Source organism: Streptomyces sp. NPDC005151 (assembly GCF_053599875.1).
In genome coordinates, this window is the sequence record NZ_JBSFYR010000035.1 from 1 (window position 1) to 53,766 (window position 53,766).

60 protein-coding genes and 3 pseudogenes are annotated in these 53,766 nt (G+C 68.5%); 24 read left to right on the plus strand and 39 right to left on the minus strand.

Annotation, left to right across the window (positions count from 1 at the left end; translation table 11 throughout):
* Window positions 1–113 precede the first annotated feature (113 nt).
* A complete protein-coding gene (locus ACWD6R_RS19925) occupies window positions 114–1,445 on the minus strand; it encodes a PQQ-binding-like beta-propeller repeat protein (protein ID WP_451819895.1) in 1,332 nt (443 codons plus the stop codon).
* 530 nt (window positions 1,446–1,975) lie between these two features.
* On the opposite strand from ACWD6R_RS19925, the gene ACWD6R_RS19930 reads away from it, so the two are divergent.
* The 3 genes from ACWD6R_RS19930 to ACWD6R_RS19940 all read left to right on the plus strand — a co-directional run bounded on the left by ACWD6R_RS19930 (window position 1,976) and on the right by ACWD6R_RS19940 (window position 3,666).
* Window positions 1,976–2,326, plus strand: a complete 351-nt coding sequence (locus tag ACWD6R_RS19930; RefSeq protein ID WP_451819896.1) for a hypothetical protein — start codon at window positions 1,976–1,978, stop codon at window positions 2,324–2,326.
* 180 nt (window positions 2,327–2,506) lie between these two features.
* Window positions 2,507–2,977 carry a DIP1984 family protein gene (locus ACWD6R_RS19935; protein ID WP_451819897.1) on the plus strand — a complete coding sequence of 157 codons (471 nt, stop codon included), beginning with the start codon at window positions 2,507–2,509 and terminating at the stop codon, window positions 2,975–2,977.
* A gap of 278 nt (window positions 2,978–3,255) precedes the next feature.
* Complete coding sequence (locus tag ACWD6R_RS19940) at window positions 3,256–3,666, plus strand: DUF5958 family protein (RefSeq protein ID WP_451819898.1); 411 nt, start codon at window positions 3,256–3,258, stop codon at window positions 3,664–3,666.
* Between the two features lie 23 nt (window positions 3,667–3,689).
* Here the strand turns inward: ACWD6R_RS19940 and ACWD6R_RS19945 are convergent, their stop codons facing one another.
* Window positions 3,690–4,280: a DUF4240 domain-containing protein gene (locus tag ACWD6R_RS19945; RefSeq protein WP_451819899.1), complete on the minus strand. Its 591-nt coding sequence runs from the start codon at window positions 4,278–4,280 to the stop codon at window positions 3,690–3,692.
* A 57-nt stretch (window positions 4,281–4,337) separates the two neighbouring features.
* Between ACWD6R_RS19945 and ACWD6R_RS19950 the strand changes: the two genes are divergently transcribed.
* From ACWD6R_RS19950 to ACWD6R_RS19965, 4 genes are all read left to right on the plus strand, one after another.
* A complete protein-coding gene (locus ACWD6R_RS19950; RefSeq protein ID WP_451819900.1) occupies window positions 4,338–4,604 on the plus strand; it encodes a hypothetical protein in 267 nt (88 codons plus the stop codon).
* Between the two features lie 82 nt (window positions 4,605–4,686).
* Entirely contained in the window at window positions 4,687–5,439 is a 753-nt protein-coding gene (locus ACWD6R_RS19955; RefSeq protein WP_451819901.1) for a TnsA-like heteromeric transposase endonuclease subunit, read from the plus strand.
* Window positions 5,436–7,475, plus strand: a complete 2,040-nt coding sequence (locus tag ACWD6R_RS19960) for a Mu transposase C-terminal domain-containing protein (RefSeq protein WP_451819902.1) — start codon at window positions 5,436–5,438, stop codon at window positions 7,473–7,475. Before ACWD6R_RS19955 ends, ACWD6R_RS19960 begins: the two co-directional genes overlap by 4 nt.
* The gene (locus ACWD6R_RS19965; RefSeq protein ID WP_451819903.1) at window positions 7,472–8,524 is read left to right on the plus strand and encodes an AAA family ATPase; all 1,053 of its coding nucleotides are present in this window, start codon (window positions 7,472–7,474) and stop codon (window positions 8,522–8,524) included. The genes ACWD6R_RS19960 and ACWD6R_RS19965 overlap by 4 nt, the downstream gene beginning before the upstream one ends.
* Before the next feature lie 336 nt (window positions 8,525–8,860).
* Here the strand turns inward: ACWD6R_RS19965 and ACWD6R_RS19970 are convergent, their stop codons facing one another.
* Entirely contained in the window at window positions 8,861–9,076 is a 216-nt protein-coding gene (locus ACWD6R_RS19970) for a hypothetical protein (RefSeq protein ID WP_451819904.1), read from the minus strand.
* Between ACWD6R_RS19970 and ACWD6R_RS19975 the strand changes: the two genes are divergently transcribed.
* Together ACWD6R_RS19975 and ACWD6R_RS19980 are read left to right on the plus strand one after the other, a co-directional pair.
* Window positions 9,077–9,508 carry a hypothetical protein gene (locus tag ACWD6R_RS19975; RefSeq protein ID WP_451819905.1) on the plus strand — a complete coding sequence of 144 codons (432 nt, stop codon included), beginning with the start codon at window positions 9,077–9,079 and terminating at the stop codon, window positions 9,506–9,508.
* 330 nt (window positions 9,509–9,838) lie between these two features.
* The gene (locus ACWD6R_RS19980; RefSeq protein ID WP_451819906.1) at window positions 9,839–10,198 is read left to right on the plus strand and encodes a hypothetical protein; all 360 of its coding nucleotides are present in this window, start codon (window positions 9,839–9,841) and stop codon (window positions 10,196–10,198) included.
* 90 nt (window positions 10,199–10,288) lie between these two features.
* On the opposite strand, the pseudogene ACWD6R_RS19985 reads toward ACWD6R_RS19980, so the two are convergent.
* A pseudogene (locus tag ACWD6R_RS19985) lies at window positions 10,289–10,471 on the minus strand (IS630 family transposase); the annotation flags it as partial.
* Here ACWD6R_RS19985 and ACWD6R_RS19990 point away from each other — a divergent pair.
* Complete coding sequence (locus ACWD6R_RS19990; RefSeq protein WP_451819907.1) at window positions 10,457–10,732, plus strand: DUF6368 family protein; 276 nt, start codon at window positions 10,457–10,459, stop codon at window positions 10,730–10,732. The pseudogene ACWD6R_RS19985 and the gene ACWD6R_RS19990 overlap by 15 nt on opposite strands.
* A 29-nt stretch (window positions 10,733–10,761) precedes the next feature.
* On the opposite strand, the gene ACWD6R_RS19995 is transcribed toward ACWD6R_RS19990, so the two are convergent.
* The 5 genes from ACWD6R_RS19995 to ACWD6R_RS20015 form a co-directional block, all read right to left on the minus strand.
* Entirely contained in the window at window positions 10,762–11,997 is a 1,236-nt protein-coding gene (locus ACWD6R_RS19995; RefSeq protein ID WP_451819908.1) for a TniQ family protein, read from the minus strand.
* Between the two features lie 10 nt (window positions 11,998–12,007).
* Entirely contained in the window at window positions 12,008–12,610 is a 603-nt protein-coding gene (locus ACWD6R_RS20000) for a hypothetical protein (RefSeq protein WP_451819909.1), read from the minus strand.
* A gap of 230 nt (window positions 12,611–12,840) precedes the next feature.
* Complete coding sequence (locus tag ACWD6R_RS20005; protein WP_451819910.1) at window positions 12,841–13,206, minus strand: hypothetical protein; 366 nt, start codon at window positions 13,204–13,206, stop codon at window positions 12,841–12,843.
* A complete protein-coding gene (locus tag ACWD6R_RS20010) occupies window positions 13,203–13,817 on the minus strand; it encodes a hypothetical protein (protein ID WP_451819911.1) in 615 nt (204 codons plus the stop codon). Before ACWD6R_RS20010 ends, ACWD6R_RS20005 begins: the two co-directional genes overlap by 4 nt.
* Complete coding sequence (locus ACWD6R_RS20015; protein ID WP_451819912.1) at window positions 13,814–14,164, minus strand: hypothetical protein; 351 nt, start codon at window positions 14,162–14,164, stop codon at window positions 13,814–13,816. The genes ACWD6R_RS20010 and ACWD6R_RS20015 overlap by 4 nt, the downstream gene beginning before the upstream one ends.
* A 117-nt stretch (window positions 14,165–14,281) precedes the next feature.
* Between ACWD6R_RS20015 and ACWD6R_RS20020 the strand changes: the two genes are divergently transcribed.
* Window positions 14,282–15,019, plus strand: coding sequence for a hypothetical protein (locus ACWD6R_RS20020; protein ID WP_451819913.1), 738 nt, complete (start codon window positions 14,282–14,284; stop codon window positions 15,017–15,019).
* Window positions 15,020–15,040: 21 nt separating this feature from the next.
* Here the strand turns inward: ACWD6R_RS20020 and ACWD6R_RS20025 are convergent, their stop codons facing one another.
* The 3 genes from ACWD6R_RS20025 to ACWD6R_RS20035 all read right to left on the minus strand — a co-directional run bounded on the left by ACWD6R_RS20025 (window position 15,041) and on the right by ACWD6R_RS20035 (window position 17,057).
* On the minus strand, window positions 15,041–15,484 hold the full coding sequence (locus ACWD6R_RS20025) for a hypothetical protein (RefSeq protein WP_451819914.1): 444 nt from the start codon (window positions 15,482–15,484) through the stop codon (window positions 15,041–15,043).
* A 33-nt stretch (window positions 15,485–15,517) separates the two neighbouring features.
* Window positions 15,518–15,940, minus strand: coding sequence for a hypothetical protein (locus ACWD6R_RS20030; RefSeq protein ID WP_451819915.1), 423 nt, complete (start codon window positions 15,938–15,940; stop codon window positions 15,518–15,520).
* A gap of 202 nt (window positions 15,941–16,142) precedes the next feature.
* A complete protein-coding gene (locus ACWD6R_RS20035) occupies window positions 16,143–17,057 on the minus strand; it encodes an AraC family transcriptional regulator (protein ID WP_451819916.1) in 915 nt (304 codons plus the stop codon).
* A gap of 142 nt (window positions 17,058–17,199) precedes the next feature.
* Between ACWD6R_RS20035 and ACWD6R_RS20040 the strand changes: the two genes are divergently transcribed.
* Complete coding sequence (locus ACWD6R_RS20040) at window positions 17,200–17,610, plus strand: organic hydroperoxide resistance protein (protein ID WP_451819917.1); 411 nt, start codon at window positions 17,200–17,202, stop codon at window positions 17,608–17,610.
* A 236-nt stretch (window positions 17,611–17,846) separates the two neighbouring features.
* Here the strand turns inward: ACWD6R_RS20040 and ACWD6R_RS20045 are convergent, their stop codons facing one another.
* The 6 genes from ACWD6R_RS20045 to ACWD6R_RS20070 form a co-directional block, all read right to left on the minus strand.
* The gene (locus ACWD6R_RS20045; protein WP_451819918.1) at window positions 17,847–18,428 is read right to left on the minus strand and encodes a DUF6262 family protein; all 582 of its coding nucleotides are present in this window, start codon (window positions 18,426–18,428) and stop codon (window positions 17,847–17,849) included.
* Window positions 18,425–21,034 (minus strand): tyrosine-type recombinase/integrase, encoded by a 2,610-nt coding sequence (locus ACWD6R_RS20050; RefSeq protein ID WP_451819919.1) that lies wholly within the window; start codon window positions 21,032–21,034, stop codon window positions 18,425–18,427. Before ACWD6R_RS20050 ends, ACWD6R_RS20045 begins: the two co-directional genes overlap by 4 nt.
* Window positions 21,031–22,215 carry a tyrosine-type recombinase/integrase gene (locus ACWD6R_RS20055; RefSeq protein ID WP_451819920.1) on the minus strand — a complete coding sequence of 395 codons (1,185 nt, stop codon included), beginning with the start codon at window positions 22,213–22,215 and terminating at the stop codon, window positions 21,031–21,033. The genes ACWD6R_RS20050 and ACWD6R_RS20055 overlap by 4 nt, the downstream gene beginning before the upstream one ends.
* Window positions 22,216–22,308: 93 nt before the next feature.
* Window positions 22,309–22,962, minus strand: coding sequence for a hypothetical protein (locus ACWD6R_RS20060; RefSeq protein WP_451819921.1), 654 nt, complete (start codon window positions 22,960–22,962; stop codon window positions 22,309–22,311).
* Window positions 22,963–22,965: 3 nt separating this feature from the next.
* On the minus strand, window positions 22,966–25,194 hold the full coding sequence (locus tag ACWD6R_RS20065; protein ID WP_451819922.1) for a transposase: 2,229 nt from the start codon (window positions 25,192–25,194) through the stop codon (window positions 22,966–22,968).
* The gene (locus tag ACWD6R_RS20070) at window positions 25,191–26,039 is read right to left on the minus strand and encodes a TnsA-like heteromeric transposase endonuclease subunit (protein WP_451819923.1); all 849 of its coding nucleotides are present in this window, start codon (window positions 26,037–26,039) and stop codon (window positions 25,191–25,193) included. Before ACWD6R_RS20070 ends, ACWD6R_RS20065 begins: the two co-directional genes overlap by 4 nt.
* Window positions 26,040–26,372: 333 nt before the next feature.
* On the opposite strand from ACWD6R_RS20070, the pseudogene ACWD6R_RS20075 reads away from it, so the two are divergent.
* From ACWD6R_RS20075 to ACWD6R_RS20085, 3 genes and pseudogenes are all read left to right on the plus strand, one after another.
* Window positions 26,373–26,672 (plus strand): annotated as a pseudogene (locus tag ACWD6R_RS20075) (NUDIX domain-containing protein); the annotation flags it as partial.
* A 33-nt stretch (window positions 26,673–26,705) separates the two neighbouring features.
* On the plus strand, window positions 26,706–27,431 hold the full coding sequence (locus ACWD6R_RS20080; protein ID WP_451819964.1) for a hypothetical protein: 726 nt from the start codon (window positions 26,706–26,708) through the stop codon (window positions 27,429–27,431).
* A gap of 161 nt (window positions 27,432–27,592) precedes the next feature.
* Window positions 27,593–28,114, plus strand: coding sequence for a hypothetical protein (locus tag ACWD6R_RS20085; protein ID WP_451819924.1), 522 nt, complete (start codon window positions 27,593–27,595; stop codon window positions 28,112–28,114).
* Between the two features lie 10 nt (window positions 28,115–28,124).
* On the opposite strand, the gene ACWD6R_RS20090 is transcribed toward ACWD6R_RS20085, so the two are convergent.
* From ACWD6R_RS20090 to ACWD6R_RS20100, 3 genes are all read right to left on the minus strand, one after another.
* Window positions 28,125–28,995, minus strand: a protein-coding gene (locus ACWD6R_RS20090; RefSeq protein WP_451819925.1) for an IS5 family transposase whose coding sequence is annotated in 2 segments (ribosomal slippage) — window positions 28,125–28,937 and window positions 28,939–28,995 — 870 coding nt in all. Because the reading frame shifts where the segments join, the coding sequence is not laid out codon by codon here.
* Window positions 28,996–29,242: 247 nt separating this feature from the next.
* Window positions 29,243–29,806 carry a dihydrofolate reductase family protein gene (locus ACWD6R_RS20095; protein ID WP_451819926.1) on the minus strand — a complete coding sequence of 188 codons (564 nt, stop codon included), beginning with the start codon at window positions 29,804–29,806 and terminating at the stop codon, window positions 29,243–29,245.
* A 267-nt stretch (window positions 29,807–30,073) separates the two neighbouring features.
* The gene (locus ACWD6R_RS20100) at window positions 30,074–32,149 is read right to left on the minus strand and encodes an AAA family ATPase (RefSeq protein ID WP_451819927.1); all 2,076 of its coding nucleotides are present in this window, start codon (window positions 32,147–32,149) and stop codon (window positions 30,074–30,076) included.
* Window positions 32,150–32,345: 196 nt separating this feature from the next.
* Here ACWD6R_RS20100 and ACWD6R_RS20105 point away from each other — a divergent pair, with 196 nt between their 5' ends.
* Window positions 32,346–32,756 carry a RidA family protein gene (locus ACWD6R_RS20105; RefSeq protein WP_451819928.1) on the plus strand — a complete coding sequence of 137 codons (411 nt, stop codon included), beginning with the start codon at window positions 32,346–32,348 and terminating at the stop codon, window positions 32,754–32,756.
* 80 nt (window positions 32,757–32,836) lie between these two features.
* Here the strand turns inward: ACWD6R_RS20105 and ACWD6R_RS20110 are convergent.
* Window positions 32,837–33,103: pseudogene (locus ACWD6R_RS20110) on the minus strand (ATP-binding protein); the annotation flags it as partial.
* Window positions 33,104–33,123: 20 nt separating this feature from the next.
* On the opposite strand from ACWD6R_RS20110, the gene ACWD6R_RS20115 reads away from it, so the two are divergent.
* From ACWD6R_RS20115 to ACWD6R_RS20125, 3 genes are all read left to right on the plus strand, one after another.
* Window positions 33,124–33,402 carry an ATP-binding protein gene (locus tag ACWD6R_RS20115; RefSeq protein ID WP_451819965.1) on the plus strand — a complete coding sequence of 93 codons (279 nt, stop codon included), beginning with the start codon at window positions 33,124–33,126 and terminating at the stop codon, window positions 33,400–33,402.
* A gap of 239 nt (window positions 33,403–33,641) precedes the next feature.
* Window positions 33,642–34,277: a hypothetical protein gene (locus tag ACWD6R_RS20120; protein ID WP_451819929.1), complete on the plus strand. Its 636-nt coding sequence runs from the start codon at window positions 33,642–33,644 to the stop codon at window positions 34,275–34,277.
* An 801-nt stretch (window positions 34,278–35,078) separates the two neighbouring features.
* Window positions 35,079–35,582: an NUDIX hydrolase gene (locus ACWD6R_RS20125; protein ID WP_451819930.1), complete on the plus strand. Its 504-nt coding sequence runs from the start codon at window positions 35,079–35,081 to the stop codon at window positions 35,580–35,582.
* Between the two features lie 488 nt (window positions 35,583–36,070).
* On the opposite strand, the gene rox is transcribed toward ACWD6R_RS20125, so the two are convergent.
* The 7 genes from rox to ACWD6R_RS20160 all read right to left on the minus strand — a co-directional run bounded on the left by rox (window position 36,071) and on the right by ACWD6R_RS20160 (window position 42,117).
* Window positions 36,071–37,498 (minus strand): rifampin monooxygenase, encoded by a 1,428-nt coding sequence (gene rox, locus ACWD6R_RS20130; protein ID WP_451819931.1) that lies wholly within the window; start codon window positions 37,496–37,498, stop codon window positions 36,071–36,073.
* 557 nt (window positions 37,499–38,055) lie between these two features.
* Window positions 38,056–38,508 (minus strand): pyridoxamine 5'-phosphate oxidase family protein, encoded by a 453-nt coding sequence (locus tag ACWD6R_RS20135; protein ID WP_451819932.1) that lies wholly within the window; start codon window positions 38,506–38,508, stop codon window positions 38,056–38,058.
* 211 nt (window positions 38,509–38,719) lie between these two features.
* Window positions 38,720–39,346 carry a glyoxalase gene (locus ACWD6R_RS20140; protein ID WP_451819933.1) on the minus strand — a complete coding sequence of 209 codons (627 nt, stop codon included), beginning with the start codon at window positions 39,344–39,346 and terminating at the stop codon, window positions 38,720–38,722.
* 5 nt (window positions 39,347–39,351) lie between these two features.
* Window positions 39,352–39,816 carry a helix-turn-helix transcriptional regulator gene (locus tag ACWD6R_RS20145; protein ID WP_451819934.1) on the minus strand — a complete coding sequence of 155 codons (465 nt, stop codon included), beginning with the start codon at window positions 39,814–39,816 and terminating at the stop codon, window positions 39,352–39,354.
* A 183-nt stretch (window positions 39,817–39,999) separates the two neighbouring features.
* A complete protein-coding gene (locus ACWD6R_RS20150) occupies window positions 40,000–40,410 on the minus strand; it encodes a VOC family protein (protein ID WP_366691793.1) in 411 nt (136 codons plus the stop codon).
* Window positions 40,411–40,621: 211 nt separating this feature from the next.
* Entirely contained in the window at window positions 40,622–41,056 is a 435-nt protein-coding gene (locus ACWD6R_RS20155; protein ID WP_451819935.1) for a helix-turn-helix transcriptional regulator, read from the minus strand.
* 176 nt (window positions 41,057–41,232) lie between these two features.
* On the minus strand, window positions 41,233–42,117 hold the full coding sequence (locus ACWD6R_RS20160) for a sigma-70 family RNA polymerase sigma factor (RefSeq protein WP_451819936.1): 885 nt from the start codon (window positions 42,115–42,117) through the stop codon (window positions 41,233–41,235).
* Between the two features lie 103 nt (window positions 42,118–42,220).
* Between ACWD6R_RS20160 and ACWD6R_RS20165 the strand changes: the two genes are divergently transcribed.
* On the plus strand, window positions 42,221–42,988 hold the full coding sequence (locus ACWD6R_RS20165; RefSeq protein WP_451819937.1) for an SDR family oxidoreductase: 768 nt from the start codon (window positions 42,221–42,223) through the stop codon (window positions 42,986–42,988).
* Window positions 42,989–43,002: 14 nt separating this feature from the next.
* Here the strand turns inward: ACWD6R_RS20165 and ACWD6R_RS20170 are convergent, their stop codons facing one another.
* Window positions 43,003–43,839 (minus strand): hypothetical protein, encoded by an 837-nt coding sequence (locus ACWD6R_RS20170; RefSeq protein WP_451819938.1) that lies wholly within the window; start codon window positions 43,837–43,839, stop codon window positions 43,003–43,005.
* Window positions 43,840–44,022: 183 nt separating this feature from the next.
* Here ACWD6R_RS20170 and ACWD6R_RS20175 point away from each other — a divergent pair, with 183 nt between their 5' ends.
* Complete coding sequence (locus tag ACWD6R_RS20175; RefSeq protein WP_451819939.1) at window positions 44,023–44,631, plus strand: hypothetical protein; 609 nt, start codon at window positions 44,023–44,025, stop codon at window positions 44,629–44,631.
* A 58-nt stretch (window positions 44,632–44,689) separates the two neighbouring features.
* Here ACWD6R_RS20175 and ACWD6R_RS20180 read toward each other — a convergent pair whose 3' ends face one another.
* Window positions 44,690–45,340: a TetR family transcriptional regulator gene (locus ACWD6R_RS20180; RefSeq protein WP_451819940.1), complete on the minus strand. Its 651-nt coding sequence runs from the start codon at window positions 45,338–45,340 to the stop codon at window positions 44,690–44,692.
* A gap of 105 nt (window positions 45,341–45,445) precedes the next feature.
* On the opposite strand from ACWD6R_RS20180, the gene ACWD6R_RS20185 reads away from it, so the two are divergent.
* A complete protein-coding gene (locus ACWD6R_RS20185) occupies window positions 45,446–45,838 on the plus strand; it encodes a zinc-binding dehydrogenase (RefSeq protein ID WP_451819966.1) in 393 nt (130 codons plus the stop codon).
* Here the strand turns inward: ACWD6R_RS20185 and ACWD6R_RS20190 are convergent.
* The 4 genes from ACWD6R_RS20190 to ACWD6R_RS20205 all read right to left on the minus strand — a co-directional run bounded on the left by ACWD6R_RS20190 (window position 45,819) and on the right by ACWD6R_RS20205 (window position 49,754).
* Window positions 45,819–46,670, minus strand: coding sequence for a TetR/AcrR family transcriptional regulator (locus ACWD6R_RS20190; RefSeq protein ID WP_451819941.1), 852 nt, complete (start codon window positions 46,668–46,670; stop codon window positions 45,819–45,821). The genes ACWD6R_RS20185 and ACWD6R_RS20190 overlap by 20 nt on opposite strands.
* 114 nt (window positions 46,671–46,784) lie before the next feature.
* Window positions 46,785–48,038 (minus strand): GNAT family N-acetyltransferase, encoded by a 1,254-nt coding sequence (locus ACWD6R_RS20195; protein WP_451819942.1) that lies wholly within the window; start codon window positions 48,036–48,038, stop codon window positions 46,785–46,787.
* A 72-nt stretch (window positions 48,039–48,110) separates the two neighbouring features.
* Window positions 48,111–49,085: an asparaginase gene (locus tag ACWD6R_RS20200; RefSeq protein ID WP_451819943.1), complete on the minus strand. Its 975-nt coding sequence runs from the start codon at window positions 49,083–49,085 to the stop codon at window positions 48,111–48,113.
* Between the two features lie 48 nt (window positions 49,086–49,133).
* Window positions 49,134–49,754, minus strand: a complete 621-nt coding sequence (locus tag ACWD6R_RS20205) for an RsiG family protein (protein ID WP_451819944.1) — start codon at window positions 49,752–49,754, stop codon at window positions 49,134–49,136.
* Window positions 49,755–49,871: 117 nt separating this feature from the next.
* On the opposite strand from ACWD6R_RS20205, the gene dtd reads away from it, so the two are divergent.
* Window positions 49,872–50,321, plus strand: coding sequence for a D-aminoacyl-tRNA deacylase (dtd, locus tag ACWD6R_RS20210; protein ID WP_398956499.1), 450 nt, complete (start codon window positions 49,872–49,874; stop codon window positions 50,319–50,321).
* Window positions 50,322–50,357: 36 nt separating this feature from the next.
* Here dtd and ygfZ read toward each other — a convergent pair whose 3' ends face one another.
* The 3 genes from ygfZ to ACWD6R_RS20225 all read right to left on the minus strand — a co-directional run bounded on the left by ygfZ (window position 50,358) and on the right by ACWD6R_RS20225 (window position 52,685).
* Entirely contained in the window at window positions 50,358–51,323 is a 966-nt protein-coding gene (ygfZ, locus tag ACWD6R_RS20215; RefSeq protein WP_451819945.1) for a CAF17-like 4Fe-4S cluster assembly/insertion protein YgfZ, read from the minus strand.
* A 226-nt stretch (window positions 51,324–51,549) separates the two neighbouring features.
* Complete coding sequence (locus ACWD6R_RS20220) at window positions 51,550–52,032, minus strand: Fur family transcriptional regulator (RefSeq protein WP_451819946.1); 483 nt, start codon at window positions 52,030–52,032, stop codon at window positions 51,550–51,552.
* Window positions 52,033–52,112: 80 nt separating this feature from the next.
* Complete coding sequence (locus ACWD6R_RS20225) at window positions 52,113–52,685, minus strand: FABP family protein (RefSeq protein WP_451819947.1); 573 nt, start codon at window positions 52,683–52,685, stop codon at window positions 52,113–52,115.
* A gap of 376 nt (window positions 52,686–53,061) precedes the next feature.
* Between ACWD6R_RS20225 and ACWD6R_RS20230 the strand changes: the two genes are divergently transcribed.
* Window positions 53,062–53,424 carry a DsrE family protein gene (locus ACWD6R_RS20230; protein ID WP_393302404.1) on the plus strand — a complete coding sequence of 121 codons (363 nt, stop codon included), beginning with the start codon at window positions 53,062–53,064 and terminating at the stop codon, window positions 53,422–53,424.
* 31 nt (window positions 53,425–53,455) lie between these two features.
* Here ACWD6R_RS20230 and ACWD6R_RS20235 read toward each other — a convergent pair whose 3' ends face one another.
* Window positions 53,456–53,716, minus strand: a complete 261-nt coding sequence (locus ACWD6R_RS20235; RefSeq protein WP_327245158.1) for a DUF3099 domain-containing protein — start codon at window positions 53,714–53,716, stop codon at window positions 53,456–53,458.
* Window positions 53,717–53,766 lie beyond the last annotated feature (50 nt).

Sequence of the window (53,766 nt, forward strand, 5' to 3'; positions counted from 1 at the left end):
TCACCCGCTCCCGCCTCGGACGACTCGTCCGCCAAGGCATCCTCACCCAGCCCGGACGCGGCCAATACGAGAAACGGACTTAACGTCCTCTCAGAGCCATCTGGCTGTGCATCTCAGTCAACCTTGGCCATCTGCTGTGCCGGGCACTCCAGTATCCGGCCGTCGACGGTCCCGATGAGCAAGTGTCCTTGAGGCGCGACAGCGAGGGACAGTGCCGTGGTCGGTACTCCGTCGACCTTGAGCTCGGTGTGCCATCGCACCGAGCCGTCGTTGGCGTGCAGTGCTGTCAGGGCGCCGGAGTTGTAGGCCACGTAGACGGTGTCCCCGTCGGTGTCGAGGGCAGTGGCAGGATGATCGGTGCGGTACTGCCACTGCACTGAGCTGTTCAGGGATCGCCGCACGACGTAGGCGCCATCGGGTTGGAGCCCCTGACCGTGGTGGACGGCGCCGGCATAGACCAGGGACTGCCCTATTTCGACCGCAGGGCCCCCGAAATGATGCTCCTCCGGTACCCAGGAGTGTGGGAAGAGCCTCCGCAACGTCCCATCGGCGTCCAGGGCGGTGACCCACTTGTCCCTGTGCGGCTTGTCCGGGTCAGTGCCGACCAAGATGTACGGGCGGCTCGCGCGACGGACGGCGAACGGGTGGTTGAACAAGTCGAAGCGGCTGACTTCCGGACCGTCTACAGGACCGTCGAGGTCGAACATCAGCAGCCGTTCGGGACGCTTGCGACGGCCGTCCAACGGCCTAAGAATCGTCCTGTGGTCGCCTGCGACGAGAACCGTGGACACGCCTGGGCTTAGGGTCTCCAGCACCTGCCCTGTGTCGACAGAGATTCGGGCCAGCCGGGGTGCGGACCTCTCCCAGTCTCCTCCCGTGTGGCGAAGGCGGCGTTCGGCGTTGGTCCACACCCATGTGCCGTCTGAGGCCAGAACCAGCTGTCGGCCGCCCTCCTCGTCCTCGACCGCCCATTGCAGGTCTCCGGATGGCAGCCACGACTCCGCCAGCACCCCGTCCAGAGCGGCCAGCACGCGGCCGTCCTCCGTACCTTCGACAGCCCACACCCGTCGACGTACGGACCACTGCCGACCGGCCGAGGCCGCGAGGCCCGCGAGGAACCGGCGGGCCTCCGCGCTGTGGTCCGGCTGGAGAACCGGTTCCGCGGGGGCAGCCAACTCCTCGGCACCGACCGACCCCTGCCCGACGGCGCCCCAGTCTGAGCGAGCCACAACGACTGCATGACCCTGCTCATGTGCCTGCGGGTTCTCCCAGTCGTCACACGGCGCCAAGACCAGACCAAGTGCCGTCTCGCTGCACCATTCCACGCCGAGCACCTCCCGCTGGTACTGCAGGGCGGACACCACGTCGCCGGAGTCCAGGTGGATCAGCAGCAGCTCGCCTTCAAACGAGTAACCGCCGTCGTAGCGCCCCGTACCAACGGCCAACAGAGGAAGAACCGGGTGGAAGGCGAGAGCCCGAACGGGGTACCTCGACCGCACCAGGTGCTGGCACCGCAGCCCGGCCTGCTCATAGACACCGATACGGTGCCCTGTCCATCGGGAGTCCGCGGTCCCGCTGCCACTCCACTGGATATGCCCGAGGTCCCCACCCACAGCGACCGTCCGCGAGTGCTCGTCAGCGACGGCCAGAGCAGGTTCACCGATCTCGGCGAATGGGCCGTCGCCGAGCACGCGTCGGACTATCGGTGCAAGGGGCATACGGGGGTCCTCCCAGGTCGGCACATGCACGACCGCCGTCCTGGGCGCGGCACGGCGGCAGCTCATGATCCCGTCGGGCGGCGGGGTACACCAGTGGATTTCAGCCGGGCAAGGCCCTGCCCGTACAAGTCGCTGCCGGGGATCCTTGCGGCGGACTACGCCGAACGTCTGGAGGCGGCCCGCAGCAGGCTTCGTCCAGCCCTGGACGACAGCGCCAGTGACGAGGAGGGTGCAGACGCATGAAGCCCCTCTCGGAAATGACTGAACGTGAGTACTTCGCCAGCGTCGGCCACCGTCCCGGCATGTTCGTCAGCAAGACCTCCTTCCACATGCTGACCGCGTTCCTGACCGGCTACGACCAGCACGCCCTCCGGCACGGTGGGCACGGGCTCACCGGCTGGCACGACTGGCTCATCGCCCGTCGCGGACGCGACTGCAACCACGCCTGGCCCGGCCAGCTCCTCCACATCGCCCTCCCGAACGGCTGGGACAACATCTGGAACCTCCCGCCTGAGGACGAACAACATGCGATCAAGGTCCTGTTCGAGCTCCTCGCCGAGTTCGCTGCCGAGAGCGAAGTAGCGCAGGGCACACGATTCTCAGGTTGACTGAGACGCCAGGCCTCACCGCTTCTCACTCAAGATGACGCATTCACTGGTCACAGCCCCGACGTGGTCCACCTTCACTGAGACGGGACATCAAGGCTCCGGCAGAGCAACAATCCAGATGCGTATGGGCCGGCTCGCACTCGTATACTCGTGCGACTCAGAGAGGGGGAGGTGGAGACAGTGAAGCTTGCTGAGGCACTGGCAGAACGTGCGGAGGCGACGCGCCGTGTAGAGCAACTGCGAGCGCGCGTCGTCAGCAGTGCGCGGTACCAGGAGGGGGAGACACCCGCCGAAGATGCAGCCCAGCTGTTGGCTGAGGCCGGTGAGGTACTGAACGCTCTGGAAACGTTGATCCGGCGGATCAACCGGACCAATGCCACCGTAGCTGTGGGTCCGGACGGCACGCTCACCGATGCCCTCGCACGCCGGGACGTCCTGCGGTTGCGTCACTCTGTGGTCACCGCGGCGGCGGACGCGGCAGCGGGTACGAGCGAGCGGGGATACGGCCGGCAGCTTCGGTCCGAGCTGATGATGCTCTCCGCGCTTCCCGTCGCGGAACTGCGCGGTCAGGCGGATGTAATCGCCCGGGAAATCCGCGAGGTCGATGTGCGGATCCAGCGTACGAACTGGGAGGTCGATCTGCTGGACTGAGCAGTCCAGCAAGCTCGGACGATGTGGAGCAGGTAGCTGCTTCGGAGGCGTGCACACACCGAGGGCCGGCGGTTTTCCAGCCCACTCCTGGCGCGTGAAGAGCAACGCGGGGGTTCGACTCCCCATCAACAGTGCAGCTCAGCACCGCGTACAGGTAAAGGTGCACATCGCACAGCACATCACCACGTGCAGATCCGAGGCGGCGAGGGCGGGTTCGGGGCTTTCCACATCGCAGCACCATGACAAGCGGCGATTCGAGCGCAACGGGGGGCGTGGGAATGACTGATCCGTACATCATTCTCAACGAGCTTGCCCAGGAGCTTCGACCGATGCCACAGGGCATCGAGTGGTTCGAGAGACTCTCTGCTGACGAGCAGTCCACGACCCTGCGGCTCCTGTCACATTTCTGCGTTCAGGCCCGTGCCACCACCGAGGACGGAACGGAAAGTATCCGCCGCTCCGGACTTCGCGCCACCCACACGCCAGCAGTTCTGATCGTACGAGGTCGGATCGATCAACAACTCGGGAAGATCGCCAGTCTCACCCCTCACGACGAGCGCCTCAAGTCATTCCGACTGCTGATCGCGGTGCTGGCAGTCGCCGACGGACGCCGACGAGAGCGCTTCTGCTCCGACGGTTGCGGCCACGAATGGCATCGCCTGTCTGTCGACACCCTTCCGGAACGCTGACCTGGTTCCTCGCGCTGCCGCCCCTACCGGGCCAGCGGTCGCAGCGGAAACATCGCGCTCAGCCGAGGCAGTTTGCGCGCGGCCTCGGCTTCACTCCGCACATCCCACTGCTCGCCGAGCGGCCCTCGGCTTCCCCTCACATCGCCCTGCTCGGCTTCGACGGCTTCATAGAAGGCGTCGCCGCAGTCGTCAATTTTGGTGAGGAGCCCGTACGCCTCCATGGCGACGTAGTCGAGGGACTCCCACTCGGGCCAGTCGTCGTTCCAGAGCTCCCGAAGGTGACCCACCAGGCACTGAACCTCGGGGGTGTCGGCCAGAGCGTCGGGATCGGCTATCGCCCGAGAAAAGGCGTTCCGGCCGAGCCCCACCATCCACAGGCCGAAGTAGCAGAACCCGTCGTCCGAACACCAGCCGCCGAAGATCCGCTCCGCCGCAGCCCATAGATCCCAGGTGAAGGCTTCGTGCGTCAATTCGTCCAGGCGAACCTGGAACTGCACGATCTCTGTCAGCGGCCTCCGCGACAACTCGTCACGCAACCACGTCAGCCGTTCGTCCCGGCCACGCGTCTGCCGCCGGCACTCTTCGATGAGCTTCCAGAAGGAATCGATGTCCACAGCGGCACTGTGCCAGGCACCTCTGACACCGCGGGGTCGGCGAACTAGGTTCGAGCAGTGGAGAACGCGGAGATCATCATCAAGCTCACCCATGATGAGGCACTGGTCCTGTCCGATTGGCTGGAGAGGGTGCAGATGACAGACCTCAGCCGGCTCGTCGACGACGAGGCGGTCTGGGCCCCCATTCATAGGCTGGCCGGAACGCTCGACAAGTCCCTGCCTGGGATGTTCGCAGCGAACTACGGCGAACGTTTGGACGCTGCGCGTCGCAGGCTTCGACCCGCCTCAGACGATGTCGCCAGTGATCGTGAAGACTCCGACTGAGCTGGCTGGCAGCATCACTCACTTGAGGGGTTTCAGCCCAAAACTTCTGGTGGATTCCCATTGATTCTGGACAGTGAAGTCCATGGGGCTGGGTGGGGCGAGCGATGCGGCACCGCTGGACGTGGGCGGATTCGAGGTCGGTTGGCGGGATGCCAAAGGTGAACACCGCCGACCGCTGAGTGAGGCGGAGGAGGTCGAGTTCGAGGCGGGGCTGCCGGTACGTGGGTTCCCGTCGTACCGCGGTCAGCGGAACTTCCCGGGCCTGTACTGGTCGGCCACGACGGGCGGGCATGTGGGGTTCGAGTCGTGGCTGGAGCGGGATCACGCGATGCTGCTGGACTTCACACCCGAGGTGACTGGGCTGCTGTCGCAGCCGCTATGGCTGTTCTGGCAGAACGACAAGGGCCGGGTGGTCTCGCACGCGCCGGACTACTTCGCACGGTTCGAGGACGGCCGAGGATTGCTGGTGGACTGCCGGCCTCTTGACCGGGTCGATGAGCGGTCGGCGGCCAAGTTCGCAGTGACGCGGCTGGCGTGTGAGGCGGTGGGCTGGGGCTATCGGGTGGTCGGGACGGTGGACCCGGTCCGGATGGCCAATGTCCGCTGGCTGGCGGGGTATCGGCACCCTCGGCACGCGACGGCCGCGGGGTTGGCCGAGCGGCTGATGTTGGTGTTCTCGGTGCCCTCGCCGTTGGTGGGGCAGGCGTCGCTGCTGGGTGATCCGATTGCGGTGTTGCCAGCGGTGTTCCATCTACTCTGGGCCGGGCGGCTCTGGGCGGACCTGTCGAAGCCGCTGACGGACACGACGCTGGTGTCGCGGGCTGAGGCGTGGTGAGCGGATGGGCGGCGCTGCGCGTCGGCGACCAGGTCCGGCTCGACGAGCGGCTGCACTCCGTAGTCGGGTTGTCAGGGACGCTGGTGCGGCTGGCCGACGAGGCCGGTCGGGCGAGTCTGGTGTTGCTGCCTCATCTACTGGCCGCCGACGGCTTCGAGTTTTTTGGTCAGCGGGACACGTCACCGGTGGTAGCGCCCTTTGCGTTGCTGGACACCGTTCCGCCGCAAGAGGCGGAGAGGGCCATCGCCTGGGAACAGCATCTACTGGAGGTGGAGTCCGGGCGGCAGAGCGGTATCGGAGCCGGGGCGGGGCCGCGGCCGGAGTACGACCCGGCCCTCCACACCTTGGAGGAGCGGGTCGCCGCGAAGGCCGCCGAGTTGCGTGCCCTGGGCTGGACGGTGAGCGCGCGGACGGTCGATCGGATGCGGGCCCGCTACCGGGATCAAGGAGTCTGGGGCCTGGTCGATCACCGCAAGACCCGTCTGTCCTCGCCGACGGGCCGGGCTGATGAACGGGTGGTGGCAGCCGTCGCGGAGGTGCTGGCCAGCCAGCTGGCAGAGTCGACCGGGACACGAGGCCGGGTGCGGCGCAGGGTCGAGGCCCTGCTGACCGAGCGGTATGGGGCCGGGGTAGTACCCATGCCGTCGAAGACGACGTTCTACCGGCTTCTCGAGGCAGTGAGCGCGGGAACGCACGCCTTCGGTTCGGCTACGTCCCGTCGCTCCCAAGCTCGGCGGCCCGAGGGGATGTTCACGCCGTCTGCGGCCTGCCGACCCGGCGAGCTGGTGCAGATCGACACTACTCCGTTGGACGTACTGGTGATCCTGGAGGACGGGGTGAGCGGTCGTCCGGAACTGACCATCGCCGTTGACGTGGCGACCCGGACGATCTGCGCGGCGGTGCTGCGGCCGGCGGGCACCAAAGCGGTCGATGCGTCGCTGCTGCTGGCGAAGATGCTGGTCCCCGAGCCGCTGCGGCCGGGCTGGCCGGAGGCTCTGGCCCTGTCGGCAACGCTGATTCCGCACGCCCGGCTGCTGGACATCGACGCCCGGCTGGAGCAGGCCGCCGCGAAACCGGTGATCGTCCCGGAAACCATCGGCATCGATCACGGCAAGGTGTTCGTCTCCGACGCGTTCATCGCCGCCTGTCGGTCGCTGGGCGTCTCCGTGCAGCCCTCGCGGCCCGCCACTCCGACGGACAAGGCCATCGTGGAGCGGACGTTTTCCTCCATCAACACCCTGTTCTGCCAGCATGTTTCCGGCTACACCGGCTCCAACACGGACCGCCGCGGCGCGGGTGTCGAGGCGGTATGGACGCTCGGGGAACTCGATGACCTTCTTCAGGAATGGATCGTGGCCTGCTGGCAGCAGCGGCCGCACGACGGGCTTCGTAGTCCGTTCCTGCCCGGCCGGTCGATGTCACCCAACGACGCGTACGCGCTGCTCGTGGCCCGCACCGGCTACGTCCCGCTGCCGCTGAGCGGTCTCGACTACCTCGAACTGCTGCCAGCGGTCTGGCGGTCGGTGAACGACTACGGAATCCGTATCGACCATCGCACCTACAACTGCCCAGAGTTGGCTCCGTTGCGGCGCCGCCCTTCGGGAGTGGCCGCGAAAGGCGGTCTCTGGGAGGTCCACTACGACCCCTACGACCTGTCTCAGGTCTGGGTACGCAACGCGCGCACCGGAGAGTGGATCACGGTTCCGTGGACACACCGGTACCTGGTCTCGACACCGTTCGCGGACTTCACCTGGCGCCGAGCCCGGGACCTGCTTGCGATGCGGGGCCAGGACGACACCGACCAAGCCGCCGTGGCCGCAGCAGTCGACCAGTTGCTGACACGGGCGGAAACCGGGCCGGACCGCCGTATCGCGGCCCGTACCCGCGCCGCCCTGGAGCCCGCCCGGTCCGTCCCTGCGCTGCCGCAGGCACCAGCTTTGGAAGACGCCGAGGACGAGGCCACCGCCCCGGAGCAGACGTCGAACGTCATTCCCTTCGGCGTCTTCGACGCCTTCACCGACGGGAGCCGCCTGTGAGCGAGGCTCCGCCACAGGACATCGCCAATCCTCAGATGTCGCTGACCACGAAGGAAGGTTGGCGGGCGTTCGTCGACGAGAACCCGGAGCCCCCGCCGTCTCTCCCGTCCGGCACCGTCCTGGACGAGGACGAGCTGGAGTCCTACAAGGAAGCGCGGATCGACTACCACACACGATCCGTCATCGTGAATACCCCCACAATCCGTGGCGTCGTCACCACGGGCCGCAAACGCATCGTGCTCAACCGGCACCAAGTCTCCGCCCGTCGCGGCCTGATCGTGTCCGGTTCGGCCGGCACCGGCAAGACCACAGCGATCACCCAGCTGGGCAAGAACGTCGAACAGATCACCCGGCGGCGCAACCCCACCGCCGTCGGCGGACTGCCGGTCGTCTTCGTCACCGTCCCCCCGGCGGCTACCCCGAAGATGCTCGCAGGCGAGTTCGCTCGATTCCTCGGCATCCCCCTGGAGCACCGCATGAGCCAGGTCCAAATCACCAACGCCGTCTGTGACCTGCTCGGCAAGCTCGGCACCACGCTCGTCCTGGTCGACGAGATCCACAACCTCGACCTGACCACCCGCAACGGAGCCGAGGCATCCGACCAACTGAAGTACCTCTCGGAACGGATCGCGGCCACCTTTGTGCTTGCTGGTCTCGACGTCGAGACCAGCAGCCTGTTCCAGGGCACTCGCGGACAGCAGATCGCCGGCCGCTATACGGTCATCCCCTCCCGACCGTTCGGCCACAGGAACCGCGTGGACAAGGAGAGCTGGCAGGCCCTGGTGGTGACGATGGAGAACTCCCTGCGACTACATGCCCATCGTCCCGGCACCTTGGTCGCCATGACCGATTACCTCCACGAGCGCACCGGCGGGCTGATCGGCAGTCTTTCCCAGCTCATCCGAGAAGCCGCAGTCGACGCCATCGACAGCGGCACGGAAAAGATCACCAAGCGCATGCTCGACGAGATCGAGCTCGACCACGCCGTCCAGAAGACCCGACCCGATCGCCCCCGTGCCAAGTACGCCCGCAGGCCGAAGGCGGCCTGAGTAATGGAGCCCTGGGAAGCCCCGGTTCGGATCCTTCCACTTCCTGTGCCACCGGTCCACGGAGAAGTCTTCGGCTGGTACTTGCACCGCCTCGCTGCCGCCAACCAAGTGACGGCGGGACAGCTAGCGAAAACTCTGACACCGTTCAAAAACGCGCAGGTTGGTATGCGGACGGACACACTTTGGCGCTGGACTCCGATGGTCCTGCCACGGCTGGCCATCCTGACGGGGCTTGCGTCCGAGACCCTCCGCATGCTGCTACCAGCGATCGCCCGGGTTGAGGCGCGCACCACAGGTGAGGTAGTCCGCTACCGTCGGCGTCTCTACGTCGCCTGCTCACACTGCATGCACCGCCGCGGGATCACCAGGCCAGTCCTCGCCCATCGCCCCGCAGATCTCCAGCTCTGTCGCCGACACGGCATCTGGGTGGACGGCAACCGCCACTACCGCGTCGGTCACCTCCCAGAGCTCTTTACCGCTGAGCACCGACACCGACGGATCGCCCGGCGCTTCCCCGACACCCTGGAAGCAGCGACGAAGGAAGCGCAGCACTTGGTCCGCTCCTGGCTCCTGAACAAGAACCAACCTCATCTGCTCTCACGCTGGAACGACCGCCTCGCCCAACTCCCTCCCAAGGAAGCCATCTACGGGAACATCATCAGGCGACGCGTCGACGAGCGGGAGTACATCGCCACCTATCCCGAATTCGTCACGCTGCTGGGCATACTGGCCGATCCTGCTTGGCGGGCACTACGGGCACCTGGCCGACGGACAAGCCTCAGCCAGCACCGGCGCACCATCGACGCCGTCTACTCAGAGGCCGAGCACCGGCTGAACGTCCCCACTCTCCGCGAAAAGCTCCGTTCCCACGCCTTCTCCAACGACCCTCTCTTTCGCTGGACCGACTCCCTGGGACGATCGCTGATGCTGGTGACGACGCCGGACGACTACGACGCCCTACGGGATGAGTCCCACCAGAACTGAAAAACACCAGGCCACGGCCGCGCCGTCCGACAGAACAAGTGGGACGGTCTCAGCTCGCGCTCAAGCAGGCGCAGCACCGCCCAGATCCACTGGGCCGCCCGGCTTCCAATCCGTCCCAGCAGAACTGACAAGGCCCAGGTCAGAGGCACCACCTCGATCCAGATCTTTTGGGAACGGACAATAACTGTCACTCCGCAGGGGTTTCTGTCACCAGCCGTTCGTAGTCGCCGAGCGGTGTGAGCCGTGGCGCGCTAGTGCTCTGACCGGATAGGTTCGCCGGAAGCTCGCGGTGTTCGGCATGGACGGGCCTCACCAACCCTCTGTAGGCTGGTGATCGCCTACGAAGGGGGCGGGATGAACGGCAATCCGCTATACCACTGGATAGCGCTGGCAGTGTCCACGGCGCTCATGCTGCCGGTGCCGGTGGCGATACTGGCGGGGTGGACGCCGCCGTGGCTGCGGAAGCGACAGGCCGGGATGCGGCTTCGCGCCTACGGCATTCTGTGCATCTACGCCCTCATGCTCGTCAACGGCATCCCCCGGATCGCCGACGCCTCATTCGAGACGGTCATGGTCTGCATGAACGTCGGCTTCGGGTTCACCGCCGCCGCTGCGGTCCTGTTCCTGCTCTCGGCACTCAAAGATTCAGGCGCCCGGACAGCTGGCCCAGTCGAACCTCGGGAAGGCTGAGAGACGGCTTGCCGTGCCTGCCGCATCGCGGGTTTGGTCTGGCTGCTGGTGCGAGGGGACGTCCGCCCCAGCGGATGCCTTTCTCGCTGCGGCACCGTCGGGCCGGGCGGCGCGGATCGACTTCAGCGCGGCCAGCGTGTTCGCGGCACCTTTCCTGCTGTGATTGACGCCCCACAGGCGGTCGTCGCCAACCGAGTAGCAGCCGTGGAAGTAGCGCACCCCGTGGGTGCGGTGGTAGGTGGCCGGCACGCGGTCGGGATGTTTCCGTTCGGCCCGGCAACGCTCGCTCTCGCCCGCCGTCTCGATACGCTGGTCGATTTCGACGGCCTCTTGCGTGGTCACCCCACCGCGGGAGACGACACGAGCAACGAGGCAGTCCTGGCCCGGGCGAGAGCACTGGCGTCAGATCTCCCGGGGAGGCTGGCGGAGGTCTCCTATGACACCGGCGGTGGGGGCCGGTGGTTTCGACATGTCGGGGACGTGGAGTTCCTGGAAGCCTGGCTGCAACATCCCGACTTCCACTTGATCAAGTAGCGCTTCAGCCTCGATCATCGCGTCCGGGCTCACGGTGCCGGTCGCCACTCGCGGTCTCGCGCTGTCGCGTACTGGTGGATGCCCTCGATCGTGATGGGAGTCCTGTGGGTGAGGAGAAATCGCAGCGGCGGGGAGTTCCTCGGAAAGTTGCGCATCCTGTCGCCCGTGGTCTTCATGGGCCCTTGGACTTCCTGTAGGTGCGCATGGACCGGGGCGAGCGCCGTCAAGGCGCCGCTGTCGGTCCCCTTCAAGATCCGGTGGGCGATGGCGGTCGCCGCGACGTAGGCCCTGGCGTCGACAGATGGGCTGGCCAGCGCGTGGAAGTGGTGGAACTTGCCGGATCCCCCTTTCAGGCGGTCCCTGCGCTCTTCCCTCTCCAGGGCATCTTGCTCAAGGATTTCGTCGTGTTCGGCGCTGAGGGCGAGGTTCCGGGCCGCCGGCCAGGTCAGGGTGATCAGGCCGGCGACGGTGTGCAGGTCGATGAAGTACTGATTGCTGTCGATCATCCACCCGACGCTGCCCACTTCTCGGGGGCCGTCGGGGCAAAGGAATCCGATCAGGTCCTGCTGCAGTGCGAGTGCTGTCTTCAGGAAGTCCTCGCTGCAGGCAGGTGCCGGGGCTTGGTCGTGGCGGGCTCCGCAGATGGGGGCGTTGAGGCGCTCCGGTCGCCCTTCGGTGACGACACGGCATTGGTTGGGGTGAAGATCCTCGTTCTTGATCCTGGGGATGAGTGCGAAGCCCTGAACCTCCATGCCGAGGTGACCGCACTTGGCGCAGTTGTGGCGGAGAAGGCAGCGGTGGGCGGGGCAGGCGAAGACTGGAGGGAGCCGCCAGAGGCGTTTCCAGCTGCCTCCGTGAGCGCGCTCGATGTCGGAGTCGCCGGCCAGGCAGCTGGGGCAGAACCGTGACCAGCGCCGGAACACGTCATGGTTGCCGTGGAGGATCCGTCCCCGGGGCCGACGTATCAGCGTTGCATCGAGTGGTCCGTAGCGGGCGCCGAACGGGGCGAGGAAGAGGTTGGCGACCTCGTCCTCATCGAGTCGGGTGGTGCGTGCGAACTCAGCTGATTGCTCCGGTGTTGGAAGATACTGCTGACTGATGGAGAGATGTTCGGTCAGCCCGGTCCGGTGGGTGCTCAGCCCGGTGTGACGGACGATCGTTCCGGGGCTGACGTTGTTGTGGTGGGCCAGGCGGAGAAGAAGGCCGACGAGGCTTTCATCCGGGAGCGGGGCGAGGCTGCGGGGCAGAGGCCGGAGCGGAGACATGGGGCAGCCGTCACTTTCCCGCGGCCTTGTTGTCGAAGACGGTGTTGCGGGGTTTCTGGCGGCGCTTCGGAGCGGGCTTGGCGGGGACGGCGGGGATCTCGCCGGCCTGCGGGTCGCGGTCGAGAAGGTTGCCGAGGTTGATGGTGATCTCGTCGAGGAGAGGGATGGACAGTTCCTCTTGGCCGGTCTCCATGGCTCGGGTGCAGCCGTCCTGGACGAGTCGGCGCAGCAGACCGACGATGCCCCCGGTGCGGCGGAAGAGGTATTCGGGCATGTCGCCGTCGGTGAGCATGCCGTCCCGGGCACCGAGGAGGCGGAGTTGCTCCTCGGTGCCGGCCAGGTGCTCGATCCAAGCGTTGATCTCCTGCGGAGTCTCGTAGGTGAACGGGTCGAGGTCGACCAGGTCGAAGCGGCGTTCGGTCTGGGTGGCGGCCTGGTCGCTGCGGCCACGCCGGGCGCCGGGCAGAGTCCACTGGCCCGTGCGGGGGTCGGGCCGGCCTTCGCGCAGGAGGCCCGAACCGGGGATGTCGACGCCGATGAGGATGACGGTGGCGTTGAAGGACATCAGGTCGCGGATGAGATCGAGGGTGTCCTGGTCATCCTCACGGTGCATCTTCAACCGGGTGATGTCGTGGCCTTTACCGACCGCAGGAGCTCGGATACCGGCTCTGAACTGCGATGATCCATAGACTACATGTCCGTCACGGTGACGGATGCACTTCTCTGTAGCTCGTCTGAGTGGTGCCGCGGTAGAGCCCGGCGGCGGTGGAGTCGCGGTGTGACAACGCAACGTAGTTAGCATGGAGAAGGCGGCTTTGTCGGCAAGCGCACTCGCCGACGCCGTCAACATGCGGAGATGTCAGGCTTTTCGGGTGCGGTGCGGAGGACGCCTGTGCATGCCAGCAGGGTGGTCGCCGTAGCGCCGAGGAACAGCATGAAGGCCCAGCCCAGGTCGGTTGTGTCGATGCGGCCGATCCGGATGAGGGCGTCTTCAGCGCCTTTCAGGGCGTCGACTGCTTCGCTGAGAGCGAGCGTCTTCTGGCCGCGCCTGAGGGTGTGGTGAAGTCGCGCCTTGTAGATGCCGGCAAGCTCGGCTGCGGGGACCAGGCCGTCCCAGATGATGAAGTCGCCCTCTGCCAGGGTGGCTCGGGCCATGGCATGGACTGTCGTGTCGCCGCTGAGCATCGCGATCAGCTCATCACGGGTCATGTGTGTTTCCCGTCGCGGGGTTCCGTCTCGGTTCCCGGTCGGGTCCAGAGTGTGAGGTCACTGCTGCTGGCGACTGCGAGGGTTCGTCCGGAGGGAGAGAAGCCCGCGGCTCGGAGCGTCGAGTAGTCGGAGTGGAAGATGTGCCACCACTTCTCTGCGTGCGGTCCGTTGTGAGGCATGCCGCCGTCTGCGGAGAGCAGGACGCGGTCGTTGGGCCACTCCGGGCTGATCACTTCCAGTGTCCAGCCGTCAGCGGTGGTGCTGTGCAACCCGCCTCCGAAGAGCCCGGCGATGGGCACTCGGGTTCCGGTGATCGGCCCCAGCCCTGGGCAGGAGAGGTCAGGAACCGCGTCCGGGGTACTCGTGTCGGGGTCGGGATCGCGATCTCGGGCGATCTTCTCGCCAGTGGTGGCGTCGAAGAGCCCGTGACCGTCGTAGGAGACCACCATGACCAGGTCATGCCCGGTGTCGGGTGCCAGCGCGAAGCCGATGCCGAGCAGGCCGCCGACCGGGGTGCGCCGGTCCAGGACGGGGCGCCAGGGAGCTGGCGGTGCGATCACCGGGGCTGCGAGGAACCGTTCGCGAAGCTGCTGCTGGTAGTCCGAGATCACGGTGTCTCCTCGTGCTTCGTCGATGATCCGGTTGAGGCGAGTCGAAGTCGAGCGGCGGCCCAGATCCGCTCGAAGACGTCTTCGGTGATTTCTGCAGGGCCGTCGGCATCTTCCCAGCCGGTGAGGTCGCCTTCCGCAAGGACGCTGTACTGCCTCTCGTAGGCGGCCGTCGCAGCGGCATCGCCATGGTCTCTGCACTGCAAGACCTCGCCGAGCGCGGCTGCGGTGACCGGAGTGCGCTTGGGCCCCTGCAGATCCACTTGCCGGCTCACCCACTGCTCATCGTCGAGCTCGAAATAGGACCAGGTGGCGCTCTCACCGTCATGCGTTCGGATCCATCGCGTCATGGCCCTATCGTCGCTGACCTCGGCAACCAGATTTTGGACTGGGGGGATAGCCCGAAGCCGGTCAGCTTGCTTGGCATCCCGTGGACGGCCTGCCCGGTCGGGGTGCATGATCCGGTCATGCCGACTGAACAAGAGCTCGGGTCCATGGAGGTGCGGATCGCGGCCGCATCCACGGGAGCGTGGGTTCCCGTGCTGGAGACTCGTGGTGCGACCGGCGGGGCGAGCTGCATCCAGATCGCCCCAGCCACTGCCGTGGAGGACGATGAGATCTATCTCAGCCGGTTCACCAACGGAGAACAGGTCCAGGTCAGTCCGGACCTGCAACTGGATGCCGATCTAGATTTCATCGCTTCTGCGCGACAGGACATGCCCCGCCTGATCGCTGAGGTGAGGCGACTGCGCGCACTGCTGCGGGGGGACAGCGACCGGCGGCATGCCGCTTTCGTGGCGCTCCGCGAGCTCGGGCGAAGCCAGGACTACCGTGACCGGGCAGACGCCGGTCGTGGCCTCGCGGCCTTCGCCGACATGCAGGAGGCCATCGGGCCACTGCTGGAGCTCGTGCTCGACCCGGGCGACACCTTCGTCACCCGGGTGACTGCGGGAGCCGTGCTCCGGAGAAGGGACAGGATCGGGCTGACGATCGTCGCCTCCGCGCTGGCGGTCGCCGACTGGAGTCACAGCGAATGGATCCACACGGCGGTCCGCGATGTGTTCGGCATCTTCTCCGAAGAGCGGGACAGCGCGATGCAGCTGTGCGAGGAGATGCTGCAGGACCCCGACGACCGCGTTGCCCTGGGGGCCCGTCAGCTCCACGAAGCCTTGGCCGACATCGACCCCGTTCTTCGCCCCGCGTAGCTCCGCAGTGCGGGACAGGCTTCAGGAAGGCGCTCCAGAGCTGGGGCGAACCGGTGGCACTTCGGTCTCGTCAGCGGCGATCAGGGAGATTGCCTTGTGGACGGCGTCGAACAGCGTCCAGCCGTCGAGCTCCTCGGCGATGGGCCGTTCCGGGTTCCGGCCGCGCCGGACGGCTTCGTCGAGCACAGCCCTGACGGTGCCGGGCTCGTGAAGGTTCAGGGTTCTGCCGTCGGGGGTTCCGACGGTCCCGGACGGCTGCGGATAGCCGTCCGGGACGAGCCGTTCAGGGCCGTGTGAGAACTGGATTCGCAGGCCGCCGCGACCTTCCAGCGAGCGGATGGACAGCGTTTCGCAGCAGCCCTCGCGGGTGCCGTCAGCGAGCGCGTGGTGAGTGTGCCGCAGCGACCACAGGTAGGTCCTGTCGTCGATCGTGAGGCGGCGTGTCCTCTTTCCGCTGCGAGTCATCCGCAGATCGTAGCGGTGGCCGAGGGTCGGGCTTCAGGGTCGGCTGGGGCCGTCGTAGTAGCCCGGACACGCCAGCAGGACGGAGTTGAAGAAGTAGCCCTGTTCGTCCTCCGGGTCGTCGTCTCCCTGGAACGGGCGCCAGAAGCTGAGCAGTAGGTCCGGCGCGATGAACGACGCGGGATCGTCCTCCGCGGCGACGATCGTGGTGACCTCGGCTATGCGGCTCACGACGTCCCGGGCCGGCAGTCCGAACAGGTCGATGCCACGGAAGAGAACGACGTCGGACTGCTGGGAGGGGCGGCCGAGTTCGACAGCTTCCAGGAGGTCGCGGGTGCATTCGATGCTGATCATCAGGCCGCTTGGCCGGAAAATGTGCTGCCCCGCCCGGTCGGATGCGGAGATCGCCGCGGGCTCCCGCAGCGATTCCAACGCGTGGTTCGCGGCCTGGCGCGTCATGCCGATCTGCAGGCGGCCGACGCCTGCGGGTGTCGGCGTACAGGTCGACGTGCACAAGCGTGTACGGGGAAACGTGCACAGCTCCAACGGTCTCGCGCCGTGGGGACCGTCGGATTGCGACCGTGGTGGACAGCGAGCGGTCAGCGGCAGATCAGGCTTGCGTCCAACAGGAGGCCGTCGACGTCAAGGTGTGCTGACCGGACTACCTCCGCGACTGCTGGCGGTACCGACCGGGGGCCAAGCCGTACTCTCGTTTGAACGCTTTGGCGAAGGCGAATTCGGAGGTGTATCCGGTGCGCTGCGCTACGGTCTGTACCGGCTTGTCGCTGTCGCGCAGCAGTCGCGCCGCCAGCGTCATCCGCCACCAGGTCAGGTAGCCCAGCGGCGGTTTGCCGACCAGCGAGGTGAACCGGCGGGAGAAGGCCGCCCGCGACAGTCCGGCTTTCGCGCCCAGCGCTTCGACCGTCCACTGCCCGGCGGGTTCCTGGTGGATATGGCGCAGCGCTTCGGTGATCGCCGGATCGCGCAGCGTCGCGGCCCACCCGGTGGCCGGGCCGTCGTCGGTTTGCTCGTCGAGCCAGGCCCGCAGGATGTACAGCAGCATGATGTCCAGCAGGGCCGATACGACCGCTTCGGTTCCGTGGTCGGGGTTGGCGATCTCGTCGCCGAGCAGGTTGACGGCAGCATGTAGCGGCGTGCGGTGGCCGAGACGTGCCGGAAGGTGTATAACCTCGGGCAGTTCCTCGAACAGCGGATGCGGCCGGGTCTGGTCGAGCGTGTACGCGCCGCACAGCAGGACCGTCGTGGCCCCTTTGCCGTCGTCGGCACTGGGCGCTATCTCCCGCAGGGACGCCGAGTGTGCGCCGGTCAGGGACGTCGACGGACTGTCGGCCAGAGCGTGCCCGCAGCCGTGCGGAAGACACACCACATCGCCCACGCTCAGGGCGATCGCGGCGCCCGTCGGCGGGGTCAGCCAGCATGTCCCTTCCAGCACCACGTGGAAGCCGGCCCCGGAGAACGGCTCGGCCCGCACTCCCCACGGAGCGTGCTTGCGGATTTCAGTGGAATGCGGGCGCCCCATGCGCATTACGCCGATCGCATCGCTGAGTACGTCCATCGTCAGATCGTATCGCGAGGCCGCTACACGCAAGACGACCAGATATGAAACGGAGACGGTGAGTTATGGAGAGCGGCACCTGACCTCCATACGCTGAGTGCGCCAGACAGATTGACCGATCGGTCTACCAGAAGGGCACCACATGAGCCTGTACACCGCCGTCGCGACCGCGACCGGCCGCGACGGCCGCGCCGTCAGTTCGGACGGCAAGTTGGACGTCGAGCTGGCCCTCCAGAAAGAGTTGGGCGGGACCGGAGACGGTACCAACCCCGAGCAGCTCTTCGCGGCGGGCTACGCGGCCTGTTTTGCCACCTCCATGCAGCTGGTGGCGCAGAAGAAGGAGATCGACGTCTCGGGCATGTCGGTCACCGCCGAAGTCGGCCTCGTCCCCAACGGGCAGGGCGGCTTCCAGCTCGAAGTCAGCCTGCGGACGAAGCTACCGGACAGCCTGCCCCGAGAAGTCGGTCGCGCGCTCATCGAGGCCACCCACCAGGTTTGCCCGTACTCCAACGCCACGCGCGGCAACATCCCGGTCGAGCTGCTCGCCGAGTAACCGCCGCCCGCTGAACGCCATCTGGACCGCAACCGCCAGAGTGCGCGATCCAGGTGGCGTCGTCTTACCCGCCTGCCCCACGGCGCGGGGCAACGCCTATTGGTCTTGAGACCAGCTCATTTCGCACCGAGACCCCTGTGTACGTTCGGGCGTACCTGACTGTGCACGTTTGCCTGTACGCCGACAGCGGGTGGAGCGAGCTCGAAGTGCATGCGCGCATCGTGTCACGGAGCCTCCTACTCGCCCGCAGGGGCCGCGATCTGGGCTTCGAGGTCGGCGACGCGGCGGTCCTGGAACCGTAGGTTGGAGCGCGCGGCTTTCAGCCGCTCGTCGAAGGCCCGGTTGTCGGCGGTGAGCTGGCGGACGCGCTGCTTGAGGGTGGTGTTCTCGGTGGTGATCCGCTGGATGGCCTCCTGGGTCCATTCGGCCTCCAAGTCGCGGACCTGGCCGAGGAGTTCGCCGATGCGGATGCGCTGGGTGAGGATCTCGGCGTGGGCGGCCTTGAGGGCGTCCTCGGCGTTCTGGGCCCGCTCGCGCCAGGTTGCCTCGCGTGCATCGTCCTGGTCGGTGACCATCTGGGTCCGGCGTTCGCCGGCTTCGGCCATCGCGGTGGCGACCGCGACTCTGGCGTCGGGGTGGTCGTAGAGGAAGGTGCGGGAGACGTTCGCGCGGCGGGCGACGGCGGCGACGCTGACCTGGGTCCTCTCGCGGCGGAGCCGGGTGACGGCGTCGCGGACCCGCCCCAGGGCGGCGTCGGTGCTGCGGTGGCGGGCTGCTAGGGCGGCGGCTGTGCGCGGGTCGGGGACGGTGGTGGTCACGCGCATTGCTCCTGTTCGTCGGCGCTGTCGTCGGCCTGGTCCTGCTCGTCGCCGGCGGCCTGGGCGAGGTCGGCGGCGCGGAAGGCCGTGGACCACACGCGGTGGAAGTAGTCCTGGGGTTTGCGCAGGTCCAGGGCGAGGACGTCGTCGAGCAGGCCGAGGCCAGCCAGGGCGCTTTCCAGGCCGTCGATGGCGCGGGCGGTGGGTTCGAAGTAGCGGTGGAGGTAGTCGGCGGTGGCGTCGTCGGGAGCACCTTCAGCCAAAAGTCGCCACTGTTCGCGCTTGCGCCGCCAGTAGAGGAGGTCGGCGCCGGACAGGACGAACTTGTCGCAGTTGTGGCAGTCCAGGTTCCAGGGGCAGGCGCCGCCCTCGACGACGGGCTGGAAGGTGCAGAACCCGCCCTCGGCCGGGGTGCTGCGACGCGACAGGTCGATCGCCAGGGCCTGGGCCTGCGCGCGGGTGAGCGGGGCGGCGTCCCCTGCCAGGAGTTCGCCCGGTTGGGCGGTGCCGGGGCCGGCGACCCAGATATGCTGGAGCACATCCTCCAGATCAGTGCTGGTCAGATGCACGTAATGCTCGGCCATGCGGTCCGAAACCTGGCCGAGGTAACGGCGGATGTGAGTCAGTGAGGCACCGGCCCTCAGCAAATTGGTGGCCAGCGTGTGGCGAGCCTGATGAGGGACGAGCTGTCCCAGGTCGAGTTCGTTCACCCAGGCCCGGAATCCGCGGTTGAACCACGTATAGGACAGCGCAGTGGTGCCAGCGGGGTTGCGGACGTTGGTGGCGAACAGGGCAAGTCGGGCCCGCTCGCTGCTCGTCGGTCGACGGCCGTGCCGGGCGACGAAGCGGTCCAACGTCTTGCGCTGGCGCTCGGCGAGCAGGTCGTAGAGACGGTCTGGGATGCGGATCGCCACGTCGTAGTTCCCGACTTTGGTCTGGTCGTGCCAGAACATCGCCAGCCCGCCGTAGCGGCCGATGCAGTCCCAGCGCAGTTTCACGACCTCGCCGACGCGCCGACCTGTCACCACGATCGTCTCCCAGACGTCCCTCAATCCCAGGTCATCCGGGTCGTGGACCTCAGCGAGCCGGGTGAGGTTGTCCCCGTCGGCCAAGGCGCGGGCGACCTCGTCGGGAAACGGCCGGCGGGCCCGAAGGGTCTCGTTCCCGGCATAGGGCATCGCGATGATGAACTCCCGGTCCAGCGCGAGCCGTTCGGCGGTCCCGTGCTCCAGCGCGTCGCGCAGCAGCTTGCGCACCCCGTTGAAGACATCGGTGCGGGTGACCTGGGTGACCGTCGAGGGCTCCCCGGCCAGTCCTTTCATCACCAGCGACGGCAGGCTGTTCTGCTCACGGTGCCGCTGGTCGGCGATGAACCGGGTCATGTGCTCCACCCGCAGGGCGGACGGGTCGTGGCCGCCGCTGGTGGCGTCGACCTCCAGGAACGCGCTGAGCTCGGTGCAGGCCCGGCGGATGCCGTCGATCGGCGCGGCGGTGCGCGGGCGGCGCGGTGAGCTGATCAGGTCGGCGGTGTAGTCCCAGAGCAGGTCCCGAAGCCAACGTTGGGAGATGGCGGTGAGGTCGATGTGGCTGGCCCGGGACGGGAAGCGGATGCCGAAGTGGTCGGTCTCGATGAATCCGGCCTCCCGCGACTGCTGCGGGGTGAAGTAGACCAACCGCAGGTAGTGGAGCATCTTCTTCACGATCGCGGTGTGGAAGCGGGGGAAGCCATCCAGGTCCAGGTCGGTCAGTGAGCCGGCGTCGCGCTCGCGTGCGAGGTTGACGAGCTTCTGGATCCAGTCCAGCTTCCAGATGCTGTGCCGGTCTTCCTGGGTGTGGGCGAACAGGCCCCACTGGATCTCGGCCCGCAGCAGGGGCCGCAGGCCGCGCAGGTTGACCTGCTCCGGCCGCGGTGCCGGGTCAACGGCCGCGCACCAGGCACGGAACGCGTTCTGGTCCGCGTAGGAGACGCGAACCGGCCGCCCCTGCTTCTCGTAGCGCTGCCACCAGCTCGACGGGAGGGCGGCCCCTCCCGGACGGCGGTCGCGCATGTAGCGGTGCCGGTGCCAGCAGCACAGCCCCAGCGGGGACAACGCCAGCCCGGGACAGACGGTGGCCTGGCAGTTCCCGTAGCCCTCGCACGGCTCCTGATCGGCCACCCACTGGTCGAAGTCCACCGACGCGTCCCGGACGGAGACCGAGTACTTCCACATGCCGTAGTGACGGATGCACAACCGCAGCTCGGTGCGCGGCGAGGTGGGTCGGTCGGGGCAGATCAGGCAGGACCCCTCCCGGTCGTACTCGGCGCGCGGCAGCGGCTCGGCGGTGGTGAGGAACTCTGCCCGGGTCCTCCCAGACGCCCGGGCCGTTTGCCACTCCTGGAAGTGCGTCGAGCACAGGTCCAACCCGCTGTGCCGGGCCCGCTCGCACGCGTCGACCACACAGGCCCACTGGTAGACGCGGTGGCCCCGCGGGACACGGATGATGACGTCGCGGAACATCGGGTCGAAGGCCGGGGCGCCGATCAGCGCGGTGAGGATCTCCAGTCGGTCCCGGCCCTCGCGGTCGGGGCGGTCGGTGTAGAGCGGCAGCAGCGATTTCACGGTCACTTCGTCTCACCCCAGACCGTGCGGAGCGCAGCGTCGAAGGCCGGGTCGTGGACGTCGACGTGGCCGTAGACCTCGTCGACCATCGTGGCCGAGGCCCACCCTCCGGCATCGCGGGCGATCAGCAGGTTCCCGTCCGAGGCGTCGAGAACAGCCGAGGTGAACGTGTGCCGGAATGCGTGGGGTTTCACGAGCCCCAGACCTGCGCGTTTCCCGGCCCGGCCCAGCATCCGGCGGGCCCCGACAGGTGCCCACGGCTGCCCGGTCCCGGGGCCGTGTAGTTGGACCAGGAGCATGCCGTGCCCGGCGGTGCCGCGTGGATACTCGCCGCCGGTGAGGTACTCGAAGTAGGTGTGCACCATCGCAGGGCTGACCCGCTTGATCAGCCCGCCCGTCATCGTGCCGTGCTCGATGCGCCAGGGGTGCTTGGTCTTCGCCTCGGCCCGGTTCGGGTTGCCGGGGCGGTGGCAGACGTGGACGTGCGGGGTTCGGCACTCGCCGCAGGCCGCGTTCTCGCGCAGGTGCAGGTCCACCAGGTGCAGCCCGCAGAGCTCGCCGATCCGCAGCCCGCCGTCGGCCAACCAGGTCACCAGCAGCCGGTCCCGGGCCGAGTTCACCACCGCCAGGAGCTCCTCCCGTGCGCCGTCGGGGAGCATCTTCGGGTGCCGGCGGTGCGGCCCCGTCGGCGCGAGCGGATTGGTGGGCAGCGTGTTCTTCACGTGCCCCAGGAACGCTCGGCGCCTGTCCGCGCGCGTGGGAAGCCGGGAGGTGTCGAGCTTCTTGCCGAGTTCCCCGTTGATGCCGAGCGAGGACTGATGCAGGTAGAAGCCCTTCAAGCAGGCCGCCGCAGTTGACAGCGCGGAGCGGCCGTAGGGGCGCTTGCCGATCCGCCACGGCTCACCGAGCGGCATGAGGACCTCCGCGCCGACGATCCCCATGTAGCGCTCAAGGTCCCGCAGCACGACCTTGTCGAAAGCCAGGCACTCGCGCTCCAGCCACCGCAGGTGGTCCACCAGGTAGTACGCGTAGGTCTTCTGCGTCCCCGACCCGTCGTGCACGCGCAGGAACCGGTCCGCCTCCACGTGGATACTGCCCTCGGGCCACACGATCGTCCACGACCGCCGCCCGTCCTTCCGCTCGATCTGCTGGACCCTCAGGTCCCCGACCACCACTCGCCGTGCCACTTGTCCTCCGTACCGACTCCGGAACATGACAGGCGTCCCGGACACGGTCGGTAAACGAGCCCGCGACGCCCTGGTCACAGGCCCAGACGGACATCACGGGCGGCACTGCCCGCGGTCGGTAAAGTCCAGGATCAGCACGGTGGTGTTGTGGTCGTGCAAGGAGGCACGGACGCCTCGGATCAGGCCGCGGAGGGTCTTGGCATAGGGGGCGCCGTAGAAGTCAAGGATCGCCTCACAGAGCCCTTTCGGGGTGGCCTTGACCGGGGTCTGGCAGTAAGCGACGGGGACGAACAGGTCCCGGGTCCCCTCGATCGCGTTGGGGTTGAGCTGCTGGTGGAGGTCGCGCCAGAAGTCTTCGAAGGCCGCTGCTGCCTCGCATGCCGTCTCGGTCTTGCCCTGGTAGCCGCCCCCGCTGATCATCAGGCCATCGCGGGTGCCGGGGGTGAAGTTCAGAGCGTTGTTCTGGATGCGGGATCTCATCAGCGTGGTGACCCGGCGGCTCATCGGGGTCTCCTGCAGCCCGAGGTTGACGTGCGAGGCGGTGCGGTGCAGATCGTGCAGGGCCCGGCGGCGAGTCGGCAGGGCCCGGTATTGGTCCGGGCTCAGCCTGGGAGCCGGGTTGAAGGCGCTGCGGGTCGTGCGCCAGCGCTGGCATCCCTCGAAGCTGAGCCGGTCCGGTGGCGGTCCGGCCCGCAGGAACGAGACGATGCCCGCCTCGCCATCACCGCTCGTGGCGCGGTCGTCCATGGCTCACGCTCCCTCGTCCGGCGGGTCGGGCTCGGGGTGGTCAGTGTCGTCGTCGGGCAGCAGGAACAGGTTGCCGGTGCGGTAACTGGCTCCCAGCCGAGCTGGTTTGGTGGGACGTCTTGTCACCGCCTCCTCGCGGCGGTGCCGGCGCTCGGCATCAAGGCCGGAGACGGCTTGCTCGACGCGCTGCGGCATGGGGGTCACTGGTGAGACGGGGGCCCGGGCAGCGGCCCGGTCCTCGGCGGCGGCCCGGGCCTGGGTCTCGTCCCGGGCGTGTTTGATGCGTTCGGAGCGGGTGGTGGCCGTCTTCCAGCTGCTGACCGGGGCCCGGGCGGCGAGGATCTCCAGCAGCAGGGGCAGCAGTTCGGCATCCGTGCGGGGCCGCATGTCTGCCTCGCGTGCGGCGGCCAGTAGCTCGGAGACCCGTCGGTCGCCGAACGCGGGGACCGTGCCGACTGAGGGCAGTCCGGTCCAGCGCAGTTCGTGCCAGTCGTGGGTGAGGGGGTCCTGGAAGAACACGGTGCGGCGGTCGCGCGGTTCGCGGTGGACGCACCAGCGGCCCTTGAACCTCCCGCCCCGGGCCGAGCGCTCGTTCAGGTAGGGCTCAAGCGCGTCGCCGTAATACCAAAGGCCCCTGATCTTCACTCCGCGCTCCCGCAGCACAGAGATGGGATGGGACGGCAGCAGCTCGTAGTAGAGGTCCGGCTGCGGCAGCCGCAGCCCCAGACCGGTCTGCTCGAAGGATGCCGCGAACAGGGTGTTGGGGCTGTGGCTGCCGCCGACGTCCCAGGCCGGGGCGTACTCGCCAAGCTGCCTCCGCTGCCAGATCCCCACGATCCAGGTGGCGACGAGGTGTTCCATCTCCTCCAGTGTCAGCACCTCCTCGTCCTCGGGGGCGGCCCCGCGGTCGGCGACGTCGACGCCGGTGTAGCCGGGCAGGTGCTCGAACAGCAGCGTCCTGATCGCGCCGAAGGCCCGCTCGACGGCGTGCTTGTCCGGAGGCCGCAGGGCCCGGGCCGGAAGGATGTTGCAGCCCAGCTTCCGCTCGACCTCCACCAGGTGGTGGTTGCGATAGACAGACCCGTGGTCGGTGGTGACTGTCTCCGGGCTGAAGAACGGCAGCCCGGCCACCGGATGGCCGGCGAACTCGGCCACCAGCGCGGACGGCAGCCCCGGATACGGCCACTCCATCTCCGGCCCCCACTCCGGCCGCATCGGAAGTGGCAGCATCACGTCCCGCAGCAACATCGCCGCGTCCACCGCGGTGTCCGACACCAGCGTGAGCCGGAAAGCGCAGAGCGAGTGGGTGAACACATCCAGCGCGAGGGTCAGGTGGGCCCTGACCGGCTCGCCGAAGACACCTTCGCGGACCATCGCCGGCAGCACCGTGGTGTCCAGCGCGACCACCTGCCCGGGACGGTCGACCAGCACATGCCCGGACCGTACCGGCAGATCAGCCGCCCCCAGGTTGCGAGGCCGTGACCCGCTGGGGCCAAACCACTCGTGCCAGACCTGCCGCAGCGTGTTGTAAGACGGGACGTGCAGGTCGGGCCCGTAGGTCTCGCGTACGTACTGATGGACCAGGCGGGTGCGGGTGGCCATCCCGACCCGGGACCGGCCCTGCAGTTCGGCGTGGACCGCGAAGATCGCCTCCCGGATCTCCGGGCCGATACTCGGGCGGCGCCCGCCCGGCCGCAGCCACCGGTCATCGGCGCATCCGATCAGCCCGGACCGCTCACGGCCACGCTCCCAGCGGATCAGCGTGCGGTAACCGACCCGGTCCAGTCCCAGCAGCCGGGCCTCCTGCCGGTCCATCGCCGCCAGCTCGGCGACCTTGGCCCACCGCCGCTCGGTCAGCGTGGTGACGGCCGGGTCGTAACACGGCCTCGGTTCCCCCGGCCTGGGATCCTCCGGATTCCCACTACGGAACCCGGTACCCACCTCCAGCAGGTGGGCCATCCGTAGCCGGACCAACTCCAGCCTCCCCGGCGGAAGATCAGCCACGGACGCGGGCTGCCGTCCACGGTCCGGGCCATCGGCCGCTGTGCGCGAGGACGGCCGACAAGCCGGATGGTTGACGAGGAACCGGAAGGTCAGCGGCTGCCGGGCTCCCGCCGGATCGAGTACCACGACCCGCCCCAGATGGGGCTCGTGCCGTTCGACAGTCCACTCCACCCCGTCCAGGACGAGCCCGGCCCCCGGAGCGAGATCAAGCACCAGCGCAGGACTCACAGGGCCCCACCTGCCGGCTCGACCAGCGAGCGGTCATTCAGCGGGACAGAAAGATCGATACCGAGCGAACGGTGCCAGAGCTGGTGCAGCAGCTCCGCCCGAGCCAGCGCCGGAACCGTGGAAGCGGCCACGAGTTCCCCGAACGTCACCCGGGCCCGAGCCCGTTCCAAGAGATCCGCCCGCAGCCCGAGCGGATCGGGCAGCGGGCGGCGCTGGCAGGACAAAGCGTCCAGCCCGGTGAAGACGTGCGGCCTCCAGCCTGCGGCCACTACGTATTCCCAGCCGCAGGCCAGTGCCATTTCAAAGGCGGCGGCGAACGACTCGACGTCCTTCGCACGCACCCGGTCGAGCGGGCGGACATCGATCAGACACACCCCGGCCCGGGACAGCACCAGGAAGTCCGGAACATGGACACGTGGCCCGCCGCCGGTCCGGAACTGCAGCTTCAAGGGCTGCGGGACCACCTCCCGCACCTGGCCGGCGAAGTCCAGCGCGAGCAGGACCTTCGCTTCCTCCAGACTCTCGAAGCCGTGATGCCGCCCTGTGCTGACCATGTACTGAAGCCCGGGCCGGTGGCGCTGCCGCCGATGCCACGAGAACCAGCGAACCGGCCCGACCGCGGGAAGCTGAACCTGGGCAAGGTCCCGGACCGGCACGATCAGTTCGCCGCCTCCGAGGTTCAAGGTGACCGCCCAGCGACGAGTCCAGCCATCCGAGAGATCCAGATCCTGACGTCCAGAGTCAACCGACGCCCGTACGAGCAGGTCGTCCCAGCGGCAGCGGTGCGACCACACCGCCCCCGCCTCAGGGTCTGCCGCAGGCAGCAGTCCGTCCTCGTCGGCCATGCCTTCAAGCAAACGCCCGCCCACGGCGCCCGCACCGGCACGCTTCGAAATTGGTGACAACCCGACTGCGAACACGAACCTTGTGACAACTAGCCCGAGCAACTGGTGACAACTATCGCTGCGAACTCGACCGAGAGGACCAGGTCAGATGCCCCGCTCGGTGACAGTTATCGCTGCGAGTCACACCGATTTGAGCCTGAGCACGATAGGTGTCGTATTTGCACGACAACTGTCGTCATCCGCGTTCGGCCTCCTGGTGCAGGTCCTCCTGGGTCGGCCTCCACGGGCCTCCGAGAAGCGGCGTTGTCAGTGGGCTCTGCCAGGGTGTGCGTCGTGGACGAACTGGTGGAGCGTGTCGACGACCAAGATCGTGTGCTGGGGGTGGTGGTCAGCCGCCGGCAGGCCATCCGGGAGGGTTGGCTGCACCGGGTCGCCGTGACGGTGTGTCGTGATGAGCATGGGCGGATCCTCGTTCACCGGCGGTCGGAGCAGCTGTCGCGCTTCCCCGGGCTCTACGAGGTCGTGGTCGGTGGCGCCGTGGATGTCGGTGAGTCCTATGAGCAGGCCGCCGCGCGGGAGCTGGCCGAAGAGCTGGGCATTCGTGTGCTGCCGCGCTTGCTGTTCACGTTCCTTCCCGAGCGCACCGGTTCCGCGTCCGCCGCGGGCATGGACGTTCCATCGTTCAAGCCTTCTCTCGTCAAGGCGGTGTTCAGGGACGTCACCCCGCTGCACGTCTCGCGGTCGGCCGCTCGGGCTGCCGCGTCGGTGACGCGGACAGTACTGACGGACATCATTGACGGCGCGCTGCGAGCGGCGGAGGAGGAAGCCCGAAAGAAGCTGCTTCCCAAGGACCTTGTGACAGCCATAGGCCGGGACGTCGAGCTGGAGGTGGGAGACAGGTGGTACCACCACAGCCCTACGTTCAAGGGGCTGACCGGCGTCCTGTACGACGCCGAGGGTGTCGTCGTACACGCTCCCAAGCGCAGCAGGTCACGCAAGGCGAGTGCCGTGGTGGGCGCCCACAGGTTCGAGGCCGGGATCAAGAAGCTGCTGCGCAACCGGGGTACGGCAGCTGTCCCGGCGATGGTCCGCGATTTGGACGGGCTCGCGAGCGTGTTCCTGACGGACCTCGCCCGGGACGCGGCCATGGTCGTCCGGGAGGGCGGGATCAAACGGTTCGGCACGGTCACCCTGATGACGCCGGGCGAACGGGCTGACACGCGCCCGTCCGTGCCGGAGTCCGTCCTGGCCCTGTCCACCCGCACGGGAGACGGGCGGACCATCGACAGGGACGACGTCCTGGCCGCCACCATGATCCAGTTGTTCGGCGAAGTCAGGCAGCGAGCCCTCGCCGCGGCACGCGAAGCGACAGACACCGGTTCGGACGGCTGAGCGGGGACACAGGGATCGCCGCTGGACCTGGACGCCGGCATTCGCGCCATACCGAGTTGGGCGCGCGCACCGCATGCTTCAGTGAGCCGTCGCCGGGTCCACGCGCGAGGAGGCCCGGAGACGACTATGGCGTGTGTCGGAAGTGCTCTAGGTTGGCCGACGTGAGTGGGCGGGGGCGGAGTTATCGATATGTCGGACCGGACGAGCTGAAGGCAGCGGTCCGGCCGGGTGATGGCGGGCGTCGGATCGGCTCGGCGGCTGACTTCGGTGGCTGGATCGTGGAGCAATCGGCGGTGGAGCTGGCCGAACCGTTCAGCTTCGTGATCGGTGTGGATGGTGTGCTCCGGCTGGCGCCGCGGCGAAGCGAGCACGTGGCCTGTGCCGGCGGAGGCATGGTTCTGAGCGCCGGCGAGATCAGCTTCATGCGCGAGGCAGACCGGTGGACCGTGAGCGAGGTCAGTAACCAGTCCACCGGATATTGCCCGGATGTCAGCTCCTGGGCGGAGGTCGTCCGTGCCCTGGACGCCGTAGAGCTCCGGCGGCCTTCCGGCTTCACCCACGAGGTCGTATTCCGGCGATGTCCCGACTGCCAGGAGCACAACATCGTGCGCGAGGACGATTTCGTCTGCGTCTTCTGTGGCAGCGATCTGCCCGCGGCGTGGAACGTGGACCCCACCACGTGAAGGCCGAGGGTCACAGCCACTCGTTGATGGCAGCGACGAGGACGGTCGCCTCGTAGCGGACGGCGAGCTTGTCGTAGCGCGTGGCGGCTGCGCGGTGTCTCTTGAGGCGGTTAATCCCGCACTCGACCGCGTGGCGTTCGCGGTAGTCGACCGGATCGAAGTGTGGCGGCCGGCCGCCGCGGGAACCGAGCTTCTGGCGGTTACGGGCCTGGTCGGCCTTATTCGGGATGGTGCAGCGGATCCCACGGCGGCGCAGGTAGGCGCGGTTTCTGCGGGAGGCACAGGCCTTGTCCGCACGCACCCGATCGGGACGGACGCGTGGCCGGCCCGGCCCGATGCGGGGCACGCGGACCTTCTCCAGTACGGGTTCGAACTGCGGCGAGTCCCCGCGCTGTCCTGCCGTCACCACGATCGACATCGGCTTCTGACCTTGTTCAACTGCCGGGTGGAGCTCGGTGGTGAACCCGCCGCGTGACCTTCCCAGCCCGTGATCACAAGGCTCGGTGAAGATGCCGCCCGGTGGTTCCTTCTGCAGGTCGCTCTGCTTGCGAGCCCCGGCCGCGTGCTGATGGGCGCGGCAGACCGTGGAGTCGACGTTCAGGTCCCACATGATCGCACCGTGCGCGTCGGCCAGGGACTGGAGCTGGGTGAGGATCCGCTGCCAGGTGCCGTTCCGCTGCCATCGGCGGAACAGGTCGTAGATCCGGCTCCACGGCCCGTACTCGATGGGGACGTCCCGCCATGGAACACCGGTCCGGACACGGAACCGTATGCCGTCGATCAACTGCCGCCGTGGCCAGACGGGCGGCCGCCTTGGCACCCTTCGGCAGCAAAGGCTCCAGCGCCGTCCACTGCTCGTCCGTGAGATCTCCCCGACCCATGAACCGTGATCATTCACAGCCCGTTGCGAAAGTCCCGCCTGCCTCGCCGGCCCCTGGCACGCACTCTCGCCGCACCGGGCGAAAGCCCAAGTACGTCCGTACGAGAACGTCCGCCCGGCACGCCGAGAGCACGCACCAGACGCCGCAAGGCCCGCCCTCCGGGCGAACAACGGGACTTTCGCAACACGCCCTAGCACTGGTGGCCTGGGAGAGCCGCAGGCTGCAGCTGAAGAACTCAAACACGCACTCAGCGCTTGGTCTCGTACCTGGTCAGGACCACGCCGTCGGGAAACGTCCGGGTCTCCACCAGGGTCAGGTTCACCCAGTTGTCCAGGGCCGTAAAGAACGGCGTGCCGCTGCCCACCAAGACCGGTGCGGTGGCCAGCACGTACTCGTCGATCAGGCCGGCCCGCATGGCCGCTGCGGCGAGTGTGGCGCCGCCGATGTCAATGGGGCCGCCATCCTCGGCCTTGAGCCGGGTGATCTCGGTGACCGCGTCGCCGGTGACCAGGCGGGTGTTCCAGTCGACCGTGCTGGTCGTCGAGGAGAACACCACCTTCGGCATGTCCCGCCAGCGGTGGGCGAACTCGATCTCCGCCGGTGTGGCGCCAGGCTGCTGGTCGGCGGTCGGCCAGTGGGAGCTCATCGTCTCCCACAGTTTGCGCCCATACAGCGCCAGGCCCGTCGCCCCCACCCGGTCGGACCACCACTGGAACAGCTCGTCGCTCGGCACGCTCCATCCGAGGTCGTCGCCGGGCGCGGCGATGTAGCCGTCCAGGCTCAGGTTCATGCCAAAGGTCAGTTTCCGCATGGCGTCAGCCTCCCGTGAGTCGGTATTCGGCGTACAGACCAGCACGGCGCGGAAAAATCATCGGTCAGGCCACACCGAGGGCCGGTTGACCACCACGCCAAGCGGATGCTGCGTACGGAACGGAACCCCCTACGTACACCTATCGGTGAGACCGGTCGACCGGCGTGACCTTGACCTGCGGTGTTGCACTGCTGCGAGAGCGTGTCGTCAAGCATCTTGGTCCCCTTCCAGAATCGGTCTGAGCAGGCCAGGATCATCCGGTCTCGTTCAGCGGGACGACGCCCTAGCACTGGTGGCCTGGGAGAGCCGCAGGCTGAAGCTGAAGAACTCAAACACGCACTGACGCTCAAAACGCACCCGAGGTAAGGCTGACTCCCCCTCCCCTGTGTCCGCCGCGGGTTCGGGAGCATCCGCAGTTGCCCGCACTGCGCGACTAGCTATCCGATTGGCTTTCGATGCGAGTGACCTGATCAGGGCCGGGATGATCCACGCCGGGCACCATGGGGTTCTCGTAGTCGAACTCCACCTTGCCGAAGGAGTCGCTGGTGATGGGCGGGGGTCATTGTCGGCGATGATCAGTTGCAAGCGTTCGCCATATGCGTCAGCCAGCGTCCTGAAGCGGCTGTAGATCTCGGCCGCGCGTTGCCGGTCGGAGGCGTTGTTGCCGAAGGCCTTGCGCGGTGAATCGATCACGAGGAGCGATGGAACGAGGACGTCGGAGTGGTCGAGTCCGAAGGCAAGGAGCGTGAGGCTGTAGGCGAGGTTGACGGAGGTGGCGATGCCCCCGCCGGAGGCCTGCAGGGTCTCGAAGGGCCGTCCGTTGACCACCGGCAGGTAGGTGTCGCGGTCGATGACGGCCGTGTCGACCCAGGGCAGGTTCCAGCTGGTGAGCAGTCGGCTGAACTCGGTGCTGAGGTCACCGAGCAGAGTCTGGCTGGCCTTGAGCTGCTCGGACTTCTCCTTGATGTCCTTGTTGACCTGCCGGCGGTCGGCCTTGAGTGAGCGGATGTCCGCATCGATGGTGCGCACCCGTGCCCAGGATTCGCGCAGTTGGGTGATGGCATCAATGCTGGCCTTGAGCGAGGCGACGCGGGAGCTGGCCTCGGCGATGGCGTCGAAGCGCGGGGCGACCGCATCACGGGTCTGGGCGTCGAGCTCTCGGCGCAGGCTGGTGACGGCGAAGCTGAGTTGCTGCGACCGCTCCTGGACGGTCTGCAGGTGCGCCTCGTCCGACTGCTGGATGCGCTGTGCGTCCTCAAGCTGCTGCTGCAGGGCCATGCGTGTCTCTTCGATGGCAGCCGGGTCGATGTCGGCCTCGACTGGGTCGGGTTGGAGACAGACGAGGCAGTGACCGTCCTCGACGGCCCGGGCCGCCAGCGACTGCATGCACCGCGGGCAGACGACGAACTCGAAGGGGGAGAGCTGGTCGATGGCCGTGACCGACCGTGCGAGACGGGAGAGGTCGAGCTGTACCTGAGCGACGACGGCATGCCGCGCCTCCACGAGGTCGGCGGCCGCGGACACTTCTTCTTCGGTCTGCCGGGCGGCGCGGATGGCGTTCTGCAGCTCGTCACGCAGCGCGGTGTCGGCGGCGGTCTGTTCCTCAAGTTCGGTGCGGAGGCTGGCCAGGGCGGACGATGCCCGCTCCAGGGTGTCGCGCAGCTGAGTGAGTTCGGCCCGCAGTTCGTCGTCGCTGCGGGGGTCGGAGGCTGCCAGGAAGGAGCTGACGTTGTCGTGCTCGGCGGTTCTGGCCTTCAGCGTGTCCAAGAGTTGGTTCCTGGTGCGCTTGAGCTCCATGAGCGCGCTGTCGGTGAGCCCAAACATCAGGCGGAAGAGCTCTCTGCGCTTGGTCTCAAACCAGCTGTCCAGGTGACCGACGACCTGACGGTCGATCTCGCGCGCCTGGAGGTAGACGTAGGCGTACAGGTCGTTGAAGGTGAGGTTCTGCGGCCGCGCTGCTCCTTCTCGCCGTGCGGCGATCTGTTCGCGCGGGAAGCCGAGCGCGTCCAGGAGGTAGTCGGAGAGCGTGGTGACGCTTTCCGAGGCCCGCAGAGGCAGGGTGCGTTCCAGAGCGAGGGAGTGTGGATCGAGGAGATCCACGGTGTCGGCGGTGTCTCCCTCAATGGTCCGCCTGAGGACGACACGTTCGTCGCCGGCCACGACCTCGGCCTGGACCGACAGGACGTGGTCGCGGACCGCCGGGGTGAGCATGGCGCTGCCGCCGAGGGCGTGCTTGAAGAGCATCAGCAGACTGGACTTGCCAGTGCCGATGGGGCCGGTGATCACGGTGGCCGGACGGTCGAAGCGGTAGGTCTGTTCCGCCTCGGCGGTCGTGACGGTCAAAGCGACTGGCTTCGTTGATCTCTAGGAACAGCGTTTGTCGACTGGTTCCGGAGTCAGTTGGTGATCATGCGGGTCATGAATATCGAGCAGAAATGATGGCGTTGCCCTGGGGGCGGCGATAAAAGGGGAGGCGGGGGCCGCTGGGGCGCTGGCAGGATGTCCGCGCTCAGTACCCGAGGAGAAAGGCCCCACGACCGTGGCTCGTGCCATTACTTTGATCCGCTCCGCCTCCCTGTCCGACGTCGCCGAGTACGCCTACGCGGCCACGGCGCCCGCCGAGTCACGTCTGATCTTCCTCGCTGGGGCGTGTCCGCTGAACGATGACGGCTCCACGGCAGCGATCGGGGACTACGCAGGCCAGGCAACGAAAGCGATCGAGAACATGCAGGCTGCTCTTTCTGCCTCAGGTGCATCACTCCAAGACGTCATCAGCACACGGGTTCTCGTCGCGTCGGCCCGGCGGGAGGACCTGGTGGCCGCCTGGCAGGTAGTCCGCGACTCGTTCGCTGACCATGACGTCCCCAGCACCTTGATGGGCGTCACCGTGCTCGGCTATGAGGGCCAGCTCGTCGAGATCGAGGCTGTCGCCGCCATACTCGATTCTTGAGACCTCTTCGAAGGACACCGCAAACTCGGGACGGCCAGCCGTCCGTCAGGGCGGCTGGCCGTGGCAGATAGCGGCAGAGGTCAGATGGCCTTGGCGGGCTCCTCGGCTCGTGCTCGGGTGCTGGCGAGGCGGTATGAGTCGGTGCCGGTCTCGATGATCGTGCCGTTGAAGGTCAGGCGGTCGACGATGGCCGCGCAGAGGCGAGGGTCGGTGAAGGTCTTGGTCCAGCCGCCGAGGGACTCGTTGGAGGCAATGGCGACGCTGTTCTTCTCCTCGCGTTCGGTCAGAACCTGGAACAGGAGTTCAGCGCCTCGGCGGTCAAGTTCCATGTAGCCGAGCTCGTCGATCTATGCCGATATCCGCATAGATCGATGAGGTCGGCTACATCCCCTTCGAAGCCGAAGCCGCGAACCTGTTCTTCCAGCTGATCTCGAACAGATACGAACGGGCATCCGTGATCGTCACGAGCAACAAGCCCTTCGGACGCTGGGGGGAGGTCTTCGGTGACGAGACCGTGGCCGCAGCAATGATCGACCGCCTCGTCCACCACGCCGACGTCCACTCCCTGAAAGGCGACTCGTATCGCATGCGCGGACGCGGACGGCAACTCGGCCGCGTCCCCACCGCCACCACAGAAACCGACTGAACCACCATAACCACACGCCACACGGGTCACGATTCAACCGACCAAAGTGGGTCCGAGTTCAGACGCCCCCGACACCACCGAGCCGTCGGTGAGTCCTGCGGCTGCCACGAAGTGCCGAAGTGCCCCACGCAGACGTTCATCCGCTGCCGCGGTGTGGCTGGTCGACGGCAGTGTCGCGCCGGGAGTCCTACCCGCGCGCTCCACTCGGCGCTGCTTGCTCCCTCGGTAAAATGACAGGCATGCGCATGAAGATCATTTCAGTGGTAACTACTGCTGCGATAGGCCTGTTGACCACGGCGTGCGGGGGCGAGGGTTCGGGTTCCAACGATGCCGGCGCCAAGCCGGCACCGGTGGGAACCGTGCTACCGCAGAGGCTGACGAAGCCGCCTACGTTGCCGGAGGAGGAGCTCAAGCCATCCCCTGACGGCAACGCGACGTTCGGCGAGAACCTGGCGTACGAGCTGCGCCGTAAGACTCTGGACATGGCCCGGGCGGCGGGCAAGGTCACCGCCACGTGTCCCAAGGGCCTGGAGCCAAAGGGGGGTACGAAGGTGACCTGCACGACCGCCTATGAGGGCCTCAAGGTGGAGTGGGACGTGACGGTCGGCGACAAGCCCGGCTGGTCGGACAACATGGTGGAGTTCGAGGCGGTGCCGCGCCAAGGCATCCTTACCCGCGACGGCGTCGCGCGCCTGCTCTACGGCAACGGCGGCGACAGCATGGACTATGCGCTCTGCAACGACATTCCCGACGCCGTACTGGTGCCCCTGAATGCGAAGTCGAAGTACTCCTGCGAGGTCGTCTTCAAGGGCAAAGATCCGGTCGGTGCAGCCACCGCGGTGCGGGCCACCGACGCCGGACCGCGGGTCTACTGATCACGACATGCCTCGCCGTCGCCTTTCCCGGCCTCTGCGGGATATGCAGCCGGCCGTTCCGTGCCGTGGATGAGCAATCCATCTGCGACAGCTGCCCCTCCGGCTAGGAATTGTCCGGTCGATCATGTGCGGAGCCAGATGACGAGGGCTACGGCGGTGGCGGTGCCGAGGAAGATGTAGTCGCGCTTGTCGTACCGGGTTGCTACCGCTCTGAACTTTTTCAGCCGGTTGATAGCCCGTTCGACAGTGTTGCCTTTCTTGTACCGCTCTTCGTCGAGGCTGGGCGGCCGTCCGCCGCGTGAGCCTTTGCGCAGGCGGGCGGCCTGACTGTCGGTCTACTCCGGAATGGTGTGCCGGATGCCCCTTCGCCGCAGGTACTGGCGACAGGGACTGTTGCTGTACGCCTTGTCCGCGGCGAAGCTGTCCGGCTTCCTGCGGGGCCTGCCCGGCCCGAGCCGGGGGACGCGGATCTTTCTCCAGCACCACCTTGAACTGCGTGCAATCCGCCCGCTGTCCTGGCGTGACGATGAGAGACAAGGGGCGACAGCGGCCGTCCGCGCTCAGATGGAGCTTCGTGGTGAACCCGCCGCGCGAGCGGCCCAGGCCCTCACCTGGTGCGCCACCTCCACCAGCCGGCCGCGCAGGCTCTGCCACGGTGTTTCGCCCTGGTGTTCTGGTGGTGCGGCCCCCGGCAGGAACGGCCGCAACCGTTCCCACTCGGCATCACTCAGATCACCCCGCCCCATGCCGGGAACAACGAAGGAGACAAACCGTGGAAACGCCCGGCCTACGCTGTCGACCATGCCCACACACAACCAGTCGTTCAGCGTGGACCACGACGTCGAGCTGCCCGTGCCCGCACCCGGCGAGGTCTGGACCGTGGGGGCCGTCATCCTCAACCACAACGGCGAAGCCTTCGCCCAGAAGCGAAGCCCGAATCGCCGCCTCTTCCCTGATACCTGGGACATCGTGGGCGGCCATGTCGAGGCCGGAGAAACCCTCCTTGAGGCTCTCGCGCGAGAAATTGGGGAAGAGACCGGTTGGTGCCTCCGCCACGTGCGGCGATTTCTTAACACCAGCACCTGGACCGGAGACGACGGCGCTGGACTCCGTCATGAGGCCGACTATCTCGTCGAGGTCGAAGGCGACTTGGACCATCCCGCTCTGGAATGGTCCAAGCACTCCGCCTACGGATGGTTCGGCCCCGACAATCTTGACCGCCTCAAAGAGAACCGCGTGCCCGGAGAGTTCTTGGTCCACGACCTCATCGCACGAGCCGTGCACGATCGCCCGGACAAGTCCTAGCTGTTCTGTCCACGGAGGTTGGCGACAGTGATCACGGTCGGGTGATCTTGAACGAGTGAGGGCCTTCCGGGTTCGGTGTGGATTACGACATCTCCACCGAACGACAGAAGGCCCTCATGCCCCACCGTAAGGCACCCCTGACCGAGACCGGACAATCGGTGTGCAGCTTCACTGCGCCGGGCCCTCCACAACGACGCCCTGTTTCGTTGGATCGATCCTCGTGGCAGGTCCTTGACACTGCATGTGTCATCGAATGACTGGGACGACTCGCTGTTGCAGTCCCAGGAAGGCTGAACAGCACCAGATCAAGAGCGTCTTGCCGATCAGAACCAACGGGAGCTCTCCGTTCGCCTTGACCCGTCCTCCCACGTGTTCAGTTGCATCGGGACGCCTGCGCACCGAATCGTCCCAGCGGAACTGGAAACGCCCAGTTCAGAGGCACGGCGCCAGTTCATCCCCACCGGGAACGGACAGCCACGACTGCGCGCTCAGCTGACGGCAGCGCCGAACCACTTGGGCAGCCGGCTGAGCAGATCCCGCTGATCTTCACCGACCCACGCCACGTGGCCGTCCGGCCGCAGCAGTACCGCGGGCACGTCCAGTTCCTCGCTGACGTCGACGACGTGGTCGACCCGGTCTGCCCAGCCCGCCACCGACAGCCGGCCGGTCTGGTCGAGCAGCAGTCCGCGGCCGCCGTGCATCAGCTCGTAGAGGCGACCGCGCTTCAGCCCGACGTCCCGCAACCGCCGGCCGAGCAGTTCATGCCCCTCGCCGAAGTCGTAGCGGACCCCGATCGCAGTGATCTTCTCGATCAGATACCGGTTCACCTCCTCGAACTCCATCAGTTCCGACACCAGCCGCCGCACTGACCGGGGACCCGGCTCGGGGGACAGCAGCTCCATCTGCGCGCGCGTGTTGTCCAGCACGTCGGCGGCCACCGGGTGCCGTTCGGTGTGGTAGCTGTCCAGGAGCCCCTCCGGTGCCCAGCCGCCCACCTCGGCGGCCAGCTTCCAGCCGAGGTTGAACGCGTCCTGGATGCCGAGGTTGAGCCCCTGCCCGCCGGTCGGCGGGTGGATGTGCGCCGCGTCGCCGGCCAGCAGCACCCGGTCGGCGCGGTAGCGCTCGGCCTGCCGGGTGGCGTCGCCGAAGCGGGAGAGCCAGCGCGGTGAGTGCGCGCCGAAGTCGGTGCCGGCGAACACCCGCAGCCGCTGCTTGAACTCCTCAAGGGTCGGCGGGACCGTGCGGTCCTCGGCCACCCCCTCGGCGGGCACGATAATGCGGTACACCCCGTCCCCCATGGGGATGGCGCCGAACCGTAGGTGAGTCTTGCGGACTTCGGCCACCACGGCGGCCAGCGTCTCCGGCGGCACGGCCACCTCCACCTCGCCCAGCAGCGTCTCGACCCTGGCGGGCTCACCGGGGAAGCCGACGCCGAGCAGCTTGCGCACCGTGCTGCGGCCGCCGTCGCAGCCGACGAGGTAGCGCGAGCGCAGCCGCGTGCCGTCGGCCAGCTCGGCGGTCACCCCGTGTTCGTCCTGGCTCAGCCCGACCAGTTCGCAGCCGCGCCGGATCTCGGCGCCGAGCTCGGTGGCGTGCTCGGTCAGCAGGCGCTCGGTGATGCTCTGCGGGATGGCGAGGACGTACGAGTGTGCGGTGTCCAGCCGGTCAGGCCACGACTTGCCGATGCCGGCGAAGAAACCGCCGACCGCGAACTGCTCGCCGAGCGGGAGGAACCGCTCCAGCAGACCGCGCTGGTCCATCACCTCGACGCTGCGCGCGTGCAGGCCGCGCGCGCGGGACAGCCCGGTCGGCTCCGCCTCCTTCTCCAGCACGAGCGCGTGCACGCCGTGCAGCCGCAACTCGCCGGCCAGCATCAAGCCGGTCGGTCCACCGCCGACCACGATCACGTCAATCATGAAACCCCCCATTCGACAAGGTTGCATTTCGCCAGCTGCTCCGCGCAGTGCGGCGGCGCGCACACCCGCACCTGCGCGCCGAGTGCCCGCAACCGCACCGCGAGTCCCACCGGCGGTTCGACGTCCCGCGAGACCCATACGTCGCCAAAAGCACACATGCTTCGCGAATCCCTGATTTCCGCAGGTTCTGGCTTCGACCGGAGATTCTGCAGCACGACCCGGGTCTTGCCGCAAGGCCCCCGGTGCGCTATATCTTGAAAGCGGCAAGGAGTGGGAGACCTCCTTGCCTTTGCCTTTTGTCGTCCGCTGTGGACGGACAAGCTCCTCCCGAAGCGGTGACGCGCCGCGTACGGCGATGCCGGCGGTCCAGGAGGATTGCTAAAAATCCGCCGCGGCAGTGGCTTCTTCGAAACTGATCGGTTGTTGTCCGGGTGGGAGCAGCGACGGTGCCGCGGAGGAGGCCGGCCACCTGACACCCCTGCAAGGTCACGCAGCAACACCGCGTTCCGCAGGAAGAGCCAGGTCGGAGCTACGGAGTCCGCGTTCCCGTGCGGCGGTCAGCCGAGCCAGCGGCCGTCGCGCATGAGGTCTCGTCCCTGCAGCTCGTTCGCCTCCCGCCAGGCCTGGATGCGCTGCGGCCGGATCAGGAAGTACTGATAGGGCTCGTCGAGTTCGCGCGGGTCGAAACCGGTCTTGGCCGCGAACACGTCGCCCGTCTCCGGCGCGAGGGTGGCGATGTCCACCGGCTCGGCGGTGCCGTCGACGACGACGACGTCGCGCGTCGGCCCGAGGCCGAGTCGCACCCGGCCGTCCGCCAGCAGGTTGCGGCCGGTGACCGAGGCACGCGGCGTCGAGATGAGGAACGCGGTGCCATCCCAGAGGTACGAGAGCGGGATGAGGTGGACGCCCGGGGAGCCCGGCGTCGCGACCCAGAGATCGACGTCGGTCTCCAGTTTCGCGCGAGTGTCCCGCAGCCTCTCCTCGAGCCCACGCGGCGGCGTGCCTGTCATGCTTCCTCCAGTCACATCGTGGATTGCCCCTCCTCCGAGGGAGGGGCTCCGTCGGTCATCGGTCGGTCCATCGAGGCCGCGGGCTTCGCGGATGGCACGGCCTCCAGCGCCCTGATGGCCTCGCGCACACCGCCCGTCTCGTGGGCCCCGTGGACACCAAGCGAACACATCCGTTCGGCGGCGACAGCACCCGAACCGCAGCGGTGACGGATCAGGGCGTGCCTGCCAGCGATGCGGCCTCCCAGGCGAACCCGTCCGGGTCGGTGAAAGCCCCGGCGTCGCCGCCGAGCACGAGCCGGTGCGATCCGGTGCCGTCGGCAGGGACGCCGGCGTCCTTGGCAAGGGCACGGCGCTTGTACAGCGCCAGCTTGACGGGACCCGACCCAGCGGCGAACTCGACGTACTTGCTGCCGAAGCTCCTCGCCACGGCGAGGCCGCGGTCGACGTAGAACCGCTTGCTCGCGGTCACGTCGGCGACTCCCAGCAGGAGCACCATCTCGTCGATCTCCCGGGTGGCCGGGCCGGTGTCCTTCTTCGCCGAGGTCGCGACCTTCCAGATCGTCCCGTCCGGGGCCTGTACGACGCCGCCGTAGCCCCAGAGCGACTTCGAGGCCGGCTTCAGCAGCGTGGCACCGGCGTCGAGGGCTGCGTCGACGAGGCTGTTGACTGTGGCCGGCTGGGACACCGTGAGCGACAGCGTGAACCCGCGGAAGCCGGTCGTCGGCGCCTCGGAGGCCCGCAGGCGCAGCTGCGTGTCCAAACCGAAGGCGGTGGTGTAAAAGCGGTTGGCGGCCGTGGGGTCGGCCACCTCGAGGGTGATGGATTCGATGGAGGTCATGTCCGTCACGCTAGTTGCGGCTCGGCCGCCGGTGCTTCTCGATTCCTGACCGGTCTGGTCACCTGTTTCGTCACGCACGACGGCATCCCCGCCGCAGCGCCCGCAGCGCGGCGGCGGTAGGCGCTGGGCGGCATGCCGACCAGCTCGGTGAAGCGGGTGCTGAAGGTGCCCAGCGATGAGCAGCCGACCGCGAAGCAGACCTCGGTGACGCTGAGGTCGCCGCGCCGCAGCAGCGCCGTCGCGCGCTCGATGCGACGCGTCATCAGATAGGCGTACGGCGACTCGCCGTAGGCGAGCCGGAACTGCCGGCTGAGGTGCCCGGCCGACATGTTCGCGCCGCGGGCGAGCTCCTCGACGTTCAGCGGCTGCGCGTACTCCCGGTCGATCCGGTCGCGGACGCGGCGCAGTCGCGCGAGGTCGCTCAGGCGCTGCGCAGCGGTACGTGCGCGCATCCACGCGGGATGACACATGAGAGAACTCCTTTCATCCATGTTTGCGAGGATCTGGGTACATGCTGAGGGTGGAGCGGGCGGCGGCCAGGTGGGGGCCGGTGGTCGGCTCGCCCGGGACGTAGGAGCACGGAAGCGCCGGCCGCCGCATTCTTCGCAGTGGTCGCGACGCCGGCCACCGAGGGAGATCGATTACCGAACGGCTCAGCGAAGCTCCTGGATGCGGATCAGGTTGCCCGCAGGATCGCGGAAGGCGCAGTCGCGAACGCCGTAGGGCTGATCGGTCGGCTCCTGGACGACCTCGGCGTCGCCGGCCTGCACCTTCTCGAAGGTGCCGTCGAGGTCCCGGGTGGCCAGCAGGATCCAGCCGTAGGTGCCCTTGGCCATCATCTCGACGATGGTGCGGCGCTCGTCCTCGGTGACCCCGGGGTCGGCGGCCGGCGGCGCCAGGAGGATGGAAGTGCCGGGCTGATCGACGGGGCCGACCGTGATCCAGCGCATCTTGCCGTGTCCGACGTCGCTGCGGACCTCGAAGCCGAGGGTGTCGCGGTAGAAGGCCAGGGCGGCGTCCGGGTCGTCATGCGGGAGGGAGGCCGTGTGAATGGTGATGTCCATGGCCGTCACGTTAGCTGCGGGTCGGTGACCGACGCTTCTCGATTCCTGATCCGTCCGGCGACCTGTCGCGCGCCCCGCCTGACGTTGCGTCACCCAGGGTTCCCGCAACCGCCTCCCAGGCGATCACAAGCCGCGGCAGCGCCTCCGCGCCTTGTCATGGTCGTCGACTGCGATGAAGCACTGGGAAAGCTTGATGTTCATGCCTTCGACGCTACGGGCGGTCGGCGGTTTCCGCTTCTCCGATCCTGACCGGTCCGTTCCTGACCGGCCGCGTGAGGATCTTGGCGACGCATGCCGGAATGGCCGCGCCCGGGTCGTGGCGGCTGGCCCGGTACGCGCTCGGGCTCTCGCCGACCAGCTCGGTGAAGCGCGAGCTGAACGACCCCAGCGACGTGCAGCCGACCGCGAAGCAGACCTCCGTCACACTCAGGTCGCCCCGCCGCAGCAGCGCCTTGGCCCGCTCGACACGGCGGGTCATCAGGTAGCTGTACGGGGTCTCCCCGTAGGCAGCCCGGAAGCTGCGGGAGAAGTGCCCGGGCGACATGAGGGCGACGCGCGCCAGTGCCGGGACGTCGAGGGGCCGCGCGTAGTCGCGGTCCATCATGTCCCGGGCCCGGCGCAGCCGTACGAGGTCCTCAAGCGTCACCGGGCCAGCTTAAGACCGACCGGCAGGTCAGCGCTCCTGGGCCGTCGGGCGGCGGACTGCCGCAGGCCAACGCCGACGCCACCCCCGCGGCCGCCGCAAAGCTCTCGAGATCCTCCGGCTTGATCAGCGGCCTGGGCCGCACGCCGATCAGCCACACCTCCGTTCCGTAGCGCCCATCAGGCGTCGAGCACGGCGATATCGACCTGGCTGAGGCGGCCCCGGTCCGCGATCACGTCGATCTCGGTGATCCCGTCCGCCGTGACCGTGAAGCCGAGTACCAGGGCCAGGCGGCCGAGCGGAGCCATGACGAGACCCACCGCGCCGTTGACCAGCCCCGGCTGGGTGAACCGGGCCCGGCCCATGGCGGCCATCGCGCCCTGGGCGACGGTGCGGGCGCCGCGGACGACGATCGGTTCGGGGGTCGGCACGACCGCCGGGTCGGCCCGGAGGACGACGTCCGGATGGAGCAGCCTGACCAGTGCGTCGAAGTCCCCGCCACGGGTGGCAGCGAGGAAGGCGTCGACCACGTGACGCTGGCTGGCCAGGTCGGCGTCGGGCACCGGGGTGGCCCCCTTGACCCGGCGGCGGGCGCGGCTCGCAAGCTGTCTGGCCGCCGTGGGGGAACGCTCGATCATCGGGCCGATCTCGTCGAAGGGCACGGCGAACAGATCGTGCAGCACGAAGGCGATTCGCTCGGCCGGTGTCAGTGTGTCGAGCACCACCAGCAACGCCAGTCCGACCGAGTCCGCGAGCAGCGCTTCCTCCTCGGGGTCGCGTCCGTCCTCCTGGTCCACGACCGTTTCGGGCACGAGTGCGGCGAGGGGATCCTCGCGCCGGGACTCGCGCGCCCGAAGCATGTTCAGACACACCCGCGCCGTCACCGTCGTCAGCCACCCGCTGAGGTTCTCGACGCCGCTGGTGTCGGTGCGATTGAGGCGCAACCAGGTTTCCTGAACGGCGTCATCGGCCTCACTCACCGAACCGAGCATCCGGTACGCCACGGCTCGCAGACGGGTCCGGTCCTCCTCGAAACGCTCCGTCAGCCCTGCGCGCTCGTCCATCCGGTCACATTCCTTCCCCATGGCGGGTCATATCAGCAGACCCGCGAAACCTCGCTGATTGTGACGGGAGTTCGACTCCCGGACGAACGAATTGGAGACGACCATGGCCACCTCCCCCCTTCTGGTCACCGGCGGCACGGGCACGCTCGGCCGCCTCGTCGTGCCGCTCCTGCGGGACGCCGGGTGTCACGTACGGGTCCTGAGCCGGCACAGCCACGAGTCCGGGGACGGCATCGAGTACGTGACCGGCGACCTGCTCAAGGACGAGGGCGTCGAGTCCGCGGTGGCCGGGGCCGGGACGGTCCTGCACCTCGCGGGCGGCCCCAAGGGAGACGACGAGGCGACCCGGAACCTGGTACGGGCCGCGTCGCGAGCCGGAGTCCAGCACCTCGTGTACATCTCGGTCATCGGGGCGGACCGGGTGCCGATCGGCTACTTCAAGTCCAAGCTGGGCGCTGAGCAGGCCGTGGCCGGCTCGGGCCTGCCGTGGACCACGCTGCGTGCCGCCCAGTTCAACAACCTGGTCCTGACCGTCGTGGAGAAGATGACGAAGCTGCCGGTGATACCGGTGCCCGGCGGACTCCGGTTCCAGCCGGTCGACGCGCGCGAGGTGGCGGCCCGGCTCGTGGAGCTGACGCTCGGCAAGCCGGCCGGCCTGGTGCCCGACCTGGCCGGGCCGAACGTGTACGGAGTGGCCGAACTGAGCCGCGGATACCTGCAGGCGCGCGGCAAGCACCGGCTGATGATGCCGGTCCGTGTGCCGGGGAAGGCCGGGCTCGCGTACCGGGCGGGCGAGAACCTGTCGCTCGGCGAGGGGACGTCCGTGGGTGCGCGGACGTGGGAGGACTTCCTGGCGGAGCGGGTGGGCTGACTCCCGGCGGATGCTCAGGACGCCGTCGTGGCGAGGGCGGACAGGAGCGTGTCGATCCTCAGGCGCAGTTCGGGTGAGCGGGCGCCGCCGACGACCACGGACAGCACGTCGCTTCCGACCGCGTTCGCCAGCCGGACGTCCAGCGTGTGCAAGGCGCCGGCCAGTTGACAGGAGTACCAGCGCTTCGAGTCCTCGTCGTCGGTCGTCTCAAGGGCCTGCGCCACCGTGTCCTGGTCGGTGCCGTCGTCGTGGCAGCCGGCGTACCGCGCCGCCAGGTCCAGGAAGGTGCCGAGGTTCTCGCGGTGTATCCGGCCGTCGATCAGGTGCAGTTCGGGGTGGGTGGCTTCGTCCCTCGGGGTGTCCGTGTCCAGTCCGGCGCTCACCGCGTGCCGGTCGTCGACGAAGAGGCGGAGATGCGCCCAGAGGTCGAGGCGACGCGCGGCCCACCGCGGGTCGTAGGCCGCGGTGGGAAGTTGGGGGATGCGTTTGCGGCCCGTGGCGTCGAGTCGGTACGGGACGTCGAACGCCGTTTCCCAGCGTTCGACGGCAGGGGTGAACCGCTCCTCCGCCTCCGCCGCCGGCATGCCCAGAAACGCGGCGATGTCCTGCCATGAACTGCCGCGCTCCCGTTCGTAGATCACGGCGCCGACGAGCAGCCGTTCCGCGATCCGGGTCAGCACCACTGCCTCGCTGACGCGGCCGCCGGGGCCGGTGTACGCGTCGTACCGGGTGACAGTCAGCTGGCAGGCGGTCTCCGCAAGACCCTGGGCGCGGTCGGAGAGGACCAGGCGGGCGAGTGCCTGCCGGGAGTACGCACTGCGGTCGTCGTCATAGGGCGTCGTGTCGGTCACGGCCACAGCGTTCCATGCGGGTGGATGAAAGGCGCAGAGGTTTTTCCGCAGCGCTTCAGCGGTTCGGACCTCGGCGTTCCCCTCCGGCTCGTCGTGCGCGACCGACGCGGGGGCGGATGGCCCGGTGCAACCCCCATCCTGAGTAATGTGTACGGAAATATCCTATTTCGGAGAGGGGTTCCCATGGATGATGACGCCACCCGCTCCGCAGGCGCGAGCGGAGGCGCGACACTCGCGCCCCGCAGCCGGAGCGGCGTCGGCCAGGTGGTGCCGAAGACCGCCGTGATCGCGGGCGGTGGAGCGCTGGCGGTCTGGGAGCCCGCCTTCACGCTCGGGGCCTACAACGTCATCTTCTACTACCAGATGCTCACCCTCTGGGCGGTGTCGACCGCCGTGATACTGACCGGCCTGTTGGTGCCCACGCGTCGGCAGCATCACGGCTGGGTGTACTGGTCCTGCCTGGCCCTGCCCACCGTGTGGCTCGCCATCGCCGCCATCGTGCCGCGCAGCGGCAGCCGGCCGGGCGAGACGCTCTTCCTGGTGGGCGGCATCATCAGCATCATCGGCACCCCGCTGCTGGCCTGGGTGCTGCTGCAGCTCCTGCTGTTCGGGGAGACGGAACTCACCGAACGCCAGCGCCGGACGGTCGTCGGTGTCGTCGTGATCGTCGGCGGACTGGCCTACGCCCTCGGCAAGTTCAACCATGTCTTTCTCACCTGCGGGGATTTCGACATCAGCGGCAACAGCGTCCCTTCCGGGTGCCGGCCGGGGCATGCCTCCCCGCTCGGCTGACACGGACCCGGACGGGTGCCCCTGCCCGAGCGGACCCGGCCGGACGGGGCCGCCCGCCCTACCGGTCCCCCTCGATCCCCGACCTCAGCTGCACGAAGGCGAGTTCGGCCGCTCGCACCGCGTCCCCGTGCACCTCGTCCGCGCTCTCCCCGGCGTCGATCCGCCGCCAGTTCTCCATCGCCAGGATCCGTTGCACGGCGATAATCTGCCCCGCCGCCAGCCGGTCCCGCACCCCGTCACCCAGCGCACGCGCGAGCGCCGCCTCCGAGCGGCTCTGGTACCCGTACAGGCGGGCCACCAGCGACGGCGTCCCGTACAGCATCCGGTGGAACGCCAGCACCTCGGGCGCATCGCAGAGCCCCGTCACCGGGTCGCGCCGCTCCAGGCCGTCGAGGAAGTGGCGGCGTAGGGCGTCCAGCGGCGATTCGCCCTCCGGGCGGGCCGCGACCACCCTCGCCGCCTCGTCCTCGTGGTCGGCGAACCGGTGCAGCGCCAGGTCCTCCTTGGCCGGGAAGTACCGGAACAGCGTGGGCTTGGAGATGTCGGCGGCGGCCGCCACCTCCGCCACCGAGACCTTGTCGAAGCCCCGCTCCAGGAACATCGCGATCGCGGCATCGGAAACGGCCTGGTACGTCAGCTGCTTCTTCCGCTCCCGCAGGCTGATCAGCGGCTGAGCCGCGGTCCCGGGTCGGGCCTTCTCTCCGTTCATGACCACGAAGCGTACGCCCTTGACCTCAACCGGACTTGACGTCCCGGAGTGGGAACACGGGCACCGGACCGGCCGGCCGCCCGAACACGGAGGGGCGTGATCCGCATGCGTGTGGCGCTGGTCAGGGAGCTGGGCGGTCCGGAGGTACTGGTTCCGGCCGAACAGCCCGACCCGGTGGCGGGGCCCGACAAGGTGGTGATCGACGTGAGTGACGTTGACACGCTCTTCATGGAGACCCAGATCCGGTCGGGCGCGTTCCGGGACTACTTCCCGGTCGTCCCGCCGTACGTGCCGGGCGGCGGGATCGCCGGCACGGTCCGTACGGTCGGCGAGGGCGTCGACGCGCGTTGGGCCGGCCCGCCGGCCGAGGCGGCGGCCGGGCGGCTTCGCCCGGTGATCGGGCAGGTCTACCCGCTGGAGCAGGCGGCGCAGGCGCATGCGGCGATCGAGGGGCGCGGCCTGCTCGGCAAGGTGCTGCTCAGCACGCGGAAGGCGTGACGGGTCGGGGACCCGGAACCTCCGCGTCCGTGCCCGCGCCCCCGCCCGGTCCGGGCTCCGCCCGCCCGGTCAGGCCCCGCAGCAGGACCTCGACCCCGTCCAGCACCCGCTCCAGTCCGAACGCGAACTCATCGTCCGGATCGTCCGGCGTGCCCAGCACCCCGGACGCCAGCAGCCGCGAGAGCGCCGGGTGCCTCGCGGGGTCGACCAGCCGGTCCAGTGTCCGCGCGTACCCGTTCATCACTTCCTGCGGCGAGACGCCCCGCGCCTCGACGGCGGCGGCGAGGTCCCCCCTCAGCAGCGCCTCGTTCCGTACGAAACCGGCGACGAGAAGGATCACGGAGACCCCCTCCCTCTCGCTCAGACCGGTGCCGTCGAGCGCCTGGAGGCCCTGCTCCCACCAGGCGAGGCTGTTGGGGCTGGCGGGCGGACCCACGACCGGGATGCGGAGCATCCACAGATTGCGGTGGAACACCTCGCGCTGCGCCCACGCCCACTGCCGGAGCGCCTCCCGCCAGCCCGCGCCGCTCTCCGGCGCGGGCAGCGGGGGCGGCGGACCCAGGGCCGCCTCCTGCATCAGGACGTAGAGCTCGTCCTTGGCCGACACGTAGCGGTAGAGCGACATCGTCGAGGCGCCGAGGTCCTTCGCGACCCGCCCCATCGAGACCGCACCGAGCCCCTCGGACTCGGCCACCGCCACCGCGGCGTCCACGATGCGGGCCAGACTCAGGCCGGGCTTCGGTCCCTTGACCGGGCGCTCCCGCAGCCCCCAGGCGGCTTCGATGCTGGCCGGCAGGCCCGTACCGCCCGACGAACCGTATGTTCCAGTCACCTGAACCACCTTCCGCGCCGCCCCCGGACCGCGGCCCCCGGGCCTGCGACGTCCCTCACCCGGGGCGGAGATCCGCCCTTGGATCCATCCTAGGAGGCGGTACGTGGCACGCGGTCAGAACTCATCCGGGCACCAGGCGCGCCGTCCCGCCCGGAACACCCCGTCCGCCACCGCCGCCGCGCCCGGCGTGAGTTCGTCGATCCGGCCCAGTGCCGCGAGCCGGTTTACCGATTCGTCGCCGAGGTAGAGCGTCCCCAGCTCCCTTACGTCCAGGGCCAGATCGGCACTCTCCGTGGTCGGCGTGCAGGACGCGCCGTCCGGGGAGGCGTCCAGGCGGAACCGGCCGCCGCTCAGGCCGGCCGGATCGTGGACGTCCAGGGTCAGGGTGGCCGGGACGGCGTAGGTGCGCGCCTCCAGGGCTCGTACGACATCCAGGACGCGCACCCACATCCAGTCCGCCTGCGAGACGATGCGGGCCGCGCGCGGGTCCGGGAGGAGGAGGGGGAGCAGGTCGTCGGGGGCGCGGTAGCCGGAGCGGACCGTGGTGACCCAGTCGATCGAGCAGACGAAGTGCCACAGCGCCCGTTCCGCCGCCGGGGTCTCGGCGATCAGACCGAGGACGGACGCCCGGTTCAGCGGCTGCTTCGCATCGCCCCACTTGTCATCGACGCGGTAGACGAGCAGGCCGTCGACCTCGCCGTCCGCGTTGCGGTACACCGCGTGGAACGGTTCCGTCCATGAACCCGGCACGGGCACGTCCTCGCCGGTCCTCACCTGCCACCAGCGGTCTCCGCGGCTGACCACGCCGTGCTGCCGGGCGCGCAGCCGGTCGTGCAGGGCGGGGCCGAGCTTGCGCACGTCCGCACCGTCCACGAGGTCGATCCGACCGCCGCCGTCCGCAGCGGTCGGGCCCGACCAGCGCGGATCGAGGCCCGCCCTCGGTACGTCGATCTCCCACTCGGTGGTCCAGGTCGCCGGGCCGAACCCGTACCGCCCGTAGATCGGGTACTCGGCGGCGATCAGCGTCGCAACCACGTCGCCGCGCTCCTTCGCCGCCGCCAGGTCCGTGGCCATCATCCGGCTGAGCAGCCCGCGCCGGCGGTGCGTGGGCGACACCGTGACGTTGGTGACCGCGTCGGACGGCACCGCGGCGCCGCCGACGACCGTCAGCTCCTGCGCGAACGACCGGAACGACGCCACGCACCGCCCGTCGTCGAACACCCCTTGGGTACGGGCCAGATCCGTGTGCGGGAGGCGGCTCGCGACCTCCCCCTCCGTCACCGTCGGCGGGCGCAGAAAGCCGGTGTTCACGGCGCGCAGCCAGCCGGTGAACTCGGATTCGGTGACGGTACGGACTTCAGGACTCATGCGCCCCACGCTAGGCGTACGGGACGGGGAATGTCGCCAGGTTTTCCGGGCATCCCCGGGGGACCCGGACGGTCAGAACGCCGCCCGGATCACGCCCACTTCCGCGCCGCCGCCCAGCAGCGGCGCCCGGCCGATCCGGTCCACCACCGGCGCGTCGATGCCGAGCAGCTCCAGCGCCCTGGCCAGCACCGGGCCGAGCGCCCGCCCGCCGCCGTCGTCGATCTTGAATGCCAGCGCCCGGCCGTCCGCCAGCGCCACCGCCTGGACCGCCTCCGCGCCCATCTTGGAGAGCGTACCCGGCACCTCGCGCATCAGCCACGTGTCGGGGCGCCGGGTGCCCGCGACGTACTCCGGGTGGGCGCGCATCGCATCCGCCACCCGGCGCTCCGTGGTGCCCGCCTCGGCCAGCACGAACGAGCGGAACGCCCGCGCCAGACCGACCAGGCTGATCGCCATCAGCGGGGCCCCGCAGCCGTCCGTACCCACCGCCGTGACCGGCTCGCCCGCCGCGTCCTCGACCACCTGGTGGACCAGCTGCTGGAGCGGGTGGGCGGGGTCCAGATAGGCCGCCGGGTCCCAGCCGTTGCGTGCACACACCGCGAGCATCGCCGCGTGCTTGCCGGAGCAGTTCATGGTGATTCGCTCGCGGACGCCGCCCGCGGCGAGATAGGTCTCCGCCTCCGCCGGGTCCAGCGGCAGATCGGGCGGGGTCTGCAGATCGTCCGGCGTCAGCCCGTGCTCGGCAAGCATCTTGCGTACGAGATCGAGGTGGAACCCCTCGCCCGAGTGGCTCGCGGCGGCCAGCGCCAGCCGTTCCCCGGAGAGGTCGAGCCCGGCCCGCAGCACGGCGGCGGCCTGCATCGGCTTGTTCGAGGAGCGCGGGAAGACCGCCGCGGCCGGGTCCCCCAGCGCCTGCTCCACACTGCCGTCGGCGGCCAGCACGACCAGCGAGCCCCGGTGGTGGCCCTCGACGAAGCCGGACCGTACGACCTCGGCCAGAACGGGCAGCGCGGGGGCCGCCGGGGATATGAAGGGTGTGGAGCTCATCGTGGCGGCCTTCCGGGGCTGTGCGGGACCCGCCCCGGAAGGATCGCTTCAGGCGAGCAGGTCGTCTACTTGTGCTTCCCCGTCACGGTACCTGCGGGCGATCTCCGCACTGCAATCATCCGCGTTGCACTGCAGCCGGTGACGGCGGCGGGAGACCTGTTGTTCGTAGCGGACGAGCCGTCCCATCGCGGTGTGCAGCTCTGCGTCCGTACGGGCGTCGAGGTCGGAGAGTTCGACCTCGGCGAGTGTCTCGGCGGCCAGCCGGCGGAACTCGTCGCTCCGCGGCGTGGTCAGCGTCACGTGCCGGGCGGACGAGCGGTGCCGCGACGGGGTGTCGGCGAGGATCTCGGAGAGCCGGTCCACGACCGGTGTCTCGGGGGCCCGGCGGCGGGCCAGCTCGGCCCGCAGGATGTCGATCCGCCCCTGGACCAGACGGCGTACGTAACTGAGGTCTGCCTCATCGCGCTGCGCGTCACGGCGCAGCGCGCGCAGTTCCGGCAGCCGCAGGGCGCCCGGCTCCGGCTGCGAGGGCCCGGGCAGGCCGTCGTCGAGGCCGGGACCGGTCCGCTGCACGGGCGGGCGCATGGTGCTGGTACTGGTACTGGTACCGGCGGCGGCACGCGTGACCGGTACGACACCGGGGGATTGCCCGGCTCCATATGTACTCATGCTCTGTCCATCCCCTCGACCGGTGCGTCGGCACACCGCCTCCCGTGCATGGTGCCACCCCACACCGCGCCTACACAGATGCTCTGTACCCGTTCAGCCCAAGATAGGTTGGTCTGTATGCGTGCGGTGATACAGAGAGTGGACGGCGCGAGCGTCACGGTGGCCGACGGCGCGAGCGACGGAAACGGGCCCGAGGTGGTCGGCGAAATCGTCGGCGAAGGGCTGTGTGTGCTGGTCGGAGTCACCCACGGGGACACCGCGGAGAAGGCGGCACAGCTCGCCCGCAAGCTCTGGTCGGTGCGCATCCTGGAGGGCGAGAAGTCCTGCTCCGATGTGAATGCACCGCTTTTGGTGATTTCGCAGTTCACTCTCTACGGGGACGCCCGAAAGGGGCGCAGGCCCACCTGGAACGCCGCGGCGCCCGGCGAGATCGCCGAACCGCTGGTCGACGAGGTGGTGGCGCAGCTGCGGGCGCTGGGCGCGCAGGTGGAGACGGGCCGGTTCGGAGCGGACATGCGGGTCTCGCTCACGAACCATGGCCCGTTCACCGTACTGATCGAGGTCTGAGCCGTGCGCGTCCGTAGACGGCCGCGCGTAGCCGATCTACGGCTCGACGACCGTCTCCTGGGCCGCCGCGGTGTCCCCCGCGAGTAGTTCCGCGTCCACCGCCACGTTCCGCTTGACCAGCGCCAGCGCGATCGGGCCCAGCTCGTGGTGGCGGGCGGACGTCGTGATGAAGCCGAGCTGACGTCCCTCCGCCCCGTCCGCTGCGAGCCGCACCGGAGTGCCGTGCCCGGGCAGGATCACGTCGCTGCCGTCCAGGTGCAGGAAGACCAGCCGGCGCGGCGGCTTCCCCAGGTTCTGCACCCGGGCCACGGTCTCCTGGCCGCGGTAGCAGCCCTTCTGGAGGTGGACGGCGGTGCCGATCCAGCCCAGCTCGTGCGGGATGGTGCGGTGGTCGGTCTCGAAGCCGAGCCGGGGGCGGTGAGCTTCGACGCGCAGCGCCTCGTAGGCCAGGATGCCGGCCACCGGGCCGTTCTCGGCGGCGTAGGCCTCCAGGTCGGCGCGGGGCAGGAACAGGTCACGGCCGTGCGGTGCCTCCCGTACGGCGATGCCCTCGGGGACCTCCGCGATGGAGCCGGCCGGCAGGTGCACGACGGCGAAGTCCTCGGTGCGGTCGGCGACCTCCACCCGGTAGAAGAACTTCATCGAGTCCAGATAGGCGATCAGGTCGCCCTGGGTGTCCGGTTCGACGTGCATCCACACCGTCTCGCCGTCGTCGACGAGATAGAGGGCGTGCTCGATGTGCCCGTGCGAGGTGAGGATCAGCGCCTCGGTGGCCTCTCCCGGGGCGAGTTCGCTGACGTGCTGGGTGATCAGCAGGTGCAGCCAGGCCAGCCGGTCGCTTCCGGTGACGGTGACGACACCGCGGTGCGAGAGGTCGACGAGGCCGGTGCCGTCGGCGAGGGCTCGCTGCTCGCGGAACAGGTCGCCGTAGTGCGCGGCGACGCCTTCGTCGCGGCCCTCGGCGGGGACGGCGCCGGGCAGGGACAGCAGGGGGCTCTTCATGCGACCAGCGTACGACTCGGTTTAGAGGGGCTCACAAAATGGGAGTCCGATCAGCTCGCGGCGTCTGGTGCGTGCGATCGCAAGGCGCCGGAAGGCCCTCGGATGGAGTCTCCCCTGCTCGAACGAAGCTGAGAGCTTGGGGAAGGAGCTACTAGGGCCTTCCGGCAACGCGGGAAGCGTGCGTGCCAGGGCGTGGCCGCCCGATCAGAGGTCACCCGACAGGCTCTTAGTGCGCGGATGCGGGCGGCCGGGGCTGACCGGCCGCCCGATCGCCCGGCTCACCGTCCGCCGCCTTCGCCGTGCAGCCGGCGCAGCGGCCGAAGATCGCGAAGTGCTTCATGTCGGTCTCGAAGCCGAAGCTGTCCCACAGCTTCGCGGTGAATTCGGCGACGACGTCGACATCGGCCTCGATGACGTCCGCGCAGTCCCGGCAGACCAGATGGATGTGGTGGTGGCGGTCTGCCAGGTGGTACGTCGGCGCCCCGTGCCCCAGATGGGCATGGCTGACCAGCTGGAGCTCCTCCAGGAGCTCCAGGGTCCGGTAGACGGTCGAGATGTTCACACCGGACGCCGTCCTGCGCACCTCGGCGAGGATGTCGTCGGGCGTCGCGTGTTCCAGTGTGTCGACGGCTTCCAGGACAAGCTGCCGCTGCGGCGTCAGCCGATAGCCGCGCTGCCGAAGATCGGTCTTCCAGTCGGTGCTCACCACAGGCCCAGTGTAGGACCGGGTGAGCACCTGACCGCAGGTCGTGCGCGAACCTGGGAGGCGTGCGGCTACTTGGCGTGCGGCTACTTGAAGAACGCGATGCCGTCGTCCGGCAGGTCGCCGAGGCTCTTCGCCATCGCCTCGACCTCTTCCGGGGTGACGACCTTCTTCAGGTGCGCCGACATGTACGGGCGCAGCTCCACGTCGGGGGTGGCCTTCTCCCCGACCCACATCAGGTCACTGTTCACATAGCCGTAGAGGCGCTTGCCACCGTTGTACGGGCCGGAGGCCGCGGTCCGGGCCACCGCGTCGGTGACCAGGTCGATCTGCGGCTTCTGGTGGGCGAGCTCGCCGTACCAGATCTCGATGATCCCCTGGTCGCGGGACATGACGACCTCGACCTTGCGGTGCTTGTCGATGCGCCAGTAGCCGGACTCGGTCTCCAGCGGCTTGACCTTGTTGCCCTCGGCGTCGAGCACCCAGGAGTGCGAGACGTACTCCAGGAAGTCCCGGCCGTCGTGGCTGAAGGAGACTTCCTGGCCGAAGTTGCACTTCGCGGCGCCGGGGAAGTCGGACACGCCCGCGCCCGCCCAGTTGCCGAGCAGGAAGGCAAGCGGGACGAGGTCCGGGTGGAGGTCGGACGGGATCTCGATCATGAGCGGCTCAGACGATCTGTGAGGGAGTGGTGAGTGGTGCGGACCCGGGTCAGCGCTGGCCCTGGTACAGCTTCTTCACGGTCAGGGCCGCGAAGGCAAGAACGCCGACGCAGACCAGTACCAGCAGGGTGGAGAAGAATGCCTCAAGCACGGGAGCTCCTCGGACGAGCGATAACGAGCGGTATGGCGGCAATACGGGGCCGCGCCCCAGCCTAATGGGTAGGGGCCCGGCACGACGGTTCGGGGCGTGCCGAGGGAAGGGGCTCCCCGGCGTGCGGGTCAGCCCAGCAGCTGGTTCTGCAGGATCAGCGTCTGGTGGAACGGGAACCCATGGCGGTGGGGTGGGGTTGCGCGGCCGACGATTACAGTTCGGCATATGCCGAAGAAGCTCGTGATCAAGGTGACCGCAGGTGCCGATTCCGCCGAGCGCTGCTCGCAGGCGTTCACGGTGGCGGCGGTCGCCGTCGCCAGCGGTGTGGAGGTCTCGCTCTGGCTGACCGGCGAATCCGCCTGGTTCGCCCTGCCGGGCCGCGCCGCCGAGTTCGAACTTCCGCACGCCGCACCGCTGCCGGACCTGATCGAGTCGATTCAGGCGGGCGGCCTGATCACCCTCTGCACCCAGTGCGCGGCTCGGCGCGACATCACCGAGAACGACGTACTGGAAGGCGTACGGATCGCGGGCGCCCAGGTCTTCGTCAGCGAGGTCATGGCGGACGGCGTCCAGGCCCTCGTCTACTGACGGTTCTTCCTGCCGACGGCGGACAGTTCTGCTACTGGCGGCGCTTCTTGCCGTCGAGCTCGTCCCACCACTCGTCCGACTTCGGGTCGCCGGACGGATCGTCCCACCAGCGGTCCTCCGGCCCCCGCCGGTTGGCGACCATCGCCGCGACGGGCGGGATGACCATGGCGACCACGCACATTCCGACGGCTACGGGCATCGACCAGAGCCGCACGAAAGCCCAGGCGGAGACGAAAAGGACGATGCATCCGCCCATCATCAGGAAGTAGCGGCGACGGCGCCGGGCGTACATAACTCAAGCGTAGGCCCGATCCCGGCCCGTGCGCCCGGCACGAACGGACC

Coding starts and splice junctions, on each gene's coding strand:
- ACWD6R_RS19930 (WP_451819896.1), top strand. CDS start 1,976: ATGACTGAACGTGAGTACTTCGCCAGCGTCGGCCACCGTCCCGGCATG.
- ACWD6R_RS19940 (WP_451819898.1), top strand. CDS start 3,256: ATGACTGATCCGTACATCATTCTCAACGAGCTTGCCCAGGAGCTTCGA.
- ACWD6R_RS19955 (WP_451819901.1), top strand. CDS start 4,687: ATGGGGCTGGGTGGGGCGAGCGATGCGGCACCGCTGGACGTGGGCGGA.
- ACWD6R_RS19990 (WP_451819907.1), top strand. CDS start 10,457: ATGTTTCCGTTCGGCCCGGCAACGCTCGCTCTCGCCCGCCGTCTCGAT.
- ACWD6R_RS19995 (WP_451819908.1), bottom strand. CDS start 11,997: ATGTCTCCGCTCCGGCCTCTGCCCCGCAGCCTCGCCCCGCTCCCGGAT.
- ACWD6R_RS20000 (WP_451819909.1), bottom strand. CDS start 12,610: ATGCACCGTGAGGATGACCAGGACACCCTCGATCTCATCCGCGACCTG.
- ACWD6R_RS20005 (WP_451819910.1), bottom strand. CDS start 13,206: ATGACCCGTGATGAGCTGATCGCGATGCTCAGCGGCGACACGACAGTC.
- ACWD6R_RS20015 (WP_451819912.1), bottom strand. CDS start 14,164: ATGACGCGATGGATCCGAACGCATGACGGTGAGAGCGCCACCTGGTCC.
- ACWD6R_RS20020 (WP_451819913.1), top strand. CDS start 14,282: ATGCCGACTGAACAAGAGCTCGGGTCCATGGAGGTGCGGATCGCGGCC.
- ACWD6R_RS20025 (WP_451819914.1), bottom strand. CDS start 15,484: ATGACTCGCAGCGGAAAGAGGACACGCCGCCTCACGATCGACGACAGG.
- ACWD6R_RS20030 (WP_451819915.1), bottom strand. CDS start 15,940: ATGACGCGCCAGGCCGCGAACCACGCGTTGGAATCGCTGCGGGAGCCC.
- ACWD6R_RS20035 (WP_451819916.1), bottom strand. CDS start 17,057: ATGGACGTACTCAGCGATGCGATCGGCGTAATGCGCATGGGGCGCCCG.
- ACWD6R_RS20040 (WP_451819917.1), top strand. CDS start 17,200: ATGAGCCTGTACACCGCCGTCGCGACCGCGACCGGCCGCGACGGCCGC.
- ACWD6R_RS20060 (WP_451819921.1), bottom strand. CDS start 22,962: ATGGACGACCGCGCCACGAGCGGTGATGGCGAGGCGGGCATCGTCTCG.
- ACWD6R_RS20070 (WP_451819923.1), bottom strand. CDS start 26,039: ATGGCCGACGAGGACGGACTGCTGCCTGCGGCAGACCCTGAGGCGGGG.
- ACWD6R_RS20080 (WP_451819964.1), top strand. CDS start 26,706: ATGGACGTTCCATCGTTCAAGCCTTCTCTCGTCAAGGCGGTGTTCAGG.
- ACWD6R_RS20095 (WP_451819926.1), bottom strand. CDS start 29,806: ATGCGGAAACTGACCTTTGGCATGAACCTGAGCCTGGACGGCTACATC.
- ACWD6R_RS20120 (WP_451819929.1), top strand. CDS start 33,642: ATGCGCATGAAGATCATTTCAGTGGTAACTACTGCTGCGATAGGCCTG.
- ACWD6R_RS20125 (WP_451819930.1), top strand. CDS start 35,079: ATGCCCACACACAACCAGTCGTTCAGCGTGGACCACGACGTCGAGCTG.
- rox (WP_451819931.1), bottom strand. CDS start 37,498: ATGATTGACGTGATCGTGGTCGGCGGTGGACCGACCGGCTTGATGCTG.
- ACWD6R_RS20135 (WP_451819932.1), bottom strand. CDS start 38,508: ATGACAGGCACGCCGCCGCGTGGGCTCGAGGAGAGGCTGCGGGACACT.
- ACWD6R_RS20140 (WP_451819933.1), bottom strand. CDS start 39,346: ATGACCTCCATCGAATCCATCACCCTCGAGGTGGCCGACCCCACGGCC.
- ACWD6R_RS20145 (WP_451819934.1), bottom strand. CDS start 39,816: ATGTGTCATCCCGCGTGGATGCGCGCACGTACCGCTGCGCAGCGCCTG.
- ACWD6R_RS20150 (WP_366691793.1), bottom strand. CDS start 40,410: ATGGACATCACCATTCACACGGCCTCCCTCCCGCATGACGACCCGGAC.
- ACWD6R_RS20160 (WP_451819936.1), bottom strand. CDS start 42,117: ATGGACGAGCGCGCAGGGCTGACGGAGCGTTTCGAGGAGGACCGGACC.
- ACWD6R_RS20165 (WP_451819937.1), top strand. CDS start 42,221: ATGGCCACCTCCCCCCTTCTGGTCACCGGCGGCACGGGCACGCTCGGC.
- ACWD6R_RS20175 (WP_451819939.1), top strand. CDS start 44,023: ATGGATGATGACGCCACCCGCTCCGCAGGCGCGAGCGGAGGCGCGACA.
- ACWD6R_RS20180 (WP_451819940.1), bottom strand. CDS start 45,340: ATGAACGGAGAGAAGGCCCGACCCGGGACCGCGGCTCAGCCGCTGATC.
- ACWD6R_RS20185 (WP_451819966.1), top strand. CDS start 45,446: ATGCGTGTGGCGCTGGTCAGGGAGCTGGGCGGTCCGGAGGTACTGGTT.
- ACWD6R_RS20195 (WP_451819942.1), bottom strand. CDS start 48,038: ATGAGTCCTGAAGTCCGTACCGTCACCGAATCCGAGTTCACCGGCTGG.
- ACWD6R_RS20200 (WP_451819943.1), bottom strand. CDS start 49,085: ATGAGCTCCACACCCTTCATATCCCCGGCGGCCCCCGCGCTGCCCGTT.
- ACWD6R_RS20205 (WP_451819944.1), bottom strand. CDS start 49,754: ATGAGTACATATGGAGCCGGGCAATCCCCCGGTGTCGTACCGGTCACG.
- dtd (WP_398956499.1), top strand. CDS start 49,872: ATGCGTGCGGTGATACAGAGAGTGGACGGCGCGAGCGTCACGGTGGCC.
- ygfZ (WP_451819945.1), bottom strand. CDS start 51,323: ATGAAGAGCCCCCTGCTGTCCCTGCCCGGCGCCGTCCCCGCCGAGGGC.
- ACWD6R_RS20225 (WP_451819947.1), bottom strand. CDS start 52,685: ATGATCGAGATCCCGTCCGACCTCCACCCGGACCTCGTCCCGCTTGCC.
- ACWD6R_RS20230 (WP_393302404.1), top strand. CDS start 53,062: ATGCCGAAGAAGCTCGTGATCAAGGTGACCGCAGGTGCCGATTCCGCC.
- ACWD6R_RS20235 (WP_327245158.1), bottom strand. CDS start 53,716: ATGTACGCCCGGCGCCGTCGCCGCTACTTCCTGATGATGGGCGGATGC.